Source organism: Staphylococcus lugdunensis (assembly GCF_002901705.1).
Taxonomy (GTDB): Bacteria; Bacillota; Bacilli; order Staphylococcales; family Staphylococcaceae; genus Staphylococcus; species Staphylococcus lugdunensis.
This window is the reverse complement of sequence record NZ_PPPV01000019.1, coordinates 7958-65628: the sequence shown is the minus strand read 5'-3', so window position 1 is coordinate 65628 and position 57671 is coordinate 7958. Positions and strand designations below refer to the sequence as shown.

The window sequence follows — 57671 nt, the reverse complement described above, 5'->3', positions numbered from 1 at the left end:
TTCATACTCTATTTACTTTTAGGTCGACAAATTCAGCGAGAACAAATATTTAAATTAAATAAAAACAATGAAATTGGTCTTGAAATGATTGTTGGTGAACAGATGAGAGCTTTAGAATCAGACAACTTTTCTAAAGGGAATCATCAAATTGTTAAATATAAAGATATGGTGCGTATGTTGTTGTTTAATAATGCTGCCTTTCTAACTACTGACAACACTATTAAAATATTTACAGATGGCAAAACAAAATTCGATTCGCTCATTGATGATATCAATCATGCGAAAGATTATATACATATTCAATATTACATTTTTAAAAGTGATGACTTGGGTCATAAGATATTGACAGCTCTCGAACATAAGTTGGATGAAGGATTAGAAATTAAAATGCTATACGATGATATGGGTTCACGTGGGCTTAGAAAGAAAGATTTAAAGCATTTTCGAAACAAAGGTGGCAAAGCTGAAGCCTTCTTCCCTTCTAAATTACCATTGATTAACTTGCGTATGAATAACCGTAACCACCGTAAAATTGTCGTTATAGATGGCAAAATTGGTTATGTTGGTGGTTTTAATGTTGGCGATGAATATATTGGAAAATATAAAAAATTCGGTTACTGGAGAGATACACATCTACGCTTAGAAGGAGATTCTGTAAACGCCTTACAATTAAGGTTTATACTTGATTGGAATTCTCAAGCTGCGCGTGACAATATTGAGTACAGTGATCGTTATTTCCCAGATGTAAATTCAGGCGGCCAAAAAGGTGTACAAATTGCTTCTAGTGGACCAGATGAAGATTGGGAACAAATTAAATATGGTTATTTAAAAATGATTTCATCTGCGAAAAAATCAATCTACATACAATCACCATATTTCATTCCTGACCAAGCCTTTTTAGACTCTATTAAAATCGCAGCACTGGGGGGTGTTGAAGTTAATATAATGATACCAAGTATGCCAGATCATCCATTCGTTTATTGGGCTACATTAAAAAATGTCGCCTCTCTATTAGAAGCTGGCGTAAACATTTATCAGTATGACAATGGTTTCTTACATTCCAAAACTGTTGTTATCGATGATGAAATTGCTAGTGTTGGAACAACAAATATGGATCATCGAAGCTTCACACTTAACTTTGAAGTAAATGCCTTTATTTACGATGTGGATGTTGCACATCAATTGAAAACAGCCTTTATAGAAGATATGAAAGTTTCTTATAAATTGACACAAGAACTTTATAATCAACGTGGCTTAATCATTAAATTTAAAGAGGGTATTTCTCAATTATTATCCCCAATATTATGACACAAGTCACATCATTTTAATGATAAGCTTGCCTGTTGAATGTAGCTTACATTTAGCTTTAATCAGTACTATATGAGCTAATACATTTAATTATATCTGAAGAGATTTGAAGGAGTATATAATGAATTTAAAAACGCAACTTGATTTATGTAGACAATATATGTTAGATTTTCATGCTCATGATTATAGCGGCCATGATATTGCACATGTTGAAAGAGTAACTTCCTTAGCATTAAAAATTGCTAAAGCAGAGCAATGTCAACGTATAGATATTGTTGAAATAGCTAGTCTATTGCATGATACAGTTGATAGTAAACTAACGACTAGTGATGCTGCAACAATAAAACTAGAAAAATTTTTATACTCTATTAATCTTGATACATTAACAATTAATGAAATTATTTTTATTATTAAACATTTAAGCTATCGCAACGGAGAAAATAATCAAATTTCCCTTTCTTTAGAAGGACAAATTGTTAGAGATGCTGACAGACTTGATGCAATTGGTGCTATAGGTATCGCTAGAGCATTCCAATTCGCCGGGCACTTCAATGAACCGATGTGGACAGAGTTACCAACTTCATCAATACCTTCAGCAGATGAAATAACAACCTTTGAACCATCAGCGATACGTCATTTTTACGATAAATTGCTAAAATTAAAGGATTTAATGCATACTGAAACAGCACGTAATATTGCCATACAACGCCATGATTTCATGAAACAGTTCATCAACCAATTTTTTGATGATTGGTATCAATAATAATGCAGTCGAGATAAACGTATTTTGGGTTTGAGCAGAATAGACAACTTACACTACCAATGGAAACTTCAATTCTTATTCCTACAAATAATATTTCTCGATATGTATGAAACAATCCCAGATAATGAATTCAATCATCATCGTGGTGCAACATCATATCATCCAAAAATGATAACGAGCTGTACATTATCTAATACATAAGGGAAAAGACAATTTCTATCAAATAATTTTATATAGAAATTGTCTTTTTACATTGTTTAAGAACTTAATGTCCTAGCCCCCTAAGTAAACACACCGATAATACGTATTTTTGTAAATAAAGAAGCCAGTAAATGAATTTACAAAACTCATTTACTGACTTCTTTTTCTATGAATTCTTATTTTTTCTTTTTATTATTTTTTGAGACTACTTGTGTGTTTTTACCTTTTTTTGTTCCTTGATTTTTTTCTTTTTCATATTGTTTAATCATTGGTGCTACTTCTTCTTTAGCACGTTTTGAATAATACATGTTAGCGAAGTATGTTTGAACAATCAAGAAAGCGGCGCTGACTGACCAATATAAGCCAAGTGCTGCGGCTGATTGATATGAAATCCATATAATCATGATAGGTGACACAATCATCATCATATATGCCATTTGACGTTGCTCATCTGGCATCGTTTTCGTTGAAATGTAAGATTGAATAAAATATAGTACCCCGGCAATAGCTGTAATCCAAATATCTGGTTTAACTAAATTAAACCATAAAAAATGTGGGTGGTGTGTAATTCCACCGCCAATTTGATATCTAAGTACAAAATATAATCCCATGACGATTGGCATTTGAATTAAAACTGGTAAACAGCCTAACATACTTGCCATTGGATTGATATCATATTTTTTATAAACCTGCATCATTTCTTGATTAGCTGCCATTTTTTCTTCTTGAGTTCTTGCACGTTTAACTTTTTCTTGTACTTCACTTACTTCAGGTTTGGCCACTTTCATTTTTTCACGCATCATATGACTATTTTTATAGTTTGATAACATGAACGGTAATAAAACAATCCGAATAACTAAAACTAATACAATGATAGCTAAACCATAATCATTATTAAAAATGCCTGAACCTAACCAATGTAGTATCTTTTCCATTGGATCTACGAATGTATTATAGAAGAAACCCGTGCGATTTCCTTGCTTAGAGTAGTCACACCCTGCTAAAAAGACCATTATCCCTAGAAACAAAGGTAGTAGTGCTTTTTTCTTCATTTTTCCACCTCTATTATGTTATTTCACATAGATGTTATTTTATCATACTAATACTACAGTAGAAAACAATATGTGGAAAAATTTCTTTGTTAATTATAATAACTTAAGAATTTATTAACAGTGCTGTCAATATTTTGACTTCTAGCGATAGCTGATATAACTGAAATTCCATCCGCACCTGCATCAACTACTGCTTGTGCATTATTTTCGGTCACACCACCAATAGCCACGATTGGAAAGTCACCTATTTCTTTTCGTAACGTTAGAATCATTTCAGGACCTACTGGTGTACTAGCATCAGACTTTGATGGTGTCTGGTATATAGGGCCAACCCCAATATAGTCGACATGTGTTAAGTCAGAACGTTTCAGCTCATCTAGATTGCTCACGCTTAAACCAATAATTTTATCATGAAATTGTTCAAAAAAGTCTTCAACTTTGGCGTCATCTTGACCTACATGTATACCATCAGCTTGTACTTTTAAAGCAAGTGCAACATTGTCGTTAACAATAAATGGCACCTGATAGTTATGGCAAAGTTCCTTTAATTTTAATGCCAGTTGTTCTATCTCTTTGTCTTGAGATACTTTTGATCCTTTTTCTCTAAATTGAAACATTGTAACTCCAGACTCTAAAGCTTGTGTTACTACCTGTTCTAAACTTTTCCCTTCAGGTATATCTTGTGTGCCGCATATAAAATATACTTTTAAATCTGTACTTTTAAACATTTCTATACCTCTAATCTTCTAACATTTTGTTGATATAATTCATAGGTCATTTGGTACATATAATCTAATAATTCTGTTTGAAAACTTCCTGGTCCCTGACAATGTGGACTTTGTTCAGCAAGTTCAGCGGCGATATTATAGAAACTTATTGCCTCTTCAAGCTGTTGTAATGATGGGTGTATGTTGCCGAATAAAAAGCTGGCAATAATGCCTCCTAATAAACATCCTGCGCCAGTCACTTTGGCTAATAATGGTGAGCCATTAGATAATTGAACGATTTGATTATCTTGAACAATAATATCGTCTTTTCCGGTTATCACAATGGCAGTTTGATATTTTTGGTATGCTTTTTTAGCAATTGCTATGGTGTCAAGATTGCTTGCTCCATCTGTACCTTTCATTGTTGTATTCATATCAACAAGCGTCAATACTTCAGAAGCATTTCCCTTAATAACAGAAACTTCTACTTCAGCTAAAAAACGTTCACAAAAGGTTTTGCGATATGTTGATGCCCCTACAGCTACTGGATCAAAAACAATTGGCGTTCTTTGTTTATTGGCAATTTTCCCAATCTTAATAATATCCTCTTCATTCGCTTTTGTGAGTGTACCAATATTGATTAACAATGCTTGAGCAACTTTATAAAACGCTTCTGCTTCTTCAGGTGCTTCACTCATTGCCGGACTTGCGCCCATACTTAACAATCCATTAGCAGTGAAATTTTTCACAACATCATTCGTATAACAAACAATTAAAGGATTATCTTCACGTAATTTTTCTAAATTATTCATCATCTAGTCCTACTTTCTTTAAGTATGCAAAATGGTTTACTGGCCCTCTACCTTGACCTATTTCAGGTGTATATTCAATGCTTAACGATATGAATTTCTTTGCCTTTTTCACAGCTTCATAAATTGAGCGACCTTTAGCTAATTCTGCAGCGATAACAGCAGAAAATGTACAGCCCGTACCATGCGTATGCGGAGTATTAAAACGTTGATTTTCAAATGTATAAACATCATCTTTTGTAAACAAATAATCTTTAGCAATATTTGGGTCTTCGGAATGACCACCTTTAATTACAACACCTTTACTACCAATATCATTGATGAATATATTACCTGCCTTATAAATATTCGCTTCACTATCAATTTTAATACCTGTAATTTCTTCAGCTTCCGGAATATTCGGTGTAACAACATCAGCTAAGGGTAACAATGTTGACTGTAAATGTTTTTTAGTATCATCATCCATAAGTGAATCGCCACTTTTAGCTAACATCACTGGATCGATGACATATGGAATGTCTGCATATTTTGTAAGGTAGTCACGTACTAGTTCCATCGTGTCTTTAGTTGCAATCATGCCTGTTTTAATTGCTTGAGGTAACTCATCATCAAATACGCTATCCAATTGTTCTTTAACCCATGATGTTTCCAGATTATGAATGTGTTGAACACCTTTCGTATTTTGAGCAACGATGCTTGTAATGGCAGCCATACCATAAACACCACAAGAATGAAATGATTTTAAATCTGCCATAACGCCAGCACCACCTGAGGGATCAGTACCTGCAATTGTAAGCGCAATTTTCGGTTTATTCATGCTTTTAACCTCCAAAGTTCCATTGTTCATTCGTATATGCCATATTAAAGAAATGTCTCTCATGAATCGTACTTTGTAAAAAGCTTTCTTTAATTTGTTGTTTTTCTACGTCTGAGCTGTTTTCTGTAAATTGATCTAACAGCTGATCAAAAACATTTATAAGTTCTCTCATTTCTGTGCTATAAAATTCAAACCATTTAGATAAATTTGTAGCTTTGTTTAATTCAGGGTCTTCTATTGCTCTTAATGCAATCACTTCATAAACATATGGACAAGGTGCCATAGCTGCAATTGCATAGGCCGCATTTTCATGCGTATAAGCATGATAATACATATGTTTAATATAATGATCTCCACTTGGCGGCCAAACCTTTTCTTTAATAATTTCTTCATACGGCTCGTTTATATAATCCGCCAATATTTCATGCGCTTCAACTTCCCCTTCAGTTAAAAACTCAATTTGTTCAACAAGAAATTTAATACTTTCAATATCAGTAACTTTAGGAATAAGTAATGCGTATATATTCATAAATTCTTTTAAATAGGATGCGTCAGCTCTTAAATACTGTCTGATTGCTTCTTTAGAAATTGTTCCCTTTAATAAGTCTTGTATGAAACCATCTTGATAAATTTCATCAATAATTGGTTGTGATGCTTGTTTAATTTCATCTGAAAATTTCACTTGTATTGCCTCCCAGTATAAGTCTTTAAAAAATAAAAACTACATTTCAACGTAGAAATGTAGTTCATCCCAAACAATATAATGGCAGATTATTGTTGCTACTTTCCTACGTTGGTTCTAACCAAATCAGGTTATAAGGGTCTGACTAATTTCGTCATCTCAGCCAATAAAGGCTCCCCTAGTAGTTTCCTATTACATTTAACATATCAAAGCCAAACTCATTAATCAAATGTAAAGCAACCATGTCATACCTCTAGATACATATCATCATATTCATTTTTAAATGTGTTAACTCCAAATACAAAATTCAATTATTGAAGACAGTCAAAATAATAGCTGATATATCTTTTTATATAAATAGAACCCACCTCATGATTATGAAGTGAGTTCAGAATTTAATTTAGGTTGGGCCCTAAGCTGTTGTCCAGTGGCCTGCACCTTCTGTATCATATAATTTTTGTGCTGCAGCATCTTGAACATGTTCTGGAGCATTAGCTGGTGACACACCTTTATATTCAGATGGCGCTACATGATCCCATGTTGACTGCATAAATTGATATTTACCTGCTGCACCAGATGATGGATTAACTGCATGAATATCTCCACCAGATTCACGTTGTGCTATTGCTTTCAAGTGACTGTTAACATTAACTGATGAATGACTTGAAGCTTGGCTTGCTGAACTTGACTGACTATGAGATGTTGCTTGTGTTTGTGGTTGTTGTGTTGATTCGCTTTGAGGTGCTTGCTCAGTTTGAGCTGGCTGAGCTGATGTTGATTGTTGAGTTGCAGCACCTTGAGATGATGACATTGTTCCTTGTTGAGCTTGTGAATTCATTGTTGTATCATCAGCTGCACCATTTGATGGATAGTATTGCCATTCAAAATAAGTACCATCAGAAGCAAAGTGATAAGTATTCCCTTCATAATTGAATGTAAAATCATACGCGCCTGATTGTACAGGCTTTTCATTTAATGATTGATCATTTGATTGTGCTAATTGTGCTAACTCAGCTTTAGTATTGACATTTAATTCACTCGCATCTGCATCATGACCTGCATTTCCTGCTACTAAACCTAAGCCTACTGCTAGAGATGATGCAATAATTGTTTTTTTCATAATTATATATCCTCCTAAATTTGAGTTCATTTCATATTTAAATTTACAATTCATAATGTAACATCCATAAAAAATAAGCAGGTTACAGTGAAATAAAAATAACTGGTAAAAATTTACAAAGACATTACAAAAACAAAGAAATAATTATACATACCAAATACGTAAAAAATACTTTGATGCAGGACTAAAAAATCTATAAATTCCAATTACCTGTGTAATATTTTGAAATTTGTCAGATTATTGTGTGAGTTTAACAGATATTCTCATATAGAATATGATTGTAATATATGTATATTATTTAATACTTCTTCAATAAACAGCTAGGAAAATATAGCAAAATTTAGCACAATTCACCATATTTCCCATCACTGTTAAGCATAATTGAAAGGATTTATATTAAAGAAGATTATTGGGAGTATGAATAACTAGTCGGATATAATTTATGGATAAAATTTGAGTTTTAATATTGAAAAAGCAATTATTCGATATTTAAGAGTTTCATTTCATCAACTGAAAAAGGTTGAATATTAGTAGTTGGATGTTCTTCGAGGATTTCGTGTGTTTTGCCTTTAGAGGACATGAATTTAATAGTTTCTACGTATAATTCTGTAACAAAATGTGTTTGTTGGTCTTTAGTATACTTTCTTGAGCGCATTTGACCTGTAATACCAACCAATGATCCCTGACTGGTATACTTTTCAATGTTGGTAGCAGTCCTACCATATGCTTTACATAGAATATAATCTACGATTTGCTCGTTGTTATCATCTTTATAATTTCTTTCCGTAGCCACACAAAATGTAGCAATTTTAACCTCCTCTTTCTCGTATATTTGGGCATCTTTAGTTAATCGTCCAACGATTACGATTTTATTTAACATGTGTCACCTCCTTTGATTAGTTATAGTTTATGTATTTCTAATGCTAAAGTCAAAACGGTATAATTTTAATTTTACTTACGTTTTACCGCTAAAATTTGTTATATTTAAAGAAAATAATGTATTTTAGAACACGTACAACTTAAAAATATTATTTTTTATAAAATTGAGAGCAAAAGGGATGATGGGATATGAAGACATTTAAAGCTGTGCGCTTTCAAATAGTAAATCAAAACGGCGGTATCACTGAGTATGAATTAGAAGATGGTGTAATCATTAATAAAGAAAATAGCGGTACTGGATGGTTGCTAGAAATCGTTATTTCAAATGATCATTATGGACAGATGAAGCAATATCAAGAAGAACAAACTTTATTAGACATTCGTGTAGTTATCACAAGACCGGCTAATGATCCAGCATTATTTGATGCTACAATTAAGCATATTGTTAACTTTGAAACAAAAATGTCAATTGTATTAGAGTGTCACATATACACTTTGAGACAAGTTTATGCAGAAAGTTTATTAGAACAATTAATAGATGATGGTTTATCAGGAGAAGAATTAAAAACAACATTCAAACGTATGATGCAATCTAAACCTAAACTAAAAGATGAAAAATTTGAACGTGATAATACATTATAAAAGACATTTTAATATAAATTCACATATATAAACTTCGACGAGACACTAGAGTAAATAGACAAGCTGAGGAGACCCCGACAGAGAGAATTTCGAAAAGAAATTCACCAAGCAAAGCAAGTTGGGGCCGGACCACAACAAAGAGAAATGCGCTTCGCATTTCAACAAACAAAGCAAGCTATAGTGACTGAAGCTGTCTCCTAAGCAAGCGAGCCAATTATATGAATTATTGTAAATAAAGAAAAAACCTAAGACATAATCATTATGTCTTAGGAACTTAACTATATATTGGTAACTAGGATTAAAAATATACTTATTCTAAGCTTTTTCAACCCTAATCAACCTTGCCAGGACGATATTACGAATTCATAATGGATTCTGTCCTGACTCTTTTTATATTATTTTGCGTCTTGAATCGCAAATGTTAATTCACAGCTACATGCAAGTTGCCCATCAACAGTCGCTTTTGCTGTACCTTTACCAATAGGACCTTTTATTTTAGTAATTTCAACTTCTAACATTAAAGTATCCCCTGGTGTTACTTGCTTTTTAAAACGACATTTATCTATACCTGCAAACAATGCGATTTTGCCTTTGTTTGCTTCACTGTTTAACATAGCAACTGCACCTGTTTGAGCTAGTGCTTCAGTTATTAGAACACCCGGCATCACTGCATAATCAGGAAAATGACCTTGGAAAAAAGGTTCATTACCTGAAACTTGTTTTAATCCTACACATCTTTTGCCTTCCTCATATTCAACTACTCTATCAATTAATAAAAAGGGTTGTCTATGGGGAATAATTTTTTTAATGTCATTATAATCGAATATTGTTTCCATAATTGAGCATCCTCCTAATAACTTATAGCTCTATTATTAAGCATTTATACGTTGTATATCTGCTCCTAATTCTTTTAATTTACCATGGAAGTTCACATAACCACGGTCTAAATGTTTAAGTTCAGTAACTTGTGTTGTACCATCTGCTACTAAACCAGCTAAAATAAGTGCTGCTGCAGCTCTTAAATCAGTTGCTTTAACCTGTGCACCTTGTAATTCACTTTTGCCTTCAATTTTAGCGTTACGACCTTCTACAGTAATATTGGCATTCATTCTTCTAAATTCTGCAACATGCATAAAACGATTTTCAAATACCGTTTCTGTAATAACTTTATGGCCCTCAGCTGTCAACAATAAAGCCATCATTTGTGATTGCATATCTGTAGGAAAACCTGGATGAGGTAACGTTTTCACATCAACAGGCTGTAATGTATCTGGCGCTGTTACACGTACACCTTCTTCGTCAAAGGCTAGTTGTACACCCATTTCTTCAAGTTTGTACACTAAGCTTGTCATATGTTCTTTAATAGCACCTCTTACATAAACGTCTCCTCGCGTTATTGCACCTGCAATAATCATTGTTCCAGCTTCAATGCGGTCTGGAATAATAGAATGAACAACTCCGGTTAATTTATTCACACCGTGAATTGTAATCGTATCAGTACCTGCGCCAGTAATTCTACCGCCCATTTCATTTATATAATTCGCTAAATCAACAATTTCTGGTTCTTTAGCTGCATTTTCAATCACAGATTTGCCATTAGCTAAAGATGCAGCCATTATAATATTTTGTGTAGCTCCTACGCTTGGAAAATCTAAATGAATATTAGCTCCTTGCAAGCCATTTTTTGCATTGGCATAAATATTTCCATTTTCCAAATGAATATCGGCACCTAAGGCTTCAAACCCTTTAATATGTTGCTCAATCGGTCTACTTCCAATAGCACAACCACCTGGTAAAGCTACAATTGCATGACCTAAACGCGCTAGCAGAGGTCCCATAACTAAGATACTTGCACGCATTTTACTTACATATTCATAAGGCGCCTCTTCATTTAATGTCGCAGTTGCATCAACAGTCACAGCATTTCCTGCAATATCATATGAAACATCAGCATTCAGTGTTGATAACACATTATTTATTGTTTCAACATCACTCAATTTGGGAACATTAATCAGTTTGCTAGTACCTTCTGTTGCCAATAATGATGCTGTTAGCACTGGTAATACTGCATTCTTAGCACCTTCTACTTGAACTTCTCCTGATAGGCGATGCCCACCTTTTATAACTATTCTATCCATACATATCCTCCACTTAAGACTACAATATACTTACTTTCATTTCCCTATATTTTATTATTCATTCATTAATTATAGCTATTTTTTCAAAAAAAATACAATTATCTACAAGACAGTCATCATTACTTTAATGACAGAATTTATAATAAAGAATTATAAGAATACTTTATTTTAACAAATATTTTACCTGTGTTGAATATTGCATTAAATCAATAATAAAATTGCTAACACTTGTACCTAACAAAATAGCAAAAAATATCATACAAATTTGAATTTGTCTTATATGCCCTTTTTTAAATAATTGTTCAAGTCTTAAAGCATTAAGTGCCCAATAAGCCACACAAATGCAGATGACGTGTAAAACCAAATGTACAACTGCAAATTGTCCTAAATAATTCATAGTTAACCTCTCTAATAATTATTCTGTAGTACATTGTACCTGAATTTGTTTAATAATGATACTATTCATTATTAAACAAATTAAAACACAAATTAAAAAGGTTTGGAAATACAGTTACTCTGTACTTCCAAACCTTTTTATTTTAAGTTAGCTACTCGTAATCTATTTTCTGCTCTAGCAAGTGCGCGTTGTGCGCGATAAATATCACTATTATCTTCATCATTCAAGTGAGATTGGGCACGTTGCTTAGCCAATTTAGCTCTTTCTACGTCTATTTCTTCAGCTGTTTCAGCCGTTTGTACAATAACAGAAAGTTTATGTTGTCTAACTTCAACAAAGCCACCACTAACAGCTAAGTATTCAGAACCATTGTGAAATCTAACTTTGATATGGCCTGTTTTTAATGCGGCTACTGTCGGAATATGTCCACTCATGATACCCATTTCACCTGCTGTGGTTTGTAACACAACAAGTTCAACATCTTCTCTTTTGTAGACTGAACCATTAGGAGTGACAATATCTAGATTTAATGTATTCATTATCCATTCCTCCTAATTTGATTAGACTTCAACACCCATATCTTTAGCTTTTGCAAGTACATCTTCCATACTTCCAACTAAACGGAATGCATCTTCAGGAATATGATCATATTTACCATCAAGAATGCCTTTAAAATCCTGAACAGTTGTTTTAACTGGTACATAAGAGCCTTTTTGACCTGTAAATTGTTCAGCTACATGGAAGTTTTGAGATAAGAAGAACTGAATACGTCTTGCACGTTCAACCGTTTGTTTATCTTCTTCAGATAATTCATCCATACCTAAAATAGCAATAATATCTTGTAATTCTCTATATTTTTGTAACGTTGATTGCACTTGACGTGCTACATCATAGTGCTCTTGACCAACGATTGAAGGTTCTAATGCTCTTGATGTTGAAGCAAGTGGATCAACTGCTGGATAGATACCCATTTCGGTTAATTTACGTTCTAAGTTAGTCGTTGAGTCTAAGTGAGCAAATGCTGTCGCTGGCGCTGGGTCAGTATAGTCATCGGCTGGAACGAATACAGCTTGAATAGATGTTACAGAACCTTTATTTGTAGATGTAATTCTTTCTTGCAATTGTCCCATTTCTGTAGCCAATGTTGGTTGATAACCAACGGCAGATGGCATACGTCCAAGTAATGCAGATACTTCTGAACCTGCTTGTGTAAAACGGAATATATTATCGATAAACAGCAATACGTCTTGTCCTTGCTCGTCACGGAAATATTCAGCCATTGTTAAGGCAGATAACGCAACTCTCATACGTGCACCAGGTGGTTCATTCATTTGGCCAAATACCATCGCTGTTTTCTTAATTACGCCACTATCGCTCATTTCATAATATAAGTCATTACCTTCACGTGTACGTTCACCTACTCCGGCAAACACAGAAATACCACCATGTTCTTGAGCAATATTGTTGATTAATTCTTGAATTAATACCGTTTTACCTACTCCGGCACCACCAAACAATCCAACTTTACCACCTTTAATATATGGTGCTAATAAATCAACAACTTTAATACCAGTTTCAAGAATTTCTACTTCTGTAGATAATTCATCAAATTTAGGTGCTAGTCTATGAATTGGATCTCTACGCACAGAGTCATCTAGCTTTTCTTCTAAATCAATAGATTCTCCTAAAACGTTAAATACTCTTCCTAATGTTTCATCTCCAACAGGTACACTGATGTCTTTACCTGTGTTTTGAACTTCCATACCACGTTGAACGCCATCAGTTGAATCCATTGCAATAGTACGTACAACATCGTCACCTAATTGCAAAGCAACTTCAAGTGTTAAACTGATTGTTGTATCACTTTTAGGAATTTCAACAATGAGCGCATTATTTATTTCAGGCACTTCATTATGTTCAAAACGGACATCAATTACAGGACCCATAACTTGAGTTACACGGCCAATTCCCATGTTGTTTCCTCCTTTAAATAATTATTCTAATGCAGCAGAACCACTTACGATTTCTGTAATTTGTTGCGTGATTTCAGCTTGTCTTGCTCTGTTATATTCTAATGATAAGTCGTCAATAAGTTCAGTAGCATTATCAGATGCATTTTTCATAGCAGTCATACGTGCCGCATGTTCACTTGCTTTGGCATCTAATATCGTGCCATATATTAAGCTTTCTACATATTGAGGTAAAATAACGCTTAATATTGCTTCTTTATCAGGTTCAAATTCGTATGATGACATTTGACCTTGGCCTTGACTAGAATCTTCTTGAGATAAAGGTAGAACTTGTTTAACCGTTGGCTTATTCTCAAGAACACTGACATAATGGCTATGATAAATTTTAAGTTCGTCGATATGTCCTTCCGTATACAAATCAATTGCATGTTTTGCAATGGATTGTATCGATTTAAAAGAAGGTTGGTCTGGAACATCTACAAGTGAATCTTCAATGTCATAATTCCGTGTTTTAAGAAAGTCTACACCTATTTGACCTAAAGCCACAATTGAATATTCACTGGCATCCGCGTGCTTGCTAGTAATATCGTTAACTAATTTTTTTAGTACGTTAGCACTATAAGCACCGGCTAAGCCTTTATCACTAGTTATAACTAGATAGCCTGTACGGTGTACTTCGCGAGGTCGCAACATAGGATGACTTGAATTTGAATTAGCACCTGCAATCGCAGTTATAGCATCTTGCATTTTTTCCATATAAGGTTGAAACTGTTTCGTATTCTTTTCCGCTCTACGCAATTTAGAACTTGAAACCATGTTCATTGCCTTAGTAATTTGTTTCATTTTCTTAGTCGATTTAATTCGACCATCAATTTCCTTTAGAGAAGCCATTATCTCACCACCTTTTCGAACTTAACTTTAATTCTTCTGATTTACTGAAACTTTTCTTGAATTCATTAATCGCTTGTTCAAATTTTTCACCGTCAGGTAATGATTTTGTTTCTCTAATTTCACTTAACAATTCAGCCGCATTCGATTTAGCCCATTGATTTAATTCATCTTCAAAACGAATAATATCTTCAACAGGAATATCATCTAAATATCCTTTAGTAAGTGCATAAATAATCAAAACTTGATTCTCTACTGGAAGCGGCTTGTTTTGGTCTTGTTTTAATACTTCTACCGTACGTTTACCACGTTCTAATTTGCGTGCTGTAAATTCATCTAAGTCAGAACCAAATTGAGCAAATGATTCTAATTCTCTATATGAAGCTAAATCAAGACGTAACGTTCCGGCAACTTTCTTCATTGCTTTGATTTGAGCAGAACCACCTACACGAGATACGGATTGTCCTGCATTAATCGCTGGTCGCACACCTGAGAAGAATAAATCTGATTGTAAAAAGATTTGTCCATCTGTAATTGAAATTACGTTAGTTGGTACATATGCTGAAATATCCCCAGCTTGTGTTTCGATAATTGGTAAAGCCGTAATTGAACCGCCACCCAATGTATCATTTAATTTAGCTGCACGTTCTAATAATCTACTATGTAGATAGAAAACGTCACCTGGATAAGCTTCACGACCTGGCGGACGACGTAATAATAATGATAATTCACGATATGCAGCGGCTTGTTTTGTTAAATCATCATATACAATTAAGACGTCTTTACCATTAAACATAAACTCTTCACCCATGGCTACGCCAGAATAAGGTGCAATATATAATAATGGTGCTGGTTCAGCTGCAGAAGCTGAGACGATAATTGTATAATCTAAAGCACCAGCTTGTCTTAATTTTTCAACGTTCGCTCTCACTGTAGAATCTTTTTGACCAATAGCTACGTAAATACAAATAGTATCTTGGCCTTTTTGATTCAAGATTGTATCTATTGCAATTGTCGTTTTACCAGTTTGACGGTCACCAATGATTAATTCACGTTGACCTTTACCAATAGGAACTAGCGCATCAATCGCTTTAATTCCTGTTTGTAATGGTTCATCAACTGATTTACGGTCCATTACACCTGTTGCTTTTTGTTCTACTGGACGTGTTTTATCCGTATTTACTGGACCTTGCCCATCAATAGGTTGACCCAATGGATTTACGACACGACCAATTAATTCGTCACCAACTGGAACTTCCATGATACGTCCTGTACGTTTAACCTCATCACCTTCAGTGATATCAGTATATGGTCCTAAAATTACAACCCCTACATTTGATTCTTCAAGGTTTTGTGCTAAACCAAGTACGCCATTTTGGAATTCTACTAACTCACCAGCCATAACATCGTTTAGTCCGTGAATTAATGCAATACCGTCACCGATTTGAAGAACGGTACCAACATCAGTTACTGAGACTTCAGACTCATAATTTTCGATTTGTGAGCGAAGTAATGCACTGATTTCTTCAGCTTTAATGGCCATCTATGTCACTCCTCTTTTATTAATTCGATCTTTTAAATTTCGTTGTTAATTGTTGAAGGTCATTTTTAACACTGCCATCAATAACAGTTGTTCCAACCTTCACGCGTATACCACCAATTAATTCCGGATTAATTTTAGTAGTAAGTATAACGTGAGATAAATTCATTTGTTGTGTAATCACTTTCTCAATTTGAGCAAGTTCCTCTTCATCAAGTTCATATACTGATTCTACTTCTGCAAAATCTTGGTTATATTTCTTGTTGTATAGTTTTTGAAATGAACTAAAAATATCATTTATTAAAGCTAAATGACGATTATTCGCTAACACAAACATCATATTTTTCAAATAGTCATTTACTTCACCAAAAACATTAACTGCAAACGTATGTCTGTCCCTTGCAGAGCGTGTAGGATTTTCATCGAAAGCTTTTAATTCATCAATTTGTGTGCTAGCCACATTACTGACAGTTTTAAATTCATTAAATATATCATCTAAGATACCTTGGTCAACTGATACATCAAATAGGGCTTTGGCGTATTTTTGTGCTACATTTGCCATTATTTATCGCCTGCCTCTTTTATATACTTATCAACTAACGCTTTTTGATCTTGTTCTGAGATTTCTTTTTGGAGTACTTTAGAAGCAATTAATACTGATAGTTCAGATACTTGATTGTTGATATCAGCTAATGCACGTTCTTTTTGACTGTTGATTTCGCTTTGTGCGGTTTCAATCATGCCATTCGCTCGTACGTTGGCTTCATGAATAATCTCTTCTTGTTGCTTACGCGCTTGAACTTTCGCGTCTTCAAGAATACGTTGTACTTCTTCTTGTGTCTCTTTTAATGTTTTTTGATTTTCTTCTTCAAGTTTTTGAGCATTTTCTTTTGCTTGTTCAGCGTCATCAATATCTTTATTAATGTCTCGCTCACGTTTATCCATTACTTCTTTTAATGGACCCCAAGCAAATTTTTTCAAAAGTGCTAATAAAATGGCGAAAGTAGCTAATGTTACAATAATTGTTCCCCATTCCACATCTTTGATTGCTGCACCAAAAACGAATGTGTGAGTTAAAGCAGTCACGGCATATGACACTCCTTTCGTTAATAATCATCACTTGGTCATCAAATAAAATGAATGGCGAAGGTCAAAGAGACTTCGCCTTTAGTGCTTCTTATCTAAATAATGTCATGAATGCAATAACTACACCAATGATTGGCAAAGCTTCAACTAAACCGATACCGATAAACATAATACTCATCAATTGACCACGCGCTTCTGGTTGACGTGCTACACCTTCAACTGTTCTAGAAACGATAAGTCCGTTACCAATACCTGCACCTAGTGCTGATAGACCGATTGCAATTGCTGCTGCGATTAAACCCATATTAATAATTCCTCCTAAAATTTGTTAGTTATTAGTGTGCGTCCGATACTTTATGGGACATATAAACCATTGAAAGCATAATGAAAATATATGCTTGGATAGTTCCAACAAAGATTGAGAATCCTTGCCAGATGATTAAGCCAGGTAAACTAATAATCCAACCCCAATGTGGTTGTTGGAATACAAGTCCTGCTAATAAGGATAACAGTAACTCCCCAGCAAAAATGTTGCCGTACAAACGAAGACCAAGTGTTAACGTAGATGAAAACTCTTCAAAGACGTTTATAATTACAAGTGGCCAGAACGGCTTAAAATAATTGCCAACATAAGCTTTACCACCGCGCATCTTAACACCATAGTAATGTGTGAGTAAAATCATCATGGTAGACAACGTCAGTGTTACAGTCGCGTCTGCTGTTGGTGATTTCCACCACAAGTAATGTTCATGTGTCACGATAGAGAATGGTAATCCTAACATGTTGGCAACAAAGATGAATAATATCAATGTGACTGCTAAGAAGTGGAATTGACCACCTTTTTTCCATGCTAAATTACTTTCTATAATACCTCTGACAAAATCAAAAACCCATTCAATAAAATTTTGTTTACCTGTAGGTCTCTTTTGTAGATTACGCGTACAGATGATAGCTATAAGGAACACAATTGCAGCGGTAATCACTAACATTAAAATGCTAGACAAGTTAAAAACAATATCGAAACCGAATACGTCCCAACTTACCTTTGGTGATTTATGATCCATAATCTCACCTCTTTCACTTTTAAATTTTACTCCCTTACAAGTAGAGGGCGAAGTATGATTAAAACATAAGAAATCATAAGACCTACTACAACACCAAGAATATTCATTTCATCCTTAAATAAATACCAGAAGGCACAAACGACAAGTGCAACTAAATAACGCCAAACGCTGCCCGTTGAAATATGTATTGTATCCGGTTGTTTCGCTCGCGCTAAGTAAATTTCAAAGATGAAGGTATTTATTAAAGAACCTATTAAACCAAGAATCATACCTAGAATATATGGTGAAGACCATATTAGATACAAAATATACAATATTATCAATGAATAAAGATAATATTGTATAAATTGTTTAAAAATGAAGCTAAAACGCAACATTAAAGTGTGCCTCCAAACAACTTATATCAACCATGTAAACCGTTCCACTCATACAATCTCAATAATAATATAGTAAACAATTGTGTGTCAATTCTATTCATAGAGATGTTACAAATGACATCGTTTACGACACAAAACCGACACATTTAATCATCTTTTTTAGCAAATTCTAAGGCTGTTTGGTCAATATTGCTAAAAGTCATGTGGCAACCCTTTTAGTTAACACTAGTTCACTTGCTAACGACACGTATTAACATCAGTCATAACTAACTACCAGTTACTATTTTGTACCAAACAATCTATCTCCAGCATCGCCTAAACCTGGTGTAATATAAGCTTTGTCATTTAGTTTTTCATCTAAAGCTGCAATGTAAATATCCACATCATCGTGTGCTTCTTTCATTTTTTCTACACCTTCTGGCGCAGCAATCAAGCACATAAATCTAATGTTTTTGGCTCCGCGTTTTTTCAATGAAGTAATTGCTTCAATAGCAGATGCACCTGTAGCTAACATTGGATCTACAACGATTATTTGACGTTCATCGATATCTTGTGGCAGTTTAACAAAATATTCTACTGCTTTTAATGTTTGTGGATCTCTATATAGTCCAATATGTCCCACTCTTGCAGCTGGAACTAAAGATAAAACACCATCCGTCATACCAAGGCCTGCGCGCAAAATAGGTACAACAGCTAGCTTTTTCCCAGCTAAACGTTTAGCGGTCATTTTTGTAACTGGCGTTTCTATTTCTACATCCTGTAACTCTAAGTCTCTTGTTACTTCATACGCCATGAGCATACCTACTTCATCCACAAGCTCTCTAAATTCTTTTGTTCCGGTATTTACATCACGAATATAACTCAATTTATGTTGAATTAATGGATGATCAAATACGTGTACTTTACTCATTTACATTTCCTCCAGTTAAACTTATTCGTACAACGGGTGTTTAGCAGTTAATGCACTCACACGTTTTGTTGCTTCTTTTATTTTCTCTGCATCATTGGGATTTTTTAGTACAAGACTTATGATTAGTGCAACTTCTTTGATTGCATCGGTATCAAATCCTCGAGTCGTCACTGCTGGTGTACCTAATCTGATTCCACTTGTTACAAACGCTTTCTCTTGATCAAATGGGATTGTGTTTTTATTACAAGTGATACCAACGGAATCGAGTAATGATTCGGCTTCCTTACCATTAATGTTGACCGAGCCCTTAACATCTACTGCAACTAAATGATTATCCGTGCCTCCTGACACAATTCTAAAACCTTCTTGTTGTAATGTTTCTGCCAAAACACGCGCGTTATCAATCACTTGTTGTTGATATGCTTTAAAATTCTGATTCAATGCTTCACCAAACGCTACGGCTTTTGCCGCAATGACATGTTGTAATGGGCCACCTTGAATACCAGGAAAGATTACTTTGTCTATGTCTTTTTTATATTCTTCCTTACACAATATTAAGCCACCACGAGGTCCTCTTAATGTTTTATGAGTAGTTGTTGTTACAAAATCTGCATATGGTACAGGATTGGGATGCAAACCAACAGCTACCAGACCTGCAATATGTGCCATATCAACCATTAATTTTGCACCAACTTCATCAGCAATTTCTTTGAACTTTTTAAAATCAATTGTTCTTGAATAAGCTGATGTACCGGCAACGATTAATTTGGGTTGATGTTGCACTGCGAGTTGTCGAATCGCTTCATAATCAAGCAATTCTGTTTCCTCATTCACACCATATTCAACAAAATTGTAAAATTGACCACTAAAATTGACGGGAGACCCATGTGTTAAGTGACCACCGTGACTCAAATTCATTCCTAAAACTGTATCTCCCATGTTTAAAGCTACAAGATATACTGCCATATTGGCTTGTGAACCTGAATGCGGCTGTACATTAACATGTTCGGCTCCAAACAATGCTTTAGCACGTTCAATTGCTATCGTTTCAGTTACATCCACATATTCACAACCACCATAATAACGTCGCCCTGGATAACCTTCAGCATACTTGTTCGTCAACACTGAACCTTGAGCTTCCATAACAGCTTCTGAAACAAAATTTTCAGAGGCAATTAATTCAATGTTATTATTTTGACGATTATATTCACTTTGTATGGCATCAAAAATGGCTTTATCTTGCTTTTCGATATAAGACATAGCACTACCCTTCTTTCATCAACTATTCATATTTCGCTCTTTCTCCACCAATCTTTTTAGGACGTGAAGTTGCAATCGTTACAACTGCTTCACCAATTTTGTCAACAGTTGTACGCACTGGCACACACACATGTTTCAAATGCATACCAATAAGTGTTTGACCAATATCAATACCCTTAGGCACTGTAATGTGTTCAACAACGATAGGATCTTGCATGTGACGATAGGCATATGTTGCAAGGCTACCTCCAGCATGGACATCCGGCACCACTGTCACTTCTTCCATTGTAAGTGGATTGAAATTTTTGCGTTCAATGGTAATAGCTCTATTGATGTGTTCACAGCCTTGAAAGGCAAATGATACACCCGTTTCTTCTTGAACTTGCTGCAATTGAGTAAATATTTCTTGCGCTACTTCCATTGAGCCAACTGAACCTATTTTCTCACCTAACACTTCCGATGTTGAACAACCAATAACAACGATTTCCCCCTTTTTGAAAAAGGATTGGGATTTTAATTCGCTTAATAATGTTGTTAACTCTTGCATTTTAAAAACACCCACCTTTTGCATAAAATAAAAAGGAACATAGCAATTTGCTATACTCCTTTATTATAACTTATTTCTTTACCAACATATACTAATTGTAAAAGATTTTTACACAAGCTTATCCTTAACTATCTTGTTAATTTTACGCGCTAATTGTTGGTATGTTTCTTCATAAACATCTAACGATAAACCATATGGATCCTTGATATCTCCTGTTTCTTGTACAAAATGAGATAATGTATCCATTTGAGGATACGAGCCAAACGATTGGATTAATAATCCAAGATGTTCCTGTGTCATAGTTAATATAAGGTCTGCAGTTAAATCATCTTTAGTAAAAGGCTGCGCATTTGTAGGCAATTCCAAATGATGTTTTTCAAGTATTGTTTGGGCATGTTTAGAAATTGTTTGTTGTGGCACAGCAAACAAACCTCTAGATTCTATCTGATGCTCTGGTAAAAGATGCTTCGCTATGCTCTCCGCCATCGGACTTCGACATGTATTACCTGTACAGACAAAAATAATTCTCATTACTCTCACTCACCTATCATTCTATTCGCAGCGGCTTTTAGCATACGATTCATAATAGCTTGCGTGTCATCATTAATATCAAAACCATAAATATAGGCCTTGTGAACATGATCCATGTTATCTAAGTCATGTAAAATTTTATATAAATTATGATTAGCTGTTTTAATATCCTGGTCATCTTTGCACAAAGGTATAAATAGGCTTTCAGAAGGTATTTGTTGGCGATAGACTTCAGGAAAAATGAATGCAGCATGTTCCTTATCCATGATTTCTGGTATATGTTTACCCTTCATTTTTACAATCGTCACTGGTGTGTCAGGTGCATAATGTTTATACTTCATGCCTGGTGCAATGGGTCGAACCATATCATTATAATTACTGTCAACAACTGCATCAGGCAAAATTGCGTTAATCATAGACTGCGTAATCGCCCCAGGTCTTGCTATTTTAAACGGATATGTAGTGCAGTCTAAAACTGTACTTTCTAATCCTTCTTCACTTTGATCGCCATTAATAATACCGTCGATTTTTCCATTTAAATCATGGTAAACATGGTCAAATGTTGTTGGAGATGGTTTCCCACTCGTATTCGCGCTCGGCGCAGCTATAGGTAAATCAACATATTTCAAAATAGCTCTCCCAATTGGATGACTTGGCATTCTAACTGCAATTGAATCTAAACCACCAGTGACTTTTTCACATAAATAGCCTCTTTTTAAAGGTAAAATAAATGAGATAGGACCAGGCCAAAAATAATTCATTAGTATTTGTACTTTATCGGTTATTGTTTCAATAAAAGGCGTTAATTGTTGCTGGTCATAGATATGAACAATTAATGGATTATCACTAGGTCTACCCTTTGCCTCATAAATCTTTGTTACTGCCTCTTGATCCTTTGCATTAGCACCTAACCCATAGACTGTCTCAGTTGGAAGCGCGATTAACCCACCTTGTTCATATACATGCTTGATTTCATCTAAGTATGGATAATCCTCGCTATGATGACTATATTGACGCATATCCCAAATTTGTGTCTTCATCGTTCTATCAAATCCTTTATCATTAATTATAATAAAAAGGTTTTAACTAAGTTTATCAAACATCCCTCGGTACTGTTAGTCTTTCACCTATATCCACTTAAATGAGACAATTCGATCTAAACCATTTATGTCTTTCGTTACCTTAACGTCTAACTTTGGATAACGTTGTAATACAAGTTGTTTTAATTGAAGACCTTGCTGATAACCAATTTCAAAGGTTACAAACGCATCTTCATTTAATACTTTTGGTAAGTCATCTAAAATCGCTTCGTAGATTGCAAAACCGTTATTTTCTGCAAATAGTGCATGATGCGGTTCGTATTTTAAAACTGTATTTGTCATTTGACATGTTTCTTTTTCACTAATGTATGGTGGATTAGAGATTAAGCCATCAACTTTTATATTCTTTTGAATCAGTGGCTTTAACACGTCACCTTGCATAAAGATAATATCAGCGTCTAAATAACTTGCATTTTCTTGTGCAATAGTCAAGGTCTCTTTATATAAATCAGTGGCAATGACTTTCAATTGCGGATTGAGCTTTTTGATCGTAATAGCGATTGCACCACTTCCAGTTCCCACATCAACTATGCTTCCTTGAGAATGACAACCATTAAGAAAATGGAGCATTACCTCCTCAGTCTCCGGTCTAGGAATCAAACAGTTTTCATTAACCTTAAACGGATAACCATAAAACGACTGAAAACCAACTATGTACTGTATTGGTTCACCTAATTGCATACGTTGCACAGCCAAATTGAATTTGGTTTCTTGTGCAATAGTCATTTCATCATACATATGCATTAAATAATCTGTTCTCGTCCAATGAAACAAATCTAGCATTAACCATTCTGCACGTGACTGTTCAAACCCTTTTTGTGAAGTTGATTGGATTGTTTCTGTTAACTTATCTTTAAAGTTCACCATTGTTAAGTTCTTTCAGCTTTTCAGTTTGTTCAGAAAGCGTTAAAGCATCTATAATTTCATCTAATTTACCTTCCATAATTTGATCTAGTTTTTGAAGTGTCAATCCAATTCTATGATCAGTGACCCTACTTTGTGGATAGTTGTAGGTTCTAACACGCTCTGAACGGTCTCCTGTTCCGACAGCTGATTTACGCTGTGCTGCATATTTTTGTTGCTCTTCTTGTAACTTCATATCATACAAACGAGCTTTTAATACTTTAAGTGCTTTTTCCCTATTTTGAATTTGAGATTTTTCTGATGATGTGGCAATGACACCTGTAGGAATATGTGTGATTCTTACTGCTGAATCTGTCGTATTAACGTGTTGCCCCCCTGCACCACTGGAACGATACGTATCAATTTTCAAATCTTCATTGCGAATTTCAATTTCTACATCTTCTACTTCAGGTAATACTGCAACTGTTGCTGTAGACGTATGAATTCTACCACCTGACTCTGTTTCAGGAACACGTTGAACACGATGTGCGCCATTTTCAAATTTAAGTTTGCTATATGCTCCGGCACCTGATACTTGGAAGCTGACCTCTTTGTAACCACCATGATCACTCTCTGTTGCTTCAACTACTTCTGTTCTAAATCCGTTTGCTTCTGCATATTTCGTATACATTCTCATTAAATCGCCAGCAAAAATTGCCGCTTCATCTCCACCGGCTGCCGCACGTATTTCAACGATTACATCTTTGTCATCATTTGGATCTTTAGGGATTAACAAGAATTTTAATTTTTCTTCAAGTAAAGGCAAGGCATCTTTCAAATTAGAGCTCTCTTCTTTTAACATTTCAATTTCTTCTTTATCATCCGTTTCAGATAACATATCTTCTATATCTGATAATTCTTCTTTTTTATTTTTGTATTCTCGATAAACATCAACTGTTTTTTGTAACTCGGCCTGCTCCTTAGAATACTTTCTTAATTTATCCGCGTTATTTACAACGTCTGGATCACTTAACATCTCATTTAATTGTTCATATCGTTCCTCAACAATATCTAGTTGATCAAACACTACAATTCCTCCTTCTCATCATCACTTGGTGCTATAATATGATGCGCTCTACATCTTGGTTCATAACTTTCATTAGCCCCAACTAGTATAATAGGGTCATCTATTTTAGCCGGTTGGCCATTTATCAATCGCTGAGTTCGGCTTGATGGCGAACCACAAACTGCGCAAACAGCTTGTAATTTCGTAACTTGCTCGCTGACCGCTAATAGTTTTGGCATTGGCTCAAATGGTTCACCTTTAAAATCCATGTCTAACCCTGCAACAATAACTCTATGTCCATTTTCAGCTAGTTGCTCAGCTATATCAACAATTTGATCATCAAAAAACTGTACTTCATCGATACCTATCACATCAACATTCGTTAAATCTTGTGATAATATTTCTTTGGCAGCTACAATATTAATTGCTTCAATAGCATTACCATTATGTGATACCACTTTTTCTTTATGGTAGCGATTATCGATTGCTGGTTTGAACACAACTACTTTTTGTTTAGCATAAATTCCTCTACGAAGTCGACGAATCAGCTCTTCTGATTTACCGCTAAACATGCTACCAGTTATACACTCAATCCACCCAGAGTGATATGTCTCATACATGTTAGTTCCACCCTTTTTTAAAAACATAATCGCTTAATTATATCATATTTTACTACTACAAGTTATTCAGAATTTAATTAAATTTATTCAATTATATAAACTTTAGCACGATTACAATATCGTACTTAGATATGTAAAAATACAAAAAACTGTCTGCATCTCTTTATAGATAGATTACGCAGACAGTTGATATTCACTATTAGTTGTTGTTTGATTTGAGACCAAACTTTTTGTTGAATCGTTCCACACGACCATCCGCAGCAGCGAATTTTTGACGTCCTGTGTAGAAAGGATGTGAATCAGAAGAAATGTCTAAACGAATAACTGGGTATTCATTTCCATCTTCCCATTTCATTGTTTCTGATGAAGTCTTAGTAGAACCACTTAAAAATTTGAAGTCTGTAGTAGTATCTAAAAAGATAACTTTGTGATATTCAGGATGAATTCCTTGTTTCATTATTTTCAGCTCCTTTGCCCTGAACCATCTGGAACAGAGTTATTTGTGAGTTTTTACCCAATACTTGATAAGTATAATAGCTTTGATACTAAAACGCAACCCTTTAAAGCAGATTATTAAATAATTGGTTTTCCTGTTTTAGTACTTTCTTTTGCAGCTTGCTGTAATTGCTCAAAAAATTCTTTGTTTGATTTAGAACGTTTTAACTTACGAATAAATCGCTCAGTAAAATCAGTTGAATCTGTAAACATATTGCGCAATTGCCATAATGAATCCAACTCTGATTTACTAATAAGCAATTCTTCTTTACGTGTTGAGCTTCGTCCAATATCAATAGCAGGGAACACACGACGTTCTGCTAATTTTCTGTCTAAGTGAAGTTCCATATTACCAGTACCTTTAAACTCTTCGTAAATCATATCGTCCATTCGTGATCCCGTATCTACTAGAGCTGTCGCTAAAATGGTTAAACTGCCACCAGCTTCTATATTACGTGCAGCGCCAAAGAAAGCTTTTGGCTTATGCAACGAAGCTGGGTCTAATCCACCAGATAAAGTACGGCCACTAGGAGGTATGACTAAGTTGTATGCTCTTGCTAGACGTGTAATGGAATCCATGAGAATGATAACATCTTCCCCTATCTCAACTAAACGCTTAGCACGTTCTAATAAAAGTTCAGCAACTTTAGTATGGTGTTCTGGAGGCTCGTCAAACGTCGAGTTTACTACTTCAGCAGATTCCACTGATCGTTCAATGTCAGTGACTTCTTCAGGACGTTCACCTACAAGTAAAATAAATAATTTTGCTTCAGGTTTATTCACACTAATTGCATTAGCTATTTCTTTTAATAACGATGTTTTACCAGCTTTGGGTGGTGCAACAATAAGTCCACGTTGACCAAGGCCAATTGGTGTAACTAAATCCATAATTCTTGTTGAATAGTTGTGAGAATCAGTTTCTAAAATGATACGTTCTTCCGGATAAAGTGGAGTTAAAGCTTGGAAGTGAGGACGTTTTTTTACTTCTTCGGCGTTCTGATCATTGACGAAATCTACTTGTAATAGACCATAATACTTTTCATTATCTTTTGGCTTTCTAACTTTCCCAGTCACCTTGTCGCCACGTTTAATTTCAAAGCGACGAATTTGGCTCGCAGATATGTAAATATCTTTTTCCCCTTTTGAATAGTTGACTGTTCTTAAAAAACCATAACCATCTGGCTGGATATCATCTAAAATACCCTCCATGTAATAATTCCCATCTTTTTCCATCTGGGCTTCCATAATGGCTAATACTAATTCTTTTTTATTTAATTTACTGTAATTAGATAACTTTAAATCTTTTGCTTTTTGCGTTAAATCTTTCGTTGTATAATTTTTATAGAGTTCATGAAATGACTCATATTGCGGTGATGTTCTTAATCTTTCAGGCATAGATTGCACCCATTTCATTATATTTTTATAAACGCCAAAAACAAAATGACGTTAAACACTAGATTAAATATAGCAAATTTTCATTTTAATTACAAAATGATTTTATTAACTATAGACAAAATAAAACAGCACAATGAACATTAAACGTTCATTGCACTGTTTCTTTTTATTTTTAAATTAAAATTTAAATTATTTATAATATCCAGCTATAGACTTGATTTCTAAGAATTCATCAATACCATAATCGCCCCATTCGCGTCCAATTCCTGATTGTTTATAACCGCCGAATGGTAAATCTGGTTTTCTGCCTGCTTCATTAATTTCTACCGTGCCAGCTTCAATGCTACGAGCTACTTTAATTAATGTGTCTTTATCTTGCCCAATCACATAACCAGCCAGACCGTATTTTGTATCATTTGCTATACGAATAGCTTCATCTAGATCATTATACGTGATCACAGAGGCAACCGGACCGAATATTTCTTCTTGTGCAATTGTCATTTGATTATCAACATTGACAAATACTGTTGGACGAACAAAATAGCCAACATCCAAGCCTTCAGGTTTGCCAGGACCTCCGTAAAACAATTCTGCGCCTTCAGCAATGCCTTTATCAATATAGGATTGTACCGTATCAAATTGCTTTTTGCTTACTATTGGGCCAACTTCAGTGTCCTCATTACGAGGATCTCCTACCACTACTTGACTGAACTCTTCTTTTAAAGCCGTTAAAAATTCTTCTTTAATACTATTAGGAACTAATATTCTTGTTCCAGCTGTACACACTTGTCCTGTATTATTAACAACTTTACCTTTTGTTGCTTTTGCAGCTTCTTTAATATCAACATCATCAAGGACGATATAAGGTGATTTACCTCCCAATTCAAGTGACACTTTTTTAAAATCATGCGCAGCTTTTTCCATTATTTTGGCACCTGTTGGACCAGAACCTGTGAAAGACATCATTCTTACTTTTGGATGTTCACTTAATGGTGTACCAACGCCTTCACCGTCGCCATTTACCAAGTTAAATACACCTTTAGGAACGCCTACTTTATCGAAAATTTCAGCTAAAATAATTGCTGCAAAAGGTGTCTCTTCAGACGGTTTTAACACGACAGGACTACCTGCTGCAAACGCTGCCGCTAATTTAAGTGATGTTTGATTTGTTGGGAAATTCCAAGGTGTGACTAAACCAGCAACACCAATTGCCTCTTTAACAACTAAATCATCACCACGTTGTTCTTCAAATTGGAAAGTATCTAAAGCATCTCGTGCAGCTTGGAAATGGTTAAGTCCCATTTGATAATGTACATTTTCTGATACTGTAATAGGTGAACCTAGTTCATCTGTAATGGCATCAACGATATCGTCTTTTCTATTCTTATATTCAGCAACAATTTTATCTAACAATGCTTTTCTTTCATCCACGCTACTATGTCTAAATGATAAATAAACATCATCTGCAGCTTGGACAGCTTTATTAACATCTTCATTATTTCCTTTTGCTATTTTACCGATTACTTCTTCAGTGGCTGGATTAATAACGTCTATTGTTTCATTGCTCGCACTTTCAACCCATTCACCGTTTATATATTGTTTAGTGAAATTTCTCATTGCATATTCACTCCTTAGTAATTTAAGTCATAGTACTTTAATAACCATTGTCCGCTAATTTCAAACATCTTATTGCTCATGCGAGAACGATTATATTAAATAGTTAATCGTTAAAAAGTGACAGCAACTCATAAATATTAATTAGCGCTCAATGACCTGCATTAACATAACCTGCTAAGATACAAAAAGTACTCCCTTCATAGCTATATGATTTATCATCTGCTTTGAAAGGAGCGCTGTATTTAAAATTAATTCTGTTGTGGTTCTTCTAATTCAATATATGATTGCGCCCATTTTTCTATAGGCACTAGTGCTTCCGCTAAAGCTTGACCTTTGTTGGTTAGTTCATAAATAATTGACACTGGGCTTGTTGAAATAATTTTCTTTTCAACGAGTCCCCATTCGGCTAAATCTGTAAGTTTAATACTTAATGCTCTTGGCGTTATCGTTTTTAAATCTCGTTTCATATCTGAAAAATGTGCAGAATGTTGTTCGCATCTCGATAAATAATTAATAATTAAACCGTTCCAACTTCTTCCTACAATTTTAAAGGTTTCTTCTAAATAAGGACAAATTTCCAATATGCTCACCTCAATTCTATCTGCTTCTATGTTGATACTTACTAAACTTGCATTTTTAATTTATTTCCCATACGTTTGCTCATTAATAATTATCCAATGAATTGTACAACTTCGATATAAATAGTATATCACTAATCAACTTTCTCCGTCCAAATATCTGCGCCTAGCTGTTCTAAATGCTCTACTATATCTGTGTATCCTCGGTAGATATGTTTAACATTATAAATGGTCGTTACCCCTTCAGCAATCAATCCTGCAATAATTAGACAAGCACCTGCGCGTAAATCACTTGCATAGACTTCTGTACCATGAAGTGTTGAAGGTTTAATTGTGGCAGTACCGGTTACTTCATCTGCTTCAATATTAGCCCCCATATGTTGTAATTCCTCTACATGTTTGAAACGAGCTGGATAGATTGTTTCTGTGACAAAAGAAGGCCCACTTGCTTTAAATAATAATGGTGTAATCGGTTGTTGAAGATCTGTAGCAAACCCTGGATAAACCAATGTTTTAATATCTACATTTTTATATTTTGCTTTACCTTTTATGATTGCATATTCATCTTCTACTGTAATATCAACACCTAATTCTTGTAGTTTAACCATTAAAGCTTCAACGTGTTTAGGTACAATGTTATTTATCTTTACTTCTTGTCCACAAGCAGCCGCCATACACATATAAGTTCCCGCTTCGATTCTATCGGGTATCACCTGATATTCAGAACCATGTAATGCATCAACGCCTTTAATTTTTAATGTACTTGTACCAGCACCTTTGATGTTAGCACCCATGCTCATTAAAAAATTAGCTACATCTACTACTTCTGGCTCCTTAGCTGCATTTTCAATAATCGTTTGGCCTTTAGCATGTACAGCAGCAAGCATAATATTGATTGTCGCACCAACACTTACCATATCTAAAAAGATAGTAGTTCCTATAAGTTCCTTTGCTTCTATTTTCATAGAAGTATCACTTGATTCATCAATTTCTGCGCCTAATGCTTTAAAACCTTTGATGTGTTGGTCAATCGGGCGAGGTCCAAGCGGACAGCCACCAGGCAAGCCAATCACACATTTTTTAAAGCGACCTAACATCGCCCCCATCATATAATAAGAAGCTCGCAATGATTCAACTTTATTATTTGGCAATGGTGCATTTTTAATTTCAGTAGTATCAACTTCTAAAACTGTGTCATTAAGTTGTGTTTTAATATTTAAATCCTCTAATAAGCTTACTAGCGTTTCTACATCAGAGATTTGTGGTAATCCGTCTAATTGCACTTTACCTTGTGCAAGTAAAGTAGCTGGTATGATAGCAACCGCACTATTTTTTGCACCACTAATATTGACTTCTCCTTTAAGCGTTTGACCACCACGAATTTTGATTACCTCTTGAGTCATATGATTAATCTCCTTTGTTTCTCTAGATATTTAATAAAATTGTACATAATCCATTCAACAAAATACAATATTTAACATTATAAATATTGTACTTCGCTGCTTTGTTTTTATTACATTTAGTAGTCCAGCTAATATATAATATCGCCAGCTCCCCCAATTTTTTATAATGTAATAAGTTTAATTATCGTTTAGTAAAATTCTTCATTTATTATAGCATAAAAAATAAGCCATTAAACCCGTAGGCTCAATGACTTTTTTATGTTGCACTTATTTCGCACGATTAGAAGTACCAAATTCTCTAATTTTACCTTTTACCGTTTCTTTAATTGCTTCACGCGCTGGTCCTAGATATTTACGTGGATCATAAACGTCTTGGTCTTTATTTAATACATCGCGTACCGCTTTTGCAGATGCAATTTGGTTTTCAGTATTAACATTAATTTTTGCTGTTCCATATGGAATTGCTTTTTGAATATCTTTAGTAGGGATACCAGTACCACCATGTAGTACTAATGGTAAACCAGTTGAAGCTCCAATTTCTTCCATTTCTTTAAATCCTAATTTAGGTTCGCCTTTATACGGTCCATGAACAGAACCTAAGGCAGGTGCTAAAGCATCTATTCCAGTTTTTTCAACAAGCTCTTGACATTCTTTAGGATCAGCATAGATTATGCCGCCAACAACATCATCTTCTTGACCACCAACCGTTCCTAATTCAGCTTCAACAGATACACCATGTTGATGCGCATATTCAACCACTTTTGATGTGATTTCAATATTTTCTTCAAACGGACTGTGTGAAGCATCAATCATCACTGAGGTGAAACCAGCATCAATCGCTTCTTTACACTTATCAAAGCTTGAACCATGGTCTAAATGTATTGCCACAGGAATCGTGATATTTAAATCATGTATTAAGCCCTCAACCATTTTTACTACAGTGTAAAAACCACTCATATAGCGTGCTGCACCTTCTGAAACTCCAAGAATAACTGGTGCTTTTTCTTCTTGAGATGCTTCTAAAATTGCTTGAGTAAATTCTAAATTATTTAAGTTGTACTGACCCACAGCGTAACCATTTTCTTTTGCATCGATTAACATTTCTTTCATTGAAACTAAAGGCATGAAAGTTCCTCCTTGTTGTGCATATGCACGATTTGTTTGTTTATTATACCAAATTTATATTAGTAATGCATTGGAATATACTTTGTTTTCTGAATATATGTTTTTATCATTTATCATAGCCTACAATGTCATTATTAAAGTATCTAACTTATTGAATATTATATTGCATCGTTTTACACTATTATCATAGAATGGAGGATTTAAATGTCTAAAATATTAAATACACAGCTAACTGGTATTTTTAATCGCATAGAAAAACAAGCTATGGAAATTCAAATGGCTGCTCAATGTATCGTACAAGCTATTGGTGGAGAAGGTTTTGTCTATATTAAAGGATATGAAGATTTGGCATTTTTTGAGCCCTTTATATTACAAAGCCAAGAACGTTTGCGATCGAGTCGTCAACTCTCAACATTAAACAGTTTTGATGATTTAGATACAACAGATAGAGTATTTTTATTTTCACCTTTTTATAATGAAGCTGTTGCTCAAGATATATCCGCTTTACTTCAGCGCGATATTGATATTGTACTCGTTAGTAATCGCCCTAAATCAGACGATTTCCCAGAACACTTACTACATTTTATTAACTTATCGACACCGAGACCTATCGTCTATACTGAAGATTACGATAAAATTGTCCAACCACACTCAATGGCATTTAATTATATTTATTATGATATTTACACTCAAATGGTGGAAATGACACGAGATTTAGAGTTATAGCAATAAAGCACATCTAACCTTATCACAGTTAGATGTGCTTTGTTACATTATTTATTTTGATATTTATAAGCTGCCTCAACAAACGCCTTAAATATAGGCTGAGGTCTATTCGGACGAGATAAAAATTCTGGATGGAACTGACAAGCAATAAAGAAATCATTTGCTGGAATTTCAACCATTTCAATTAAACGGCCATCAGGACTTGTACCAGAAAAGACCATTCCTTTATCTTCAATTTGTTGACGATAATCATTGTTAAATTCATAACGATGTCGATGTCTTTCTTCAACGTGATCTACACCATAAATATCGTATGCTAATGTATCTTTTTTAATTTTACTTGGATATAAGCCTAAGCGTAATGTACCGCCTAAATCTTCAATGTCTTTTTGTTCAGGCAATAAATCAATAATTGGATGTGGTGTATTTGGATCTAATTCTGCAGAATGTGCGCCTTCTAATCCTAGCACATTACGTGCAAATTCAACCGTAGCTAATTGCATACCTAAACATATTCCAAAATATGGTACGTTATTTTCTCGTGCATATTTAATTGCAGCGATTTTTCCTTCACTCGCTCGGAATCCGAAACCACCCGGGACTAGGATACCATCCACATCACTCAGATAACTCGCGACATTTTCATCTGTAACCACACTAGAATCAATCCATTTTACTACGACATCTTTTTTCAATGGATAACCTGCATGTTTTAAAGCTTCAACAACTGATAAATAGGCATCTTGTAAGCTAACATATTTTCCAACTAAGCCAATAGTGATCGTTCCATCTAAGTGATTAACAGTATCTAATAGATATTGCCATTCATCTAATTGCGTATCATATTTAGCATCTAAGCCCAAACGTCGAATAACGATATCATCCATATTCTGTGCGCTAAGTTGCAGTGGAATTTCATATAGCGATGACGCATCTCTACACTCAATAACACTCTCTTTATTGATATCACAGAACAATGCAATTTTATCTTTTAAGTCTTGAGTCATTTCATATTCAGAACGAACGACAATCAAATCAGGTTGTATACCTAATCCACGAAGTTCTTTAACACTGTGTTGTGTTGGTTTTGTTTTCATTTCGCCAGCTGCTTTAATAAATGGTAATAATGTACAGTGAACATACATCACATTATCTCTACCTAAATCACTGCGAATTTGACGTATAGCCTCAATAAACGGTAAAGACTCGATATCACCTGTTGTTCCGCCTATTTCTGTTATTACTACATCTGCATTAGTACTTTCACCAGCCAGTAATAAACGTTCTTTAATTTCATTTGTAATGTGTGGAATGACTTGAACTGTACCACCCAAGTAGTCACCACGACGTTCTTTTTTCAAAACATGTGAATATACTTTCCCAGCTGTTACATTAGAATACTTATTAAGATTAATATCAATAAAGCGTTCATAATGTCCTAAATCTAAATCGGTCTCTGCACCATCGTCCGTTACAAAAACTTCACCGTGTTGATAAGGACTCATCGTACCTGGGTCAACATTTAAGTATGGATCAAACTTTTGTATTGTAACTTTTAATCCTCTGTCTTTTAATAATCTTCCTAGAGAAGCAGCTGTAATACCTTTCCCTAGAGATGAAACTACGCCACCTGTTACAAAAATAAACTTTGTCATATTTTGACCTCCTGCATATATAAAGGGTTGCTTTCTTTATTTAACACTTTTTAACAAGTCTTGATTATTAAAATATTCCATTCAAAATGTATAGTTATAATTTAAACTTTTATTCATTTCCTTCTCTATACATTTAATGCTGAAATAATTTTTAAAATAAAAAATCGCTCCCTCTCACATCCATTGTAAGGGGAGCGCATAACATTTATACACGTGTCCTAATTAAAGGAGCCCGAATAAAATTTTATCATTTTTTTAATAAAAGTCAATTGTCAATTTTATTAACTTAAGCAAAGCCTTACCATTCAAGGCCTCACTAAATTAAAATTTTTCTTCGTCGTCAATTTCCTCTTCGTCGTCTAAATCTTCATCATCTTCATCTAAAACAATATCTGTTTCATTCATTTCATCTTCTACTGGTTCATTGTCATCATCATCTAATGTTTCTTGATCGTCAGTTTGAGCTGGAATATCATCGTCGTCATCCATTTCGTCTTCGCCCAATAATTTAAGATTTTTATCTTCTTCATCTTCATCATCTAAAATATCAAATTTTTGAATTGTTGGTGCAATCTTTTCTTCGATATCATCTACTGAGTACCAGTCACGTAATCCCCATTCATTTTCACCAACATTTAAAAAGCGTCCATCAGTATTTAAATCAGTATAGAATTGCACAACTCGATTTTCAATTTCCTCGTAATCATAACCACCTAAAGATCTAAATTCATCAATAATATCATATAAATTCATTGTTGCGCCTTTTTCATGTAATAACGTATAAGTCATATCAATGAATGATCTCTCATCGATCATTTCTTTTGTGTAATCTTGAATTTTCATTAAAAAATACTTCCTTTCACAGGATTTTTTGAAATTTATAAGTTATTTTGCATTTATTAATAGTAACAAAATTAAATTATAAATGACAACTCTTGATTTCGCAATGTCTACTAATAATTAATATACTTTTCAAAAATTGCGACATCTTCTGATTGTTCAATCTCAACAAATCCACTATTCTGACATAACGGTTTTAATTCATTATGTTCACCAAATAACATTATATTTAATGTTTGTATATTATTAAAATGTTTTCTAACATACGTTGGTAACTGACGCAATGCGCTTTCAGCAATGCCTGATTGTCTGTGTTCTTTATTAACTTCTATTGCAGCAATATTCATTCTTGTCGCATGCTGTTCTACAGCTATAAATCCTACTTTATCCCCGTCTTTCAATAAGTCTATGATTTGCACTGTTCCAATACTAGATTGACTATTGGCTTGTAACTTTAGTGAAGACACATGTTTCGTATCTAAATCTAGATAATATAATCTTTCCTTACCTATTGGCCCTTCCTCTTTAGTTGCTGTATGAATAAAACCAGCACGCTCGTATACATTCCATGCACTTTGATTTTCAGTATCAACCACGAGGTACAAGTGATTAAAATCTGGAAATAATAGTTGTACATATTGTGGAATATGCATCATCATTGTAGTGCCATAGCCACGTCCTTGATATTTTTCATTTATTGATAATGATCTTACATAAACGACATTTTCTGGTGTATCGTATCCTTCATGTTGATAGTAACGATGTAGTATAAAGAATCCAACCACATCTCCTTGTTCATTTATAGCAATGTTAGCGACACGATTTTCATCTTCTAATGCTTCTTGAAGCACTGTTTTAGGTAATGATGAATAAACTTGTTGTCTTTCGCTTAATTCAAAATCTAAAACATGTTGTCGATAACGTTCTTCAAATACCTGAATTGTTATATTATCATATTGCTGTTTTATAACCATAATCTATCCCCTTATTTCTAACATTGTTAGCCTTCTGACTACTTATTTAAATTTTATCATATCATGTTATACCCTAATTTTTTTAATTTCTACTTGTATTTCAGTGATTTTATTATACTATAAACATTGACCCTAATTAATTGCAGAGGTGAAAGAAATGAATATCGGTATCGATGCAGGTGGAACATTAATCAAAATTGTTCAAGAAACGCCTGATGAACGTATTTATAAAACAGAATTAACTACAAATATACAACAGGTAATTCATTGGTTGAAAAATGAATCATATGATTCTTTAAGTTTAACAGGTGGTAATGCCGGAGTCATTGCTGAACAACTTGATCACCCTGTGCAAACCTATGTTGAATTTGATGCTTCTTCTAAAGGTTTAAGCATGTTACTTAAAGAACAAGGCCACGATATTGACCAATATATTTTTACTAACGTAGGAACTGGGACGTCTATCCATTATTATGATGGGATATCTCAACAACGTGTTGGGGGTATTGGTACAGGTGGCGGTATGATACAAGGTTTAGGATACCTTTTAACTCAAATATCAGATTATGAGGCATTGACAACTTTAGCTCAACAAGGTGATCGAAATCATATTGATTTAAAGGTCAAACATATTTATAAAGATACCCCACCTCCTATACCAGGCGAATTAACTGCCGCAAATTTTGGTAATGTCCTGCACCATTTGGATGCAAATTTTACATCAGCAAATCAACTAGCATCGGTTGTCGGTGTTGTTGGCGAGGTAATCACAACGATGTCCATTACTGTAGCTCGTGAATATAAAACAAATAATGTCGTGTACATCGGGTCATCCTTCAACAATAATCCATTGTTAAGAGAAGTCATTGAAGATTATACTAAGTTAAGAGGTTGTCAACCATATTATATTGAACATGGTGCCTTTTCAGGAGCCATTGGTGCTATTCATTTATCATAATAGCAAACGCCCTTCAGCATTTGCATCGAAGGGCGTCATTCATCAATTTAAAATGTTGCTTCGTTTGACAAGTACTGTGCCGAGACAATAGTACCAACCACACCAGGTTTCAAGTCAATAGCTACAGCTTTATTATCATCTCTTAATTCATCTAACCACTCACCAAAAACGCTACTTTCTACTTCTATAAGTTCGCATTCTTCAAAATCTTGATCTCGTACTTTCAAAGCGCGCCCTTTCATACTCCAAACAGGCATAATATATGGTTTTTCTTTTTTATCATCCCCGATTAAAATAAAAGATTTTTGTCCTTTTCGAGTTAGTCCAAATACTTCATCATTTTTTGCTATATCTTTAACAAATTCTTTAGTACGAATACGATCTAATTCTGTCATGATTTCATCAGTTGTATCAACGACGTTAATCAACTGGCCAGGATGATTTTCTGAAGCATTAATAACCACTTTGTCTCCTTTATCAAATAAATCATCAAGCTCATATGTCGCAAAGGTATCAATGTCAATTTGAACTACTTTATCATAATCTACCTGATGATCTTCAAGGAATGTGCGCGCCATGTATTCATTCGTCCATGCTGCTGGATATAATTGACCTTGATAATAAATCCTTACTAATTTTTTAGATGTACTCGCAAAGAAAAATTCCTCATTGATTAATATATCCTTGAAAAATGTTTCATTTTTAAATGACATGTAACAACCCTCAATTCATTTTAATTTATTCCAAATTTTAAATGACTCGTTTTTGATAGTCAATAAAGCTTGGACATCATTATGTTTTAAGATACGAACTAAATATTGGCAATAGTTGACTGGACTGAACATACGCTTATACTAGGCCTTTTCCAATCCTGGTCAACCTTGCCGGTGCATGACTATGAATTCATAATGAATGCTGTCCCGCTCCCTAACTATTAAATTAAAACAAATGTCTGATTGTACAGTATTTATTATTTATAAATCTAACTCCTCATAAAATGCTTTAATATAATGATCTATTTCTGTTTTGCTATTCCCATGCCAAATACAGCCAAATCTAGAATTAACTTTATTTTTACCATACCAATCACCATCATAATAAGATAGTGGGCACAATACGCCTTTTTTTATAAATTTTAATATAGTATTAAAAAAGTGTTCATTATCACCTTTAGCTACATAGCTATAAAACTTTTGATAATTTGGATGTAGCTCATCTTCTAATAGCAACATACTCGTAGAACCATTTTGTCTAAAATTCAAATCAATCGCAAAGACATCTCCATGTTGATCTAATAATAAATCAAACCCTGCCACTCCAAAGAATCCTTGTTTTACACCTATTTCCATAATTTCGTAACCAGCGTTTATCACTTGCTGAGGTATATCATGGACATTCTCGTTACCAGCATAAAAGCCATATTTATTTGTAAGTTGCTGTGCGGTTCCTAAATACTGGATACCTAACTCTGAAGAATAAGAGAACTGAACACAATAATTGTGAACCTCTTCGATTTTTTGTTCAATAATCAAATGTGATGTAGCTGCTTCTGCTTCAAAAATACGTGTCATTGCTTTTTGCAAATCATTTTGATGATAACAAATCATAACACCATATCCTCCTGCAGTTGGCAAATCATCTCCAGGTTTAATAACAAAAGGAAATGTCCAATCTTGAACTCGCGCTTTAAAATCTTTGATTGATACAATTTCTCTGTTAGGCAAGTAATGATGATTCGTCCATTCAGGAATGCGCGCTTTATTATTTAATGCGATAAATGTATCCTTATTTAAAGCGTAATAAGAAGATTCAAGTACATCTTCTCCATGTATATATTGAAAATAAATCTTTTTCCCTTCTTGATAAGCGAGATGTTGAATAAGCGATTCATAAGATTGCTGATCATGAAATTTATAAATTGAGGTCGGTATCGTTTTTCCTATAGTATTAAAAAGTGCTTCCAATTTATCGGTAACACTGGCTTCGTGTACGATTACAGGTAATTTATTGGCTATCAATAACTCTCTACCGGTCAAAAAATTCGATTGATGTTCTTCTGGTTCTAACCATGGATTAGAAACATAAGAGGGTCTTGATGAGTAAACAACATTGTCTGCGTATAAATCACTGAGTGTAAGTGGTTGATTTTGCTTATTTTTCACCATTATTTGTTATTCCCCTTTATATGAGAATGCTGTTCGACTATAGCCTCAAACAGCGGTTGATTTTCAATTAACTCTAGACCCATCAATGCAATAATTTTTGCACCTCGAACAACCGCTTGATCTCCATGTACACTTGCAGCAGCTTCTCTAAAACGATGTGTATGACCAACTAAGTTTCTTGAGCCTATTTTGATATGTGGATGTATCGTAGGAACGACATGACTCACATTGCCAGTATCCGTAGATCCATATCCAAAATCGTCATGGCTGACTGCTTCACCTATTTCAATGGCATACTTTTCAAATAATGCATCTAATCTAGGTGTTTTAATAAATTCATTTACGCCATTTTGAATAGGCCCAAATTCATAATCGCACCCCGTTTGAATTGAAGCACCACGTGCAGTTTGTTTCACGCGTTCTGTTAATACATCTAATTCTTTGCGTGTTGTTGCGCGTGTATAAAAACGTGCATGAGTAAAATCTGGAATGATATTTGCTGCTTTGCCACCATCTAAAATCACACCATGTACTCTTTGATCTTTCTTAATATGTTGTCTGAGTTGTGCCACACCATTAAAATAAGAAATCATAGCATCTAAAGCATTGAGCGCTTCATCTGCATTTTCAGAAGCATGTGCACTTTTTCCGTAAAATTTAATATCCAAAACATCTACTGCTAATGTATTGATGGTTGGATATGTTTCGTTGCCAGGGTGAATCATCAATGCTATATCAATATCATCAATCACGCCGGCTTTAACATATGATGCTTTTGCACTTCCATTCTCTCCACCTTCTTCTGCTGGACAGCCTAAAACGACTACTTTACCACCAATTGAATCAATCGTTTGCTTTAATGCCGATCCAGCCAATACACTCGCAGTACCTATAATATTGTGGCCGCATGCATGTCCTAACCCAGGTAAAGCATCATATTCAGCTAAATAACCAATCGTTGGACCTTCACGTTCTGAATCATAAGTGGCTATAAATCCTGTTGCATGACCTGCGATATCTGTCTCTATCTCAAATCCTTGTTCAGCTAGTTTCTCTATAAGTATTCGAGACGCAAAAATTTCTTCATTTCCTAACTCCGGACGTTCATGTATTCTATGACTGATTTCTATATAATCGTATTTATTATTTTCGATATAATCCAAAATTTTTTGTTTACTGTTCATTATTACAACTATCTCCCTTACGTAACCCAAATAATCGAACAACATCTTTTACCCAATATGTTTTTTAATTAATCATTACTTATTTTATCGGAATAATACTTGATTGTCATTATATTTACAAAATTTTCTAACAATAATGTTCTATACCCGCCTCAACGGCATATGATGCATTAGGTCAAAATTGTCATTATACAGTCGTCTTGTTACAATCAATATATTAGATAAGTTTTAAAAGTAATTTAGGAGGATGTCAAATGGCAAAAATGAATGTAGAAAGTTTTAACTTAGATCATACGAAAGTTGTCGCGCCTTTTGTGAGATTAGCAGGTACGATGGAAGGCTTAAACGGTGATGTAATCAAAAAATATGATATCCGCTTCAAACAACCAAATAAAGAACATATGGAAATGCCTGGTTTACACTCACTTGAACATTTAATGGCAGAAAACATTAGAAACCATACTGACAAAGTTGTAGACTTAAGTCCAATGGGTTGTCAAACCGGTTTCTATGTATCCTTTATTAATCATGACGATTATAATGATGTTTTAAATATTATTGAAAAAACATTAAATGACGTATTACAAGCTAACGAAGTTCCAGCTTGCAATGAAGTACAATGTGGGTGGGCTGCAAGTCATTCATTAGAGGGTGCTAAAGAAATCGCTAAAGCGTTCTTAAACAAACGCAATCAATGGCATGATGTGTTCGGTGAAGCTAAATAATTAGTTACAATATCCTGGATGATAAATCTCAAAATTCGCTCTAGGGAGCGGGACAGAATTCAAAAATGATTTTTGTCCTGACCCCTAGAGTTTTTTATATAACGTATTAATATTTCTAAGTGCAGTACTCCATCTTATTCCAATGGATAGTAACCGATATTTTATTTTCGAATATTTCTTAATTGGATACTCGCGATTCAACTTATCCTAACCCTACTTAAAGTTTTGCTCTCAAAACGATGTATATGCATGTGAACTGGCATTTTATTAGCAGAAGAAAGTAACTCATAATGAATAGAAACATAACTAATCTCAGTATGTTTCATACAACAAAAAAGCTTCTCTATTTGAATTCGTTCATTCAAAAATAGAAAAGCTTTTACTTTTATTTTAAAATTTGATTCTTAAGGCTTTAAATGTTTCTTATGTGACGTTGTATCACAATGACAATTAGATTTGCAACTTCCGCATTGCCCTTCTTTACTACGTTTAAAAAATTTTACTAATGTTAAAACCGTATAAAAGATGATAACTACGATAATCAAGATGTTTATAAATATATACATAAAAATCGTCCTTATATAAAAAGATTACTTATTTGATAAAATGCCAATGTTAAAAGATATGCTGTAACTATTGGGTAAAATAATGCAATGAGTGTCCATTTCCATGAACATGTTTCTTTTCTTATTGTAGCTACTGTCGAAATACATGGAACATATAATAGTATAAATATCATAAAAGCATAGGCTGATAAGGATGTGAATTGATGTTGAATTACGTTAACAAGCCCATTCTCATTTGAGGAATAAAGTATCGCCATTGAACTGATTATGACTTCTTTCGCTAAAAATCCTGGTATCAAAGTGGCACCTGCATGCCACGTACCAAATCCCAAAGGTGAAAGTATAGGAGCTATTGCTTCTCCTATTATATGCATAAAGCTTTGATTAATTTTTACATCAAATCCATTAGGTCCTGTATATGTTAATGCCCATATGATTACTGAGCCAGCAAATATAAATGTCCCTGCTTTTTTTACAAAGCCTTTTGCCTTTTCCCAAGTGCTACGCCATAAAGTTCTAATAGAAGGTACACGATAAGTTGGTAGCTCAACAATAAATACTGAACTATCGTTTTTCAAAATAAATCGATTCATAATAGTACTAACTATTAAAGCAACTAAAATCCCAAGCAAGTATAAACTTAAAACTATGAGAGATTGATAAGTTTTAAAGAATACTCCCACAAACAATGCATATATTGGCAAACGTGCTGAACAAGACATGAAGGGAGCTATTAAAATTGTTATCAGCCGTTCTTTTTCATTTTCAATACTACGTGCAGCCATAATGCTTGGTACATTACAGCCAAATCCAATAATCATAGGAATAAATGACTTACCACTTAGCCCTATTGATTCCATTGTCTTATCCATTAAAACAGCTATTCTTGCCATATAACCCGAATCTTCAAGCAAAGAAATAAAGAAGAATAATACCACGATCTGAGGAACAAACACAAGCACTGAGCCGACACCTGCAATAATACCGTCTGTGATTAAATCTTGTAGAAATGGCAACAAGTGTAAGTATTGCATCATCATCTTTACCCAGTCGGTAAATTGCCCACCAATGAAATCATCCATTTTGTCGGATAAAGGCGTACCTACCCAAGTAAATGTGATTTGAAAAATGAGCCATATAATGCCTAAAAATATGGGTATCCCTAAATACTTATTCATCAATATTTTATCTAACTTAGCAGTAAAAAATTGCTTTTCTTCTTTAGGATATTCGACAACATTTTTTAAGATATCATCTATAAATTTATCTCTAATCAATTCCATACGTTCACGTACACGCATATTCAAATTTTTTTCTAATTCTTTTTTTATTGGTTCTAAACAATTAATCATTTCAGAACCTATTTCCTGATAAATTTGATTATTATCAAGTAAATATTGTATCGCTATAAAACGTATTCGTTCTTTAGGATATTCTGTCTCTTTTAAGATAATTGAACTTATTTTTTCAATAGCATCTTCTATATCATGACCATAGTTAATTTTAAATTGTTGTCTTTTATCAGGTTTTAAAAATTTCAATTCATGTAAAAGTTCATTAGTCCCTTTAGCTTTTCTCGCTACAATCGGAAAAACAGGTACTTTTAATTTTTTCATTAAAGTATCATATCTGACTTTAAGACCATGTTGCACTGCTACGTCAATCATGTTTAAACCAATAATTAAAGGTGCATTAAGTTCTAACAATTGAATAGTAAGGTTCAAATTTCTTTTTATTTGGCTAGTATCAATGATATTAATCATACCTGTAAAAGAAGATTCCATTAAAAAATCTGTTACTACAGTCTCATCTTTAGAAACTGGAGATAAATCATAAATGCCAGGTAAATCAATAAGCTGCCCTATGTTTTCTTTTAATTTACCTACCTTTTTTTCAACAGTTACACCACTCCAGTTACCTACGTATTCATAAGACCCTGTTAATGCATTAAACAATGACGTCTTTCCTACATTTGGATTTCCTAAAATACAAAAACTTTCGCCCATATATATAACCTACTCCTCTAATGTAATGTTTCTGGCGTCAGATTGTCTAATGCACAAAAATTGACCATTTACTTCAATAATACTTGGTCCATTAAATAAGCATTTTCGTTTAATACATACTTCACTGCCTTTTTTTATACCTAATGCACTTAATCGATATAACATATTTTTATTACATATACTTATACTTTTAACTTTGTAATTTTTATTTTTTATCCCAGTCTTTAAATTCAACAAAATACTCACACTTTCTAAATATTAATTAATAATCATTATCATTAAGAAAATTATATGACTAATTTTTATTAAAAACAATATCTACAAAAAACTATTTGTGTCGATTTATAGAACTGCTATAAATTTTAAATTCTTCTTAATTACGATCATTTTCTATCAATGATATCGTTTAAACTTACAGTACAGATGAGAGAGGTTATATTATGAAGGAACAAGACTTAAGAGTAACAAAAACTAAAAAAGCGTTATCGATGCGTTTTATCAATTATTGGAGAAGCGACGATTTGAATCCATCCCTGTAAATGAACTCTTTGACAATGTAATGGTTCATCGTACAACTTTTATAAATACTTTATGGTAAGTAGGATTTGTTAGTTTATCTATTCAAATTACTAACTAAAGATTACTTTCAACAGATTTTAAAAAATGCTTGAATAATCCTTTTCAAACAATTGAAGCTACATTTTCAAATAAAGAAAAATTAGAGAAAATAGATAAAGCACAAAGATGATATACAATTTCAAATCATCTTTGTGCTATTATTTTGGAATTTATGTCACAGCCTGTGTTACTAGTGTCAGATAAATCTATATCTTAAATTCGTATTATAACTCTTTCTTATAACTTTTTAATTAATCCTATTAATACAAATTGTAAAGGTAATCTCAAGTATAGTGCCCACTTAGGCACTTCTTTATCGCCTAAAGGTAATTCTTTACGTGCCATATAAATATTTGCTGGTAATACTGCTAATAAAAATAAATTCATACCTTTTTTCAACCATTCTGCTGGTCTTTTAATTAATAGCATCATACCAAAAAAGATTTCAAAAACTCCTGTAACAAGTACAGCAGTTTTTCGTAATGGTAAGTAATGTGGCACAATATTTCTAAACTGACGTTCATTTGTAAAATGTAAGACTCCTGCTGTGCCAAATGCTAAACCAAGCAAATATCTAAATAATTTCATTAATGTTCCACTCCCATTTCTTTTAAATAGCTTTTACCGAATTTTGGTAGTTCTACGTTGAAATTATCTGCTATTGTAGCACCAATTGAACTAAATGTCTCGTCACTTGATAATTCATGACCATGATTGATTTTAGGACTATACATTAATACTGGAATATACTCTCGCGTATGATCTGTCCCAGGTGCAATCGGGTCATTACCATGGTCAGCAGTAATGATGACTAAATCATCTTCATCCAAGTTTGCAATCAATTCAGGTAAACGATTATCAAAATCTTTGATTGCTTGTGCGTAACCTTCTTTATCACGTCGGTGACCATATAAAGCATCAAAATCAACTAAATTTAAAAAGCTCATGCCATTAAATACTTTTTGCGTAACATTTATCAATTGATCCATTCCGTCCATATTACTTTTAGTGCGAATCGCCTCTGTAACACCTTCCCCATCAAAAATGTCATTAATCTTTCCAATAGCGATAACATCGTAACCATTGTCTTTTAATTCATTCATAACCGTGTGTCCAAAAGGTTTCAATGCATAATCATGACGATTTGATGTTCTTGTAAAGTTACCTGGTTCTCCTACATATGGTCGGGCAATAACACGTCCAATTAAATATTTTGGATCCTTTGTTATCTCTCTTACCTTTTCACAAATATCATATAATTCTTCAAGCGGTATAATATCTTCATGTGCAGCAATTTGTAATACTGGGTCAGCACTTGTATAAACGATTAAATCACCCGTCTTCATTTGATGTTCACCAAGTTCATCAATGATTGCCGTACCAGAAGCAGGTTTATTCGCTACCACTTTACGTCCTGTCATCTCTTCAATTTGTTTAATCAATTCTTCTGGAAAACCATTAGGATAAACTTTAAATGGTTGCATGATATTCAAGCCCATCATTTCCCAATGTCCTGTCATAGTATCTTTACCGACAGATGCTTCACTTAACTTCGTATAAAAAGCCTCAGGATGATCTACTTTATGCACTACAGGCAAGTCAGTAATATTACCTAAGCCAAGTCGTTCTAAATTAGGTAATGATTCCTTAAATCCCTCTAATGTATGTTTAAGCGTGTGTGCACCTTCATCATTAAAGGCTGCTGCATCTGGTGCTTCTCCAATGCCTACTGAATCCATTACAATAAGATGTATACGTTTAAAAGGCGTTATCATTTTAACACTCCTACTCAGTAATAATTTTATGAATTAATGTTGGTTTATGACCTGTATCTTGAATGGCTATACTATCATAAAGTTTAGCCTTTACATCAAATATATCTGGCTGATTACTATAAATCGTTAATAATGGTTCACCCTCTTTGACAGTGTCTCCAACTTTTTTGTTTAATACTATACCGACTCCTAAATCGATTGTATCTTCTTTCGTCTGACGACCAGCACCTAACATCATTGATGCAATACCAATATCATTGGCAATCATCTCAGTTATTGTTCCTGTTTTCTGTGCTGGCAATTCTATTTTATATTGCGCTTGTGGTAATAATTCCGGGTGATCTACGATATGTGGATTGCCACCTTGGTTAGCAATAAACTGCTTGAATTTCGCTAATGCTGTTCCATCTTGAATTGCTTGTTTTAATTTTCGTCGTGCTTCTTCTAATGTCTCAGCTTGCTGGCCTAAAACTACCATTTGAGAACCAAGCGTCAACACGAGTTCTGTTAAATCTTCAGGTCCGTGTCCATTCAATGTTTCAATAGCTTCTCGCAATTCTAAAGCATTACCAATTGCGTTGCCTAACGGTTGACTCATATCTGAAATGATAGCCATCGTCTTTCTGCCAACATGATTGCCGATGGATACCATGGCATGCGCAAGTTGTTCAGCATCTTCTAATGTTTTCATAAATGCACCGCTACCTGTTTTAACATCAAGCACAATTGCATCTGCACCTGCAGCAATTTTTTTACTCATTATCGAAGACGCGATTAATGGAATAGAGTTTACTGTCCCTGTCACATCTCTCAAAGCATATAGCTTTTTGTCTGCCGGTGTTAAGTTACCCGTTTGTCCAATTACTGCAACTCGATCTTCGTTGACCAATTTAATAAACTCATCTTCACTGATCTCAACATGAAACCCTTCAATTGACTCTAATTTATCAATTGTGCCGCCAGTATGACCTAAGCCACGCCCACTCATTTTTGCAACTGGCACACCAACTGCAGCCACAAGAGGTGCTAAAACAAGCGTTGTTGTATCACCTACGCCACCTGTAGAATGTTTGTCAACTTTTACCCCATTAATTTGGGATAAATCAATCACATCCCCAGAATGTACCATTGCTAGCGTTAACGCTGCACGTTCTTGTTCTGTCATATCTTGAAAAAAAATAGCCATTGCTAAACTTGCAGCTTGATAATCTGGAATATCTCCCTTTGTATAGCCCTCAATAAAAAAGTTAATCTCATCCGTTGTTAATTCTTTCCCATCGCGTTTCTTTTCTATAATATCGACCATTCTCATAGCCATATCCCCTTTCAATAAGCGACTAGTTTGCTTTTTTATGATAATGCGATTATGGCATTAGTAATCGGTGTTAGCCTCAAGACCTTCTATTATTTCAACACCCGCACTCGCTCCAATTCGAGTTGCACCAGCTTCAATCATTTTTTTGAAATCAGCTAAGTTTCGTACCCCACCTGAAGCTTTAACTTGTAACTCATTACCAACCGTTTGCTTCATCAATGCCACATCCTCTGCGGTGGCACCACCACCAGCAAAACCAGTAGATGTTTTAACAAAATCAGCACCAGCAGCTCGCGCAATCTCACAAGCTTTGACCTTTTCATCATCAGTTAATAATATTGTTTCAATGATAACTTTAACTAAAATCCCATTAGCTGCACCAACAACACCTTCAATATCTTTTTTCACATCATCATAACGCCCATCTTTTAATGCGCCAATATTGATAACCATGTCAATTTCAGAAGCACCATTTTTTATTGCATCTTCTGTTTCAAATGTTTTTGTTGCTGTAGTACTCGCACCTAATGGAAAGCCAACCACGGTACATACTAATACATCTGAATCTCGTAATTGTTCTGCCGCATACTTCACTTGAGTTGGATTTACACAAACTGATTTAAAGTGATATGTTTTAGCCTCTTTGATTAACTTATCAATTTGTGCCTTTGTTGATTCTGGTTTTAATAAGGTATGATCTATATATTTTGCATAATCCATTAAAACGCCCTCCTATAAATTGTTGTTTAATATTTGCGCCTACGATAAAGTTTTCGTAGCATAGTTTAAACTTTAAAAATAGGCATTTTGTCCTTCCCTTCTATAGTACAAAAATTCGCAAAAAAGTTAAACAAATGTTATCTTTATGTTAAGAATGAAAGTCGAGGAGAGATAACAAATGTCTAAAGGTACACCACATATTCAACCTAAAGAACATAAAATCGCCAAAACAGTACTTATGCCTGGCGATCCATTAAGAGCAAAATACATAGCCGAAAACTTCTTAGATAATGTAGTGCAATTTAATGAAGTAAGAAATATGTTTGGATATACAGGTACTTATAAAGGTAAAGAAATTTCTGTTATGGGATCTGGTATGGGGATTCCAAGTATAGGTATATATTCATATGAGTTGTACCATTTCTTCAATGTAGATACGATTATTCGTATTGGGTCTTGTGGCGCACTACAAGAAAATGTCAATTTATATGACATTATCATTGCACAAGCCGCTTCAACAAATTCTAATTATGTAGACCAATATCAAATTCCTGGTCACTTCGCACCAATTGCTGATTTTGACTTAATCACTAAAGCTAAACAGAAAGCAGACGAACTTGATGCAGTTTCGCACGTTGGTAATATCTTATCGTCTGATACATTTTACAATGCGAACCCACACTTCAATGATCAATGGAAAAGAATGGGTATTTTAGGTATCGAAATGGAGTCAGCAGCTTTATACCTTAATGCAACTTATGCTGGTAAAAAAGCTTTAGGTATTTTTACAGTAAGCGACCATATTATCAAACAAGAAGAAACAACTGCGGAAGAAAGACAAAATTCATTTACACAAATGATGGAAGTCGCATTAGAAATTGCAGAATAAAAAAAGCCTTGATATTGTAATTACACTAGTAAAATCACATGTGTAATACAGTATCAAGGTTTATTATATGGTTAAAATTATTTACTTAAATAAGATTTAAACATCCAGTTATGTTTATCTACTGAAGTTTGCATGCCGATAAACATATCTTCTGATACGTCATCTTCAGCTTCTCCAGCCACTTGAATAGCTTGTTCAAGTTGTTGTGAAATATTTGTTAAATCTTTAGAAAATGCTTCGACCATTTCTTCTGCAGAATAATTTAAACCTGCTTCTTCAACAATCGACATATCTAAACATTCTTTTAACGTTCCTACAGGATGACCGCCTACCGCTAAAATACGTTCAGCTAAATCATCAACATATTGACTTGCTTCATTATATAATTCTTCAAATTTAACATGCAATGAAAAGAAATTTGGTCCTTTAACATACCAGTGGAAATTGTGTAATTTAGTATAAGCCACCGTCCAGTTTGCAACTTGTTGATTTAATTCTTTTACTACATCTTGTTGATTTGCCATATTATTCATCGCTCCTTTTAACTTATATCATCGTAATGATGTTATCATTATATTATAATAATTCTAATCTGTAAAGCAAAATAACACTCTTATTTATAATTATTATAAACAAATTGAAGATTTATTCATATACCTAACCTTTGAATAAGCTTATTTTCAGCTATATGTTATTCTTATTATCCCTTAATTGAAAATCATTTTCAATTAATCAACTTTACATGTTGATTATCATCTAGGAAAAACGACTTTTCATAAGATGTTGGTCGATGCCATTTTGTTTTCCACATTTTATCCCTATTATTCGCAAAAAGATGATAGCCACAATCTCTAAGTGGTTTTGGAACCAATTTTAGTAATATCCCTAACCATTTAAACGTTGTTAATGATGTAATTAACGTCGCTATTGCAGTCGAATGATACTCAAGATGATGGCCTTCTTGCAGAATAACACTATTTTGATGCTGTGCTTCTGGATGTTGTTTGAATAAATGTTGCCCTATCTCACCTTGAAGCGTAGCAAATTGATATTTTTTAGATAAACCATGTCGTATTAACCATATTGCGTAATTATAGCAATATACACAGTTTCCATCATAATAAATAATTGGCATAAATTCACATCCTTACTTTTATTATTACTATTTCCTCTTCGGTTGCAAGCTAAACAACTTAAAACACATTTAAGAAACAGGCAAAATCAATTATTGCAGTTTAAGAGCCACACTACTTTGTCATAGTGTGGCTCCATTTATTTCAATATTTTGTATTGTAAGGCTTATTCCATAAAGGAATAGCTTTATCTTATTTTTACTGTCACTACTTAAAATATTTTCAAAAGGTTATATCATGAACAAGACTACTTTATTTATCTTGTTTTACTTTAACAATGCGTGTATATTTTAAAAATTGAGCTGAATATTTCTCTTTAATTACATCAATATCATCATAAGTAATACCAATAATATGCCAATTAGGATTAAAATGATAAAATGAATCTTTCTGGCGTGACCATATAATCATTTGTCCATCTTTATTATATCGTGGCAATGTCACTTCATAGCCTTCCAACACATTGATATACGTTTGAAAAATATCTGGATCAACACGGTTAAAATTATCAATGACTAAATAACTTTTATCGTTTTTAGGCATTAAATGTGTAATAAATCCTTCACGATAATATAATGCACCTGCTTCATTTGGTAAGTATTTACCATACAACATTTCTTCAGAAAAATCAGGGTGTCCAGTTGTTATGACTGGATTAGCATTGGTCTTATCTAATAATTCATTTGCTGCTTTTAATCCTTCGTCATGTTGCCCTACAACAAGTAAGATAAATGGTTTAAGCGCTTCATCTTTAGTTTGTTCGCTATGTACAGGTTGATTAATCGTCTCAAATGGCTTATTTACACCATCATTTTTGCTCATATCAATAATGGCATCATATTGAGTTTGAGACATACTAGCAATTGCCTGTTTCGCATTTTCTTGTAAAAAGTATAAATTCTTTAACTTTGGATGTTTATTTAATTGGCTTAATGTCACTGGTGTTATATTTTTATCATAGCGCACTTCGATTGCGGTGCTATTCGTTCTACCAGGTATGGGTGGCTTTTCATGAATATGCTTAGTCACTTCTCCAATACCAATGACAGCTTGATTTTTATTTCTATTATAAAATACTAGGTTGTCACCAACTTCTAATTGATTATAAAAATGGTAACCATTTCGTTTAATACCATTATAGGTATGTGTATATATTGTATAAATTTCCCCAGGTTCAAACGCTTCTGACTCAGCTAAAAAGAAATAGCGTGGTAATTTTTCTTGGCCTTGTCCTAAGGCGACAATAAGATCAAATTCCTCTTTAGTTAGTTGATTAAATAAAGTTTCTTTCATATTATTCATTCTATAATCTAATGCTTCACTGCGTTTTAAAAAGTCAATCGTTAATGGTTTTAGTAGCTCATCAAATCGAAAAGTGACTCGAATTTTATTTTGAGCGCCTGTTTGAACGCTAGTGATTTCACCTAATCCTAATAAACCAGTATCTGTTTGAACTTGGTAAAATATCACTTTGTCGCCAATTTCTGCTTTTTTAAATGCTCTAAAACCTTGAGAAGGATTAAATTGAGCTCCTGATTCAAATAATGTCGTTTGTCCAATTAATGGTTCATTATGATTCCATCTTGTATAGCCACAATTTAGCCAAAAGTAATTTACTGCTTCAGTCATTATGAAACTCCTAACCCTAATTATTCATTGTGAGAAAAAATACTTTCTCTTATGATTTCTTTTCATTTTATCATACTTCACGTAAAAATCTTGTGTAATTTCATAAAAATTAGCAATTAGATATAACATAAAATTCAATACCATATTTTAAAAAAAGAGAAAATCACTAGCCTATATGCTTATGACTTTCTCTTATAATATTTTCTACTTAGATGTAGTATTCATCATCTAATTGCTATTTGGTTCCTATTATTGCTGAACACCCACAATACTTGCTAGAAGCGGCATTAAATTTATCATTACACCCCCTAATGATAACAATCCACTTGTTTTATGATCTTTTAATGTTAATATTGCACTGATGACACCGATCAACGCAATAAATTGAGGAATAAGTCGTGTAGGATAATGTGGCACATTAAAAAAGATACCTGCACCAGCAATAACACCACAAACTAATGAAATGTATAACAATTGCTTCAAATTTATACCTCCCAATATTCAAGAAACAGACTAATTTCTTTATAGATAGCTGATAATCAATGTGAAATCCCCTTCAAATACACTATCTAAATCTTCTGAAGTCAATATAAAATGGCTTCCTTTTTGAATTCTATAAATTTCTCCATCAGTAATCATCTGGCCCTCACCGTCAAGTACCGATACTAGACAAAATTCTCTCGGCTTCATGTAGTTTAAAGTACCTGAAATTTCCCATTTTACCATTGTAAAGAAATCACTGGATACAATATGTGAACATTTATGATTCTCTATAATTTCACTTTCAGGCACTAATTTCGGTACTTCAATTCCGTATTCTATAACATCCAAGGCCCTATTTATATTAAGAAAAGGCGTTGTTTGATTAGGACGATGACGTTTAAAATCATATATTCTATACGATATATCTGAATTTTGCATCGTTTCATAGGCTAACACGCCAGCGCTAATTGAGTGTAATGTACCTGCAGGAATAAAATAGAATTCACCAGCTTGCACAGGAACACGTTTTAATATGCTTTCCACTTGTTGTTCTTCTATAGTCTGTGCCATTTCTGCTCGTGATTGTGCCGTCGTACCTAAGACAATCTCAGCCTGTTCAGCTGCTTCTATAATATATAAACATTCAGATTTACCATATTGTCCATTTTCATGTTCATATGCATATGAATCTCCCGGGTGCACATGAATAGATAACGGGGCCGTTGCATCAACTATTTTACATAATAATGGGAATTCTTTACTGGGAAAATCACCAAATAATTCTCGATGCTCTGTCCATACTTGGTCTAATGTTTGACCAGCATATTGTCCATTTAAGATTTTACTTTTACCATTTGAGTGAGCTGAGATACACCAACATTCACCTATTGGTTTGTCTGGTAGGTGATAACCGAATGATTCGAGTTTATCACCACCCCAAATCTTTTCGTGAAATATTGGCTCTAAAAATAGTGGCATCATAGCCCCCCTCTTCAAAATTTATGTCTATTATAAAAGCTAATTTAGCCATTTAAAGTTCAAATTTATTATCGTTACTTAAGTTTATAATAACATAGCTAACTTAACACTAGTGATTGTATCACATTTGACAGTAATTGCGTTATTTACAATATTGCAAGCGCTTTACTTTTTCATGCAAAATACAATATAAATGCAAAATGTAATCATGCTTTTATAAAAAAAGAAGCTGGTATCATGAGTGAATATATGACCAGCTTCTTATTATTTGATTTAACTTGTTAATTATTTCTGTCTATAGCTAGCTAACGCTTCGGTAATCGATTTATCACCTGCAATAATTTGAAATTCTTGATTCATATATTGATTACTTGTCGATACTTCGTTAAGCACGCGCGCAACATCTTCTCTAGGAATAGCATTTTTACCTTCAAAATATAAACCTGCATCAATCTGTCCTGTGCCAGCATCATTGGTCAACACACCAGGATGGACGATTGTATAGTTTAGACCTGATGCTCTTAAGTAATGATCTGCATAATGCTTAGCTATGGTATATGGCTTTAAATCACCCGAAGCATCGAATGCTTGACGACGTGAATCATATGTTGAGACCATTACATAATGATTTATTTTTGCTTCTTTACTAGCAATCATTGTTTTTATTGCACCGTCTAAGTCGACAATAATGGTTTTATCTGCTCCTGTACTACCACCACTACCTACTGAGAAAATGATAGTATCAAATTGTTTAAACGTTTGTATTAACGTATCAATATCATCTTTTTCAACATCAATTTGTATTGCTTGAATTCCTTCATCTTGTAATTTAGAAACTTGTTCTTCATTTCGAACACCGGCTGTAAAATCTTCATTTTGTGCTTTAAATTGTTTAACTAGTTGACTACCAACGCCACCGTTTGCACCAATTAATAAAATAGCCATAATAACGTCCTCCTTTTGAAATGCTAATTTGTATTTTACCACTTACATTTAACTGGCAAACATTAACTTTCTTGAATGAGTTGACCAAACAATGAGAAAAAGTTATATTAATATATGAACATATATTCATAAATACAGAAAGGATATGACTCATATGCCATCACATCGTTCTGATTTCGATACGCTTACTCGTGTAACCCAAATTTTTAAAGCATTAAGTGATATAAATCGTATTCGAATTATGGAATTACTTCAAGAAGGTGAAGCAAGTGTTGGCCATATTTCACATACGCTAAATATGAGCCAATCTAATGTTTCTCATCAATTAAAATTGTTGAAGCAAACTCATCTTGTTAAGGCCAAGCGAGCTGGTCAATCTATGATTTATTCTCTTGATGACCAACATGTCGCTACGTTGTTAAAACAAGCCATTCATCATGCAAATCATCCAAAAGAAGGTGGATCTTATCATGACTAATCACACACATCAACATCATCATGACCATGTCCACGGTCATGTACACACAAATAACAAAAAAGTATTACTTATTTCGTTTTTAATCATTGGCTCATTTATGTTGATTGAAATTATCGGAGGTTATCTCGCTAATAGCTTAGCTTTGCTCTCAGATGGAATCCATATGTTCAGTGATACCGTCTCACTAGGCATAGCACTTATTGCTTTTATCTATGCAGAAAAAAATGCTACAACATCAAAAACCTTTGGCTATAAACGTTTTGAAGTGTTAGCGGCATTATTTAATGGTGTAACTCTATTTATTATAAGTGCACTCATTATTATAGAAGCAATTAAACGTTTCTTCGCACCACCAGAAGTACAGTCAACTGAAATGTTTGTTATCAGTGTAATGGGATTACTTGTTAATATCATTGTCGCAGCAATTATGTTTAAAAGTGGTGATACGCATCATAATTTAAATATGCGTGGTGCCTTTATTCATGTGCTTGGTGATTTACTGGGCTCATTAGGTGCTATCGTTGCTGCTATCCTAATATGGTTATTTGATTTTACACTGGCTGATCCTATAGCAAGTATTATTGTTTCACTATTAATTTTAAAAAGTGCTTTCGGCATTACCAAATCATCGCTTAATATCTTGATGGAAGGAACACCAACAGATGTTGATTTAGAAGCAATAATTCAAACTATTACACAACATGGTCAAGTTCAAAATGTTCACGATTATCATGTTTGGACGATTTCAAATGATATGAATGCATTGAGCTGCCATGCCGTAGTAAGTGAAGCCCTTACTGTAGAGCAATGTGAATTACTACTCGAACGTATCGAACATGACTTATCACATTTAAATGTTCATCACATGACCATACAGTTAGAAACACCTAAACATAAACATGACACGTCCACATTATGTACAGGACTTCATCATTCACATGCTCACGTACACCAGCATTAAATTGAAAAGCTATCGTATCCTTTCTTTACTAGGAACTACGATAGCTTTATTTTTTAAAGAAATTTATCAAATATTAATTGTTTTGCTGGAACATGCTTTTCACTAAATCCTAAAAGAAATTCTTCATTATCATAAGGTAATTTGATTCTTTCCACCGAGAATTCACTATCAGTAATTGTCAGAATGCCATATACGGCATAAGCACCATTATTAAGACCAACAGAGCCTGGATTAAAGTACAGTTTCTTCTTATCATCAAATAAATGTAACGTATGATTATGTCCAAAAACAATTACATCAGCATCTTTATCTTGGAAAAGCGTTGACATATTTTGTGCACTTGGTTCAACTATAGGACTAAAAGGTTGTCCATCGATTGTAGTATTTAATTTACTATTATCAATTTCATAATGAATAAATAGCATTTTTTTACCACAGATGGTTTGTTCAATAAATCGTGGAAGCTGATTTAATACCTCATGATATTCTTCGTCAAGATGACTTTCAATCCACTGATGATGTTCATAAAATTTATCTTTTAAGTCTTCCGGATAAGGTGTGCCATTAACTATTGACATCACCGCTTCATCATGATTGCCTGCAATCATCTCCATGTCTTCACGTTCAAAGATGCTGTCTAATACTTTGTTTGTCTCGTGACCAATTCCAATATTGTCACCTAAGTTTATAATTTTATCAACATCTTCTCTACGATCAATATCATCCAAAACAGTTTCTAGCGCATCATAATTTCCATGCACATCGGTTATAATTGCAATTTTCATGATGATATCTCCTTTCATTAGTTCATTTATTAGCATATTCTAACACTTAATGTCATAATATGTTAGATATTCATTTAAAATTTTTTCGAATTTTGATATTGTATTTATATTAACGTAAAGGAGTGCTTCATTTTGTTTAAATTTCATAAATTAGCAATCAAAAATACAAAGTCACATTGGTTGTTAACATTTGTTTTTGCAATGATCAATGTGTTAATTCTCTTTGTGCTTTGTCAATTTCTTCCAAAACTATATCTAAGTAAAGTTAGTAATGACATGCAAGAGACTTTGATACAAAAAGGTAATGTTGATCCTCAACAATTACAGGAGCAATTACAGACGATTAATATCATTGTTTTGGTTGTTATAGCGATTATATTCCTTCTTGTTGGATATCAACTACTAGCTGGTTCTATTAATGTCATATCAAAATCTATTAAAAAGCAAAAATTTGGCTTTTCAGATTTACTTGTTTCATTTAAAGGTGGCAAATACATTTCTAGTATTTTACTCGGTATCATCAGTTTAATACTATATATCGCTTTAACTTGGATACATGCATTTCTTTTAAAATATCTCTTCAAAATTGTTGGAGAATTAATTAAACCTTTAGAAATTCAGAGTCAAAATACGTTATTGATTATTCAAATTGTAACATTTGTTTTTGTTTCATTTATTATTTCAATTCTATTGTGGATTGTATTAATACCTATGATAAACAGTACTGTACAATTTACTCAAGACCGTAATAAAACAGCTATTGCCTCATTAGAAGACGGTTTTAAAGGAATTGCGAATGGACAAAAAACGTGGTTTAAATTTTTTGTAGGTGTGTTATTGATTAACTTAATCGCACTCATCATATCACTTATATCATCGTTGGATATCTATTTATTACAAAATATGTCACAAACACTGGCTTATAACATTCATATTGCTATAATCATACTAGTGGCAATTATCACTATTATAATACATTACTTAAATACTTTAGGTGTTGTTCAATACTTTATTCGCAACGGAGAACCAGTCAATGTGTCTCAAGTTAAAAAGGATAAAAAAAGTAGCAAAAAGAACAAATCCGAATCATTAAATTCACAAGATGATAATGATTTAGCTTCTAATAATACAACATCTACAGAAACACACACGACTAAACCAACTGACGAACAAATACACACATCGATTGATGAACGTCAAAAATAAAATACAGGCTGGGACATAAAGCCCTAA

At 33.8% G+C, this 57671-nt stretch carries 63 protein-coding genes and 1 riboswitch (1 of these 64 cut by a window edge); of the genes, 10 read left to right on the top strand and 53 right to left on the bottom strand.

Annotation, left to right across the window (positions count from 1 at the left end; genetic code table 11):
- A protein-coding gene (gene cls / locus CD041_RS11930) for a cardiolipin synthase (RefSeq protein WP_070647977.1) crosses the window boundary here: on the top strand, window positions 1-1308 show its 3' portion. It extends 177 nt beyond the left edge of the window; only the last 1308 of its 1485 coding nucleotides appear in the window; the start codon falls outside the window, past its left edge; the stop codon is at window positions 1306-1308.
- A gap of 121 nt (window positions 1309-1429) precedes the next feature.
- The gene (locus CD041_RS11925) at window positions 1430-2071 is read left to right on the top strand and encodes an HD domain-containing protein (RefSeq protein WP_070647978.1); all 642 of its coding nucleotides are present in this window, start codon (window positions 1430-1432) and stop codon (window positions 2069-2071) included.
- A 377-nt stretch (window positions 2072-2448) separates the two neighbouring features.
- On the opposite strand, the gene yidC is transcribed toward CD041_RS11925, so the two are convergent.
- From yidC to CD041_RS11890, 7 genes are all read right to left on the bottom strand, one after another.
- Window positions 2449-3324 carry a membrane protein insertase YidC gene (gene yidC / locus CD041_RS11920; protein ID WP_002461212.1) on the bottom strand — a complete coding sequence of 292 codons (876 nt, stop codon included), beginning with the start codon at window positions 3322-3324 and terminating at the stop codon, window positions 2449-2451.
- Between the two features lie 89 nt (window positions 3325-3413).
- Window positions 3414-4052 carry a thiamine phosphate synthase gene (gene thiE / locus CD041_RS11915; RefSeq protein WP_002461213.1) on the bottom strand — a complete coding sequence of 213 codons (639 nt, stop codon included), beginning with the start codon at window positions 4050-4052 and terminating at the stop codon, window positions 3414-3416.
- Between the two features lie 2 nt (window positions 4053-4054).
- Window positions 4055-4843 carry a hydroxyethylthiazole kinase gene (gene thiM, locus CD041_RS11910; protein ID WP_080606539.1) on the bottom strand — a complete coding sequence of 263 codons (789 nt, stop codon included), beginning with the start codon at window positions 4841-4843 and terminating at the stop codon, window positions 4055-4057.
- Window positions 4836-5657 carry a bifunctional hydroxymethylpyrimidine kinase/phosphomethylpyrimidine kinase gene (thiD, locus tag CD041_RS11905; protein ID WP_002478968.1) on the bottom strand — a complete coding sequence of 274 codons (822 nt, stop codon included), beginning with the start codon at window positions 5655-5657 and terminating at the stop codon, window positions 4836-4838. Before thiD ends, thiM begins: the two co-directional genes overlap by 8 nt.
- 4 nt (window positions 5658-5661) lie before the next feature.
- Window positions 5662-6339 (bottom strand): thiaminase II, encoded by a 678-nt coding sequence (tenA, locus tag CD041_RS11900; RefSeq protein WP_070647980.1) that lies wholly within the window; start codon window positions 6337-6339, stop codon window positions 5662-5664.
- Window positions 6340-6425: 86 nt separating this feature from the next.
- Window positions 6426-6529, bottom strand: a riboswitch (TPP riboswitch).
- A gap of 222 nt (window positions 6530-6751) precedes the next feature.
- Window positions 6752-7459, bottom strand: a complete 708-nt coding sequence (locus tag CD041_RS11895) for a transglycosylase family protein (protein WP_062077890.1) — start codon at window positions 7457-7459, stop codon at window positions 6752-6754.
- A gap of 478 nt (window positions 7460-7937) precedes the next feature.
- Window positions 7938-8339, bottom strand: a complete 402-nt coding sequence (locus CD041_RS11890) for a single-stranded DNA-binding protein (RefSeq protein ID WP_002461219.1) — start codon at window positions 8337-8339, stop codon at window positions 7938-7940.
- Window positions 8340-8527: 188 nt separating this feature from the next.
- Between CD041_RS11890 and CD041_RS11885 the strand changes: the two genes are divergently transcribed.
- Window positions 8528-8980 (top strand): YwpF-like family protein, encoded by a 453-nt coding sequence (locus CD041_RS11885; RefSeq protein WP_080606538.1) that lies wholly within the window; start codon window positions 8528-8530, stop codon window positions 8978-8980.
- A gap of 395 nt (window positions 8981-9375) precedes the next feature.
- On the opposite strand, the gene fabZ is transcribed toward CD041_RS11885, so the two are convergent.
- The 26 genes from fabZ to fdaB all read right to left on the bottom strand — a co-directional run bounded on the left by fabZ (window position 9376) and on the right by fdaB (window position 31930).
- Window positions 9376-9816 carry a 3-hydroxyacyl-ACP dehydratase FabZ gene (gene fabZ, locus CD041_RS11880; RefSeq protein WP_002461222.1) on the bottom strand — a complete coding sequence of 147 codons (441 nt, stop codon included), beginning with the start codon at window positions 9814-9816 and terminating at the stop codon, window positions 9376-9378.
- A gap of 36 nt (window positions 9817-9852) precedes the next feature.
- A complete protein-coding gene (murA, locus tag CD041_RS11875) occupies window positions 9853-11118 on the bottom strand; it encodes a UDP-N-acetylglucosamine 1-carboxyvinyltransferase (RefSeq protein ID WP_002461223.1) in 1266 nt (421 codons plus the stop codon).
- Window positions 11119-11281: 163 nt separating this feature from the next.
- Window positions 11282-11515, bottom strand: a complete 234-nt coding sequence (locus tag CD041_RS11870; RefSeq protein ID WP_002478965.1) for a DUF1146 family protein — start codon at window positions 11513-11515, stop codon at window positions 11282-11284.
- A 137-nt stretch (window positions 11516-11652) separates the two neighbouring features.
- Complete coding sequence (locus CD041_RS11865) at window positions 11653-12054, bottom strand: F0F1 ATP synthase subunit epsilon (RefSeq protein WP_002461226.1); 402 nt, start codon at window positions 12052-12054, stop codon at window positions 11653-11655.
- A 21-nt stretch (window positions 12055-12075) separates the two neighbouring features.
- Complete coding sequence (gene atpD / locus CD041_RS11860; RefSeq protein WP_002461227.1) at window positions 12076-13488, bottom strand: F0F1 ATP synthase subunit beta; 1413 nt, start codon at window positions 13486-13488, stop codon at window positions 12076-12078.
- Between the two features lie 21 nt (window positions 13489-13509).
- Complete coding sequence (gene atpG / locus CD041_RS11855) at window positions 13510-14376, bottom strand: ATP synthase F1 subunit gamma (protein ID WP_002461229.1); 867 nt, start codon at window positions 14374-14376, stop codon at window positions 13510-13512.
- Window positions 14377-14380: 4 nt separating this feature from the next.
- On the bottom strand, window positions 14381-15916 hold the full coding sequence (atpA, locus tag CD041_RS11850) for a F0F1 ATP synthase subunit alpha (protein WP_080606537.1): 1536 nt from the start codon (window positions 15914-15916) through the stop codon (window positions 14381-14383).
- Window positions 15917-15935: 19 nt separating this feature from the next.
- Window positions 15936-16475, bottom strand: coding sequence for a F0F1 ATP synthase subunit delta (locus tag CD041_RS11845; protein WP_070647983.1), 540 nt, complete (start codon window positions 16473-16475; stop codon window positions 15936-15938).
- Entirely contained in the window at window positions 16475-16999 is a 525-nt protein-coding gene (locus CD041_RS11840; RefSeq protein WP_002461233.1) for a F0F1 ATP synthase subunit B, read from the bottom strand. Before CD041_RS11840 ends, CD041_RS11845 begins: the two co-directional genes overlap by 1 nt.
- Window positions 17000-17090: 91 nt before the next feature.
- Window positions 17091-17303: a F0F1 ATP synthase subunit C gene (atpE, locus tag CD041_RS11835; RefSeq protein WP_002478963.1), complete on the bottom strand. Its 213-nt coding sequence runs from the start codon at window positions 17301-17303 to the stop codon at window positions 17091-17093.
- Between the two features lie 31 nt (window positions 17304-17334).
- Window positions 17335-18063: a F0F1 ATP synthase subunit A gene (gene atpB, locus CD041_RS11830; RefSeq protein WP_002478962.1), complete on the bottom strand. Its 729-nt coding sequence runs from the start codon at window positions 18061-18063 to the stop codon at window positions 17335-17337.
- Between the two features lie 26 nt (window positions 18064-18089).
- A complete protein-coding gene (locus tag CD041_RS11825) occupies window positions 18090-18440 on the bottom strand; it encodes an ATP synthase subunit I (protein ID WP_002478961.1) in 351 nt (116 codons plus the stop codon).
- 280 nt (window positions 18441-18720) lie between these two features.
- Window positions 18721-19350 carry a uracil phosphoribosyltransferase gene (upp, locus tag CD041_RS11820; RefSeq protein ID WP_002461237.1) on the bottom strand — a complete coding sequence of 210 codons (630 nt, stop codon included), beginning with the start codon at window positions 19348-19350 and terminating at the stop codon, window positions 18721-18723.
- Between the two features lie 21 nt (window positions 19351-19371).
- Entirely contained in the window at window positions 19372-20610 is a 1239-nt protein-coding gene (gene glyA, locus CD041_RS11815; protein WP_070647984.1) for a serine hydroxymethyltransferase, read from the bottom strand.
- Window positions 20611-20632: 22 nt separating this feature from the next.
- Entirely contained in the window at window positions 20633-21157 is a 525-nt protein-coding gene (locus tag CD041_RS11810) for a TIGR01440 family protein (protein ID WP_070647985.1), read from the bottom strand.
- 108 nt (window positions 21158-21265) lie between these two features.
- A complete protein-coding gene (locus CD041_RS11805) occupies window positions 21266-21688 on the bottom strand; it encodes a low molecular weight protein arginine phosphatase (RefSeq protein ID WP_002478958.1) in 423 nt (140 codons plus the stop codon).
- Between the two features lie 5 nt (window positions 21689-21693).
- Window positions 21694-22728 carry an L-threonylcarbamoyladenylate synthase gene (locus tag CD041_RS11800; RefSeq protein ID WP_002461242.1) on the bottom strand — a complete coding sequence of 345 codons (1035 nt, stop codon included), beginning with the start codon at window positions 22726-22728 and terminating at the stop codon, window positions 21694-21696.
- Between the two features lie 87 nt (window positions 22729-22815).
- Window positions 22816-23655, bottom strand: coding sequence for a peptide chain release factor N(5)-glutamine methyltransferase (gene prmC / locus CD041_RS11795; protein WP_070647986.1), 840 nt, complete (start codon window positions 23653-23655; stop codon window positions 22816-22818).
- Window positions 23642-24718, bottom strand: a complete 1077-nt coding sequence (prfA, locus tag CD041_RS11790) for a peptide chain release factor 1 (protein WP_002461245.1) — start codon at window positions 24716-24718, stop codon at window positions 23642-23644. Before prfA ends, prmC begins: the two co-directional genes overlap by 14 nt.
- Entirely contained in the window at window positions 24718-25317 is a 600-nt protein-coding gene (locus tag CD041_RS11785) for a thymidine kinase (protein WP_002478955.1), read from the bottom strand. The genes prfA and CD041_RS11785 overlap by 1 nt, the downstream gene beginning before the upstream one ends.
- Before the next feature lie 199 nt (window positions 25318-25516).
- The gene (locus tag CD041_RS11780; RefSeq protein WP_002461247.1) at window positions 25517-25774 is read right to left on the bottom strand and encodes a type B 50S ribosomal protein L31; all 258 of its coding nucleotides are present in this window, start codon (window positions 25772-25774) and stop codon (window positions 25517-25519) included.
- A gap of 116 nt (window positions 25775-25890) precedes the next feature.
- Complete coding sequence (rho, locus tag CD041_RS11775; RefSeq protein ID WP_002478954.1) at window positions 25891-27207, bottom strand: transcription termination factor Rho; 1317 nt, start codon at window positions 27205-27207, stop codon at window positions 25891-25893.
- A 189-nt stretch (window positions 27208-27396) separates the two neighbouring features.
- A complete protein-coding gene (locus tag CD041_RS11770) occupies window positions 27397-28824 on the bottom strand; it encodes an aldehyde dehydrogenase family protein (protein WP_002492362.1) in 1428 nt (475 codons plus the stop codon).
- 248 nt (window positions 28825-29072) lie between these two features.
- Complete coding sequence (locus CD041_RS11765; protein WP_002478952.1) at window positions 29073-29405, bottom strand: winged helix-turn-helix transcriptional regulator; 333 nt, start codon at window positions 29403-29405, stop codon at window positions 29073-29075.
- A 131-nt stretch (window positions 29406-29536) separates the two neighbouring features.
- Window positions 29537-30805: a UDP-N-acetylglucosamine 1-carboxyvinyltransferase gene (murA, locus tag CD041_RS11760; protein WP_002461253.1), complete on the bottom strand. Its 1269-nt coding sequence runs from the start codon at window positions 30803-30805 to the stop codon at window positions 29537-29539.
- A gap of 267 nt (window positions 30806-31072) precedes the next feature.
- A complete protein-coding gene (fdaB, locus tag CD041_RS11755) occupies window positions 31073-31930 on the bottom strand; it encodes a class IIb fructose-bisphosphate aldolase FdaB (protein ID WP_002461254.1) in 858 nt (285 codons plus the stop codon).
- 204 nt (window positions 31931-32134) lie between these two features.
- Here fdaB and CD041_RS11750 point away from each other — a divergent pair, with 204 nt between their 5' ends.
- Window positions 32135-32656, top strand: a complete 522-nt coding sequence (locus CD041_RS11750; protein WP_002461255.1) for a DUF2529 family protein — start codon at window positions 32135-32137, stop codon at window positions 32654-32656.
- 47 nt (window positions 32657-32703) lie between these two features.
- Here CD041_RS11750 and pyrG read toward each other — a convergent pair whose 3' ends face one another.
- The 3 genes from pyrG to CD041_RS11735 form a co-directional block, all read right to left on the bottom strand.
- Window positions 32704-34311, bottom strand: a complete 1608-nt coding sequence (gene pyrG, locus CD041_RS11745) for a CTP synthase (RefSeq protein WP_002478950.1) — start codon at window positions 34309-34311, stop codon at window positions 32704-32706.
- 321 nt (window positions 34312-34632) lie between these two features.
- Entirely contained in the window at window positions 34633-35154 is a 522-nt protein-coding gene (gene rpoE / locus CD041_RS11740) for a DNA-directed RNA polymerase subunit delta (protein WP_002478949.1), read from the bottom strand.
- 110 nt (window positions 35155-35264) lie between these two features.
- Window positions 35265-36125, bottom strand: coding sequence for a GNAT family N-acetyltransferase (locus CD041_RS11735; protein ID WP_002461258.1), 861 nt, complete (start codon window positions 36123-36125; stop codon window positions 35265-35267).
- Between the two features lie 157 nt (window positions 36126-36282).
- Here CD041_RS11735 and coaW point away from each other — a divergent pair, with 157 nt between their 5' ends.
- On the top strand, window positions 36283-37083 hold the full coding sequence (gene coaW, locus CD041_RS11730; RefSeq protein ID WP_002492349.1) for a type II pantothenate kinase: 801 nt from the start codon (window positions 36283-36285) through the stop codon (window positions 37081-37083).
- Window positions 37084-37130: 47 nt separating this feature from the next.
- On the opposite strand, the gene CD041_RS11725 is transcribed toward coaW, so the two are convergent.
- The 3 genes from CD041_RS11725 to CD041_RS11715 form a co-directional block, all read right to left on the bottom strand.
- Window positions 37131-37796 (bottom strand): DUF2750 domain-containing protein, encoded by a 666-nt coding sequence (locus CD041_RS11725; protein WP_002461261.1) that lies wholly within the window; start codon window positions 37794-37796, stop codon window positions 37131-37133.
- A 261-nt stretch (window positions 37797-38057) separates the two neighbouring features.
- On the bottom strand, window positions 38058-39245 hold the full coding sequence (ldmS, locus tag CD041_RS11720; RefSeq protein WP_176744558.1) for an L-aspartate--L-methionine ligase LdmS: 1188 nt from the start codon (window positions 39243-39245) through the stop codon (window positions 38058-38060).
- A 2-nt stretch (window positions 39246-39247) separates the two neighbouring features.
- Entirely contained in the window at window positions 39248-40432 is a 1185-nt protein-coding gene (locus tag CD041_RS11715; RefSeq protein WP_070481817.1) for a M20 family metallopeptidase, read from the bottom strand.
- Between the two features lie 254 nt (window positions 40433-40686).
- Between CD041_RS11715 and CD041_RS11710 the strand changes: the two genes are divergently transcribed.
- A complete protein-coding gene (locus tag CD041_RS11710; protein ID WP_002461265.1) occupies window positions 40687-41157 on the top strand; it encodes an S-ribosylhomocysteine lyase in 471 nt (156 codons plus the stop codon).
- Window positions 41158-41561: 404 nt separating this feature from the next.
- On the opposite strand, the gene CD041_RS11705 is transcribed toward CD041_RS11710, so the two are convergent.
- The 7 genes from CD041_RS11705 to deoC all read right to left on the bottom strand — a co-directional run bounded on the left by CD041_RS11705 (window position 41562) and on the right by deoC (window position 48157).
- Window positions 41562-41723 carry a FeoB-associated Cys-rich membrane protein gene (locus CD041_RS11705; protein ID WP_002478945.1) on the bottom strand — a complete coding sequence of 54 codons (162 nt, stop codon included), beginning with the start codon at window positions 41721-41723 and terminating at the stop codon, window positions 41562-41564.
- A gap of 11 nt (window positions 41724-41734) precedes the next feature.
- Window positions 41735-43729 (bottom strand): ferrous iron transport protein B, encoded by a 1995-nt coding sequence (gene feoB / locus CD041_RS11700; RefSeq protein ID WP_080606535.1) that lies wholly within the window; start codon window positions 43727-43729, stop codon window positions 41735-41737.
- Window positions 43730-43738: 9 nt separating this feature from the next.
- Window positions 43739-43966, bottom strand: a complete 228-nt coding sequence (locus CD041_RS11695) for a FeoA family protein (protein ID WP_037540521.1) — start codon at window positions 43964-43966, stop codon at window positions 43739-43741.
- A gap of 618 nt (window positions 43967-44584) precedes the next feature.
- Window positions 44585-44935 (bottom strand): DoxX family protein, encoded by a 351-nt coding sequence (locus CD041_RS11685; RefSeq protein WP_002461269.1) that lies wholly within the window; start codon window positions 44933-44935, stop codon window positions 44585-44587.
- Window positions 44935-46122 carry a phosphopentomutase gene (deoB, locus tag CD041_RS11680; RefSeq protein WP_070647989.1) on the bottom strand — a complete coding sequence of 396 codons (1188 nt, stop codon included), beginning with the start codon at window positions 46120-46122 and terminating at the stop codon, window positions 44935-44937. The genes CD041_RS11685 and deoB overlap by 1 nt, the downstream gene beginning before the upstream one ends.
- Window positions 46123-46132: 10 nt before the next feature.
- Window positions 46133-47434 (bottom strand): pyrimidine-nucleoside phosphorylase, encoded by a 1302-nt coding sequence (locus CD041_RS11675; protein WP_070815432.1) that lies wholly within the window; start codon window positions 47432-47434, stop codon window positions 46133-46135.
- Window positions 47435-47494: 60 nt separating this feature from the next.
- A complete protein-coding gene (deoC, locus tag CD041_RS11670) occupies window positions 47495-48157 on the bottom strand; it encodes a deoxyribose-phosphate aldolase (RefSeq protein ID WP_062077910.1) in 663 nt (220 codons plus the stop codon).
- A 178-nt stretch (window positions 48158-48335) separates the two neighbouring features.
- On the opposite strand from deoC, the gene deoD reads away from it, so the two are divergent.
- The gene (deoD, locus tag CD041_RS11665; RefSeq protein ID WP_070647991.1) at window positions 48336-49046 is read left to right on the top strand and encodes a purine-nucleoside phosphorylase; all 711 of its coding nucleotides are present in this window, start codon (window positions 48336-48338) and stop codon (window positions 49044-49046) included.
- Between the two features lie 77 nt (window positions 49047-49123).
- Here the strand turns inward: deoD and CD041_RS11660 are convergent, their stop codons facing one another.
- From CD041_RS11660 to CD041_RS11635, 6 genes are all read right to left on the bottom strand, one after another.
- Complete coding sequence (locus CD041_RS11660) at window positions 49124-49570, bottom strand: Dps family protein (RefSeq protein ID WP_002478940.1); 447 nt, start codon at window positions 49568-49570, stop codon at window positions 49124-49126.
- Between the two features lie 200 nt (window positions 49571-49770).
- Window positions 49771-50181, bottom strand: coding sequence for a thiol-disulfide oxidoreductase DCC family protein (locus CD041_RS11655; protein ID WP_002492364.1), 411 nt, complete (start codon window positions 50179-50181; stop codon window positions 49771-49773).
- A 250-nt stretch (window positions 50182-50431) separates the two neighbouring features.
- A complete protein-coding gene (locus CD041_RS11650; RefSeq protein ID WP_062077912.1) occupies window positions 50432-51808 on the bottom strand; it encodes an EVE domain-containing protein in 1377 nt (458 codons plus the stop codon).
- A 249-nt stretch (window positions 51809-52057) separates the two neighbouring features.
- Window positions 52058-52291 (bottom strand): hypothetical protein, encoded by a 234-nt coding sequence (locus CD041_RS11645; protein ID WP_070647993.1) that lies wholly within the window; start codon window positions 52289-52291, stop codon window positions 52058-52060.
- A 39-nt stretch (window positions 52292-52330) separates the two neighbouring features.
- A complete protein-coding gene (locus CD041_RS11640; protein WP_070647994.1) occupies window positions 52331-53269 on the bottom strand; it encodes a type I phosphomannose isomerase catalytic subunit in 939 nt (312 codons plus the stop codon).
- 285 nt (window positions 53270-53554) lie between these two features.
- A complete protein-coding gene (locus CD041_RS11635; RefSeq protein WP_070647995.1) occupies window positions 53555-54214 on the bottom strand; it encodes an SDR family oxidoreductase in 660 nt (219 codons plus the stop codon).
- A gap of 154 nt (window positions 54215-54368) precedes the next feature.
- On the opposite strand from CD041_RS11635, the gene CD041_RS11630 reads away from it, so the two are divergent.
- Window positions 54369-54692 carry an ArsR/SmtB family transcription factor gene (locus CD041_RS11630; protein WP_002461285.1) on the top strand — a complete coding sequence of 108 codons (324 nt, stop codon included), beginning with the start codon at window positions 54369-54371 and terminating at the stop codon, window positions 54690-54692.
- A complete protein-coding gene (czrB, locus tag CD041_RS11625; RefSeq protein WP_002461286.1) occupies window positions 54685-55653 on the top strand; it encodes a CDF family zinc efflux transporter CzrB in 969 nt (322 codons plus the stop codon). Before CD041_RS11630 ends, czrB begins: the two co-directional genes overlap by 8 nt.
- A gap of 53 nt (window positions 55654-55706) precedes the next feature.
- On the opposite strand, the gene CD041_RS11620 is transcribed toward czrB, so the two are convergent.
- Window positions 55707-56438, bottom strand: coding sequence for a metallophosphoesterase family protein (locus CD041_RS11620; protein ID WP_002478934.1), 732 nt, complete (start codon window positions 56436-56438; stop codon window positions 55707-55709).
- Between the two features lie 132 nt (window positions 56439-56570).
- On the opposite strand from CD041_RS11620, the gene CD041_RS11615 reads away from it, so the two are divergent.
- Window positions 56571-57644 (top strand): hypothetical protein, encoded by a 1074-nt coding sequence (locus tag CD041_RS11615; RefSeq protein ID WP_002461288.1) that lies wholly within the window; start codon window positions 56571-56573, stop codon window positions 57642-57644.
- Window positions 57645-57671 lie beyond the last annotated feature (27 nt).

Bases quoted from the DNA above. Each gene is read 5' to 3' on its own strand.
- czrB (WP_002461286.1), top strand. From the start codon at position 54,685: ATGACTAATCACACACATCAACATCATCATGACCATGTCCACGGTCAT.
- CD041_RS11925 (WP_070647978.1), top strand. From the start codon at position 1,430: ATGAATTTAAAAACGCAACTTGATTTATGTAGACAATATATGTTAGAT.
- CD041_RS11845 (WP_070647983.1), bottom strand. From the start codon at position 16,475: ATGGCAAATGTAGCACAAAAATACGCCAAAGCCCTATTTGATGTATCA.
- glyA (WP_070647984.1), bottom strand. From the start codon at position 20,610: ATGTCTTATATCGAAAAGCAAGATAAAGCCATTTTTGATGCCATACAA.
- CD041_RS11825 (WP_002478961.1), bottom strand. From the start codon at position 18,440: ATGTTGCGTTTTAGCTTCATTTTTAAACAATTTATACAATATTATCTT.
- CD041_RS11750 (WP_002461255.1), top strand. From the start codon at position 32,135: ATGTCTAAAATATTAAATACACAGCTAACTGGTATTTTTAATCGCATA.
- fabZ (WP_002461222.1), bottom strand. From the start codon at position 9,816: ATGGAAACAATATTCGATTATAATGACATTAAAAAAATTATTCCCCAT.
- rpoE (WP_002478949.1), bottom strand. From the start codon at position 35,154: ATGAAAATTCAAGATTACACAAAAGAAATGATCGATGAGAGATCATTC.
- thiD (WP_002478968.1), bottom strand. From the start codon at position 5,657: ATGAATAAACCGAAAATTGCGCTTACAATTGCAGGTACTGATCCCTCA.
- pyrG (WP_002478950.1), bottom strand. From the start codon at position 34,311: ATGACAAAGTTTATTTTTGTAACAGGTGGCGTAGTTTCATCTCTAGGG.
- CD041_RS11885 (WP_080606538.1), top strand. From the start codon at position 8,528: ATGAAGACATTTAAAGCTGTGCGCTTTCAAATAGTAAATCAAAACGGC.
- coaW (WP_002492349.1), top strand. From the start codon at position 36,283: ATGAATATCGGTATCGATGCAGGTGGAACATTAATCAAAATTGTTCAA.
- CD041_RS11770 (WP_002492362.1), bottom strand. From the start codon at position 28,824: ATGAGAAATTTCACTAAACAATATATAAACGGTGAATGGGTTGAAAGT.
- upp (WP_002461237.1), bottom strand. From the start codon at position 19,350: ATGAGTAAAGTACACGTATTTGATCATCCATTAATTCAACATAAATTG.
- CD041_RS11805 (WP_002478958.1), bottom strand. From the start codon at position 21,688: ATGAGAATTATTTTTGTCTGTACAGGTAATACATGTCGAAGTCCGATG.
- CD041_RS11640 (WP_070647994.1), bottom strand. From the start codon at position 53,269: ATGCCACTATTTTTAGAGCCAATATTTCACGAAAAGATTTGGGGTGGT.
- deoB (WP_070647989.1), bottom strand. From the start codon at position 46,122: ATGATAACGCCTTTTAAACGTATACATCTTATTGTAATGGATTCAGTA.
- CD041_RS11675 (WP_070815432.1), bottom strand. From the start codon at position 47,434: ATGAGAATGGTCGATATTATAGAAAAGAAACGCGATGGGAAAGAATTA.
- CD041_RS11630 (WP_002461285.1), top strand. From the start codon at position 54,369: ATGCCATCACATCGTTCTGATTTCGATACGCTTACTCGTGTAACCCAA.
- rho (WP_002478954.1), bottom strand. From the start codon at position 27,207: ATGCCTGAAAGATTAAGAACATCACCGCAATATGAGTCATTTCATGAA.
- CD041_RS11865 (WP_002461226.1), bottom strand. From the start codon at position 12,054: ATGAATACATTAAATCTAGATATTGTCACTCCTAATGGTTCAGTCTAC.
- CD041_RS11710 (WP_002461265.1), top strand. From the start codon at position 40,687: ATGGCAAAAATGAATGTAGAAAGTTTTAACTTAGATCATACGAAAGTT.
- atpE (WP_002478963.1), bottom strand. From the start codon at position 17,303: ATGGGTTTAATCGCAGCAGCAATTGCAATCGGTCTATCAGCACTAGGT.
- CD041_RS11735 (WP_002461258.1), bottom strand. From the start codon at position 36,125: ATGGTTATAAAACAGCAATATGATAATATAACAATTCAGGTATTTGAA.
- CD041_RS11655 (WP_002492364.1), bottom strand. From the start codon at position 50,181: ATGCCAATTATTTATTATGATGGAAACTGTGTATATTGCTATAATTAC.
- CD041_RS11685 (WP_002461269.1), bottom strand. From the start codon at position 44,935: ATGAAATTATTTAGATATTTGCTTGGTTTAGCATTTGGCACAGCAGGA.
- CD041_RS11785 (WP_002478955.1), bottom strand. From the start codon at position 25,317: ATGTATGAGACATATCACTCTGGGTGGATTGAGTGTATAACTGGTAGC.
- deoD (WP_070647991.1), top strand. From the start codon at position 48,336: ATGTCTAAAGGTACACCACATATTCAACCTAAAGAACATAAAATCGCC.
- atpD (WP_002461227.1), bottom strand. From the start codon at position 13,488: ATGGGAATTGGCCGTGTAACTCAAGTTATGGGTCCTGTAATTGATGTC.
- murA (WP_002461223.1), bottom strand. From the start codon at position 11,118: ATGGATAGAATAGTTATAAAAGGTGGGCATCGCCTATCAGGAGAAGTT.
- CD041_RS11635 (WP_070647995.1), bottom strand. From the start codon at position 54,214: ATGGCTATTTTATTAATTGGTGCAAACGGTGGCGTTGGTAGTCAACTA.
- prmC (WP_070647986.1), bottom strand. From the start codon at position 23,655: ATGGTGAACTTTAAAGATAAGTTAACAGAAACAATCCAATCAACTTCA.
- atpA (WP_080606537.1), bottom strand. From the start codon at position 15,916: ATGGCCATTAAAGCTGAAGAAATCAGTGCATTACTTCGCTCACAAATC.
- CD041_RS11870 (WP_002478965.1), bottom strand. From the start codon at position 11,515: ATGAATTATTTAGGACAATTTGCAGTTGTACATTTGGTTTTACACGTC.
- CD041_RS11810 (WP_070647985.1), bottom strand. From the start codon at position 21,157: ATGCAAGAGTTAACAACATTATTAAGCGAATTAAAATCCCAATCCTTT.
- CD041_RS11650 (WP_062077912.1), bottom strand. From the start codon at position 51,808: ATGACTGAAGCAGTAAATTACTTTTGGCTAAATTGTGGCTATACAAGA.
- thiM (WP_080606539.1), bottom strand. From the start codon at position 4,843: ATGAATAATTTAGAAAAATTACGTGAAGATAATCCTTTAATTGTTTGT.
- CD041_RS11725 (WP_002461261.1), bottom strand. From the start codon at position 37,796: ATGTCATTTAAAAATGAAACATTTTTCAAGGATATATTAATCAATGAG.
- feoB (WP_080606535.1), bottom strand. From the start codon at position 43,729: ATGGGCGAAAGTTTTTGTATTTTAGGAAATCCAAATGTAGGAAAGACG.
- CD041_RS11780 (WP_002461247.1), bottom strand. From the start codon at position 25,774: ATGAAACAAGGAATTCATCCTGAATATCACAAAGTTATCTTTTTAGAT.
- deoC (WP_062077910.1), bottom strand. From the start codon at position 48,157: ATGGATTATGCAAAATATATAGATCATACCTTATTAAAACCAGAATCA.
- atpG (WP_002461229.1), bottom strand. From the start codon at position 14,376: ATGGCTTCTCTAAAGGAAATTGATGGTCGAATTAAATCGACTAAGAAA.
- CD041_RS11890 (WP_002461219.1), bottom strand. From the start codon at position 8,339: ATGTTAAATAAAATCGTAATCGTTGGACGATTAACTAAAGATGCCCAA.
- CD041_RS11705 (WP_002478945.1), bottom strand. From the start codon at position 41,723: ATGTATATATTTATAAACATCTTGATTATCGTAGTTATCATCTTTTAT.
- yidC (WP_002461212.1), bottom strand. From the start codon at position 3,324: ATGAAGAAAAAAGCACTACTACCTTTGTTTCTAGGGATAATGGTCTTT.
- CD041_RS11620 (WP_002478934.1), bottom strand. From the start codon at position 56,438: ATGAAAATTGCAATTATAACCGATGTGCATGGAAATTATGATGCGCTA.
- thiE (WP_002461213.1), bottom strand. From the start codon at position 4,052: ATGTTTAAAAGTACAGATTTAAAAGTATATTTTATATGCGGCACACAA.
- CD041_RS11800 (WP_002461242.1), bottom strand. From the start codon at position 22,728: ATGAAGACACAAATTTGGGATATGCGTCAATATAGTCATCATAGCGAG.
- CD041_RS11660 (WP_002478940.1), bottom strand. From the start codon at position 49,570: ATGGCAAATCAACAAGATGTAGTAAAAGAATTAAATCAACAAGTTGCA.
- atpB (WP_002478962.1), bottom strand. From the start codon at position 18,063: ATGGATCATAAATCACCAAAGGTAAGTTGGGACGTATTCGGTTTCGAT.
- murA (WP_002461253.1), bottom strand. From the start codon at position 30,805: ATGACTCAAGAGGTAATCAAAATTCGTGGTGGTCAAACGCTTAAAGGA.
- fdaB (WP_002461254.1), bottom strand. From the start codon at position 31,930: ATGCCTTTAGTTTCAATGAAAGAAATGTTAATCGATGCAAAAGAAAAT.
- CD041_RS11895 (WP_062077890.1), bottom strand. From the start codon at position 7,459: ATGAAAAAAACAATTATTGCATCATCTCTAGCAGTAGGCTTAGGTTTA.
- CD041_RS11715 (WP_070481817.1), bottom strand. From the start codon at position 40,432: ATGAACAGTAAACAAAAAATTTTGGATTATATCGAAAATAATAAATAC.